Origin of the sequence: Campylobacter sp. CNRCH_2016_0050h (genome assembly GCF_025772605.1) — a bacterium.
Lineage (GTDB): Bacteria > Campylobacterota > Campylobacteria > Campylobacterales > Campylobacteraceae > Campylobacter_D > Campylobacter_D lari_D.
The window spans coordinates 57,672-115,342 of record NZ_JAKMSK010000005.1; the positions used below are offsets into that span (position 1 = coordinate 57,672).

General features: G+C 30.2%; 56 protein-coding genes, 1 tRNA gene and 1 pseudogene (2 of these 58 cut by a window edge). 14 read left to right on the forward strand and 44 right to left on the reverse strand.

The genetic code is table 11. From position 1 onward, the window contains the following. The 9 genes from ccoO to L8X28_RS03815 form a co-directional block, all read right to left on the reverse strand. Window positions 1-134: the beginning of a cytochrome-c oxidase, cbb3-type subunit II gene (ccoO, locus tag L8X28_RS03775; protein WP_087700416.1), read on the reverse strand. It extends 532 nt beyond the left edge of the window; 134 of the gene's 666 nt are visible here — the first part of the coding sequence; it begins with the start codon at window positions 132-134; its stop codon lies off the left edge, out of view. Between the two features lie 11 nt (window positions 135-145). Next, window positions 146-1,612 (reverse strand): cytochrome-c oxidase, cbb3-type subunit I, encoded by a 1,467-nt coding sequence (ccoN, locus tag L8X28_RS03780; RefSeq protein WP_039617631.1) that lies wholly within the window; start codon window positions 1,610-1,612, stop codon window positions 146-148. A 108-nt stretch (window positions 1,613-1,720) separates the two neighbouring features. Next, window positions 1,721-2,383 carry a sulfite exporter TauE/SafE family protein gene (locus tag L8X28_RS03785; RefSeq protein WP_263665563.1) on the reverse strand — a complete coding sequence of 221 codons (663 nt, stop codon included), beginning with the start codon at window positions 2,381-2,383 and terminating at the stop codon, window positions 1,721-1,723. After that, on the reverse strand, window positions 2,380-3,498 hold the full coding sequence (gene carA / locus L8X28_RS03790; protein ID WP_263665564.1) for a glutamine-hydrolyzing carbamoyl-phosphate synthase small subunit: 1,119 nt from the start codon (window positions 3,496-3,498) through the stop codon (window positions 2,380-2,382). Before carA ends, L8X28_RS03785 begins: the two co-directional genes overlap by 4 nt. Continuing rightward, window positions 3,495-4,046, reverse strand: coding sequence for a DUF507 family protein (locus L8X28_RS03795; RefSeq protein WP_133319399.1), 552 nt, complete (start codon window positions 4,044-4,046; stop codon window positions 3,495-3,497). The genes carA and L8X28_RS03795 overlap by 4 nt, the downstream gene beginning before the upstream one ends. Before the next feature lie 63 nt (window positions 4,047-4,109). Then, entirely contained in the window at window positions 4,110-4,628 is a 519-nt protein-coding gene (locus L8X28_RS03800) for a MotE family protein (protein ID WP_165955271.1), read from the reverse strand. Further along, the gene (locus L8X28_RS03805; RefSeq protein WP_263665565.1) at window positions 4,625-5,044 is read right to left on the reverse strand and encodes a flagellar FliJ family protein; all 420 of its coding nucleotides are present in this window, start codon (window positions 5,042-5,044) and stop codon (window positions 4,625-4,627) included. The genes L8X28_RS03800 and L8X28_RS03805 overlap by 4 nt, the downstream gene beginning before the upstream one ends. Then, the gene (locus L8X28_RS03810; RefSeq protein WP_133319402.1) at window positions 5,041-6,291 is read right to left on the reverse strand and encodes an adenylosuccinate synthase; all 1,251 of its coding nucleotides are present in this window, start codon (window positions 6,289-6,291) and stop codon (window positions 5,041-5,043) included. Before L8X28_RS03810 ends, L8X28_RS03805 begins: the two co-directional genes overlap by 4 nt. Window positions 6,292-6,317: 26 nt before the next feature. Further along, window positions 6,318-6,415, reverse strand: a tRNA-Sec gene (locus L8X28_RS03815). A 155-nt stretch (window positions 6,416-6,570) separates the two neighbouring features. Here L8X28_RS03815 and yedE point away from each other — a divergent pair. Both yedE and yedF (L8X28_RS03825) read left to right on the forward strand, forming a co-directional pair. Then, window positions 6,571-7,779 (forward strand): selenium metabolism membrane protein YedE/FdhT, encoded by a 1,209-nt coding sequence (yedE, locus tag L8X28_RS03820; RefSeq protein ID WP_263665566.1) that lies wholly within the window; start codon window positions 6,571-6,573, stop codon window positions 7,777-7,779. Next, a complete protein-coding gene (gene yedF / locus L8X28_RS03825; protein ID WP_133319404.1) occupies window positions 7,776-8,003 on the forward strand; it encodes a sulfurtransferase-like selenium metabolism protein YedF in 228 nt (75 codons plus the stop codon). Before yedE ends, yedF (L8X28_RS03825) begins: the two co-directional genes overlap by 4 nt. Before the next feature lie 21 nt (window positions 8,004-8,024). On the opposite strand, the gene L8X28_RS03830 is transcribed toward yedF (L8X28_RS03825), so the two are convergent. Together L8X28_RS03830 and L8X28_RS03835 are read right to left on the reverse strand one after the other, a co-directional pair. Then, window positions 8,025-9,152 carry a mandelate racemase/muconate lactonizing enzyme family protein gene (locus tag L8X28_RS03830; protein ID WP_263662080.1) on the reverse strand — a complete coding sequence of 376 codons (1,128 nt, stop codon included), beginning with the start codon at window positions 9,150-9,152 and terminating at the stop codon, window positions 8,025-8,027. Then, a pseudogene (locus tag L8X28_RS03835) lies at window positions 9,139-10,649 on the reverse strand (BCCT family transporter). The gene L8X28_RS03830 and the pseudogene L8X28_RS03835 overlap by 14 nt, the downstream one beginning before the upstream one ends. A 255-nt stretch (window positions 10,650-10,904) precedes the next feature. Between L8X28_RS03835 and L8X28_RS03845 the strand changes: the two are divergent. Genes L8X28_RS03845 through gltS form a run of 3 tightly spaced genes read left to right on the forward strand, consistent with a single transcriptional unit; the run spans window position 10,905 to window position 12,962 of the window. Further along, window positions 10,905-11,180, forward strand: coding sequence for a hypothetical protein (locus L8X28_RS03845; RefSeq protein ID WP_263665569.1), 276 nt, complete (start codon window positions 10,905-10,907; stop codon window positions 11,178-11,180). 29 nt (window positions 11,181-11,209) lie between these two features. After that, on the forward strand, window positions 11,210-11,758 hold the full coding sequence (locus L8X28_RS03850) for a formimidoylglutamase (protein WP_263665608.1): 549 nt from the start codon (window positions 11,210-11,212) through the stop codon (window positions 11,756-11,758). Window positions 11,759-11,771: 13 nt separating this feature from the next. Further along, window positions 11,772-12,962: a sodium/glutamate symporter gene (gltS, locus tag L8X28_RS03855; protein ID WP_263665570.1), complete on the forward strand. Its 1,191-nt coding sequence runs from the start codon at window positions 11,772-11,774 to the stop codon at window positions 12,960-12,962. 24 nt (window positions 12,963-12,986) lie between these two features. On the opposite strand, the gene putP is transcribed toward gltS, so the two are convergent. The 11 genes from putP to nspC all read right to left on the reverse strand — a co-directional run bounded on the left by putP (window position 12,987) and on the right by nspC (window position 27,327). Then, a complete protein-coding gene (gene putP / locus L8X28_RS03860) occupies window positions 12,987-14,468 on the reverse strand; it encodes a sodium/proline symporter PutP (protein ID WP_263665571.1) in 1,482 nt (493 codons plus the stop codon). Between the two features lie 12 nt (window positions 14,469-14,480). Then, window positions 14,481-17,978 carry a bifunctional proline dehydrogenase/L-glutamate gamma-semialdehyde dehydrogenase gene (locus L8X28_RS03865; RefSeq protein ID WP_263665572.1) on the reverse strand — a complete coding sequence of 1,166 codons (3,498 nt, stop codon included), beginning with the start codon at window positions 17,976-17,978 and terminating at the stop codon, window positions 14,481-14,483. Window positions 17,979-18,116: 138 nt separating this feature from the next. Then, window positions 18,117-19,148: a selenide, water dikinase SelD gene (gene selD, locus L8X28_RS03870; RefSeq protein WP_263665573.1), complete on the reverse strand. Its 1,032-nt coding sequence runs from the start codon at window positions 19,146-19,148 to the stop codon at window positions 18,117-18,119. Then, window positions 19,145-19,723: a sulfurtransferase-like selenium metabolism protein YedF gene (gene yedF / locus L8X28_RS03875; RefSeq protein WP_263665574.1), complete on the reverse strand. Its 579-nt coding sequence runs from the start codon at window positions 19,721-19,723 to the stop codon at window positions 19,145-19,147. Before yedF (L8X28_RS03875) ends, selD begins: the two co-directional genes overlap by 4 nt. Window positions 19,724-19,771: 48 nt before the next feature. Continuing rightward, a complete protein-coding gene (locus tag L8X28_RS03880) occupies window positions 19,772-20,500 on the reverse strand; it encodes a winged helix-turn-helix domain-containing protein (protein WP_133319413.1) in 729 nt (242 codons plus the stop codon). Between the two features lie 55 nt (window positions 20,501-20,555). Beyond that, on the reverse strand, window positions 20,556-21,125 hold the full coding sequence (gene fdh3B, locus L8X28_RS03885; protein ID WP_263665575.1) for a formate dehydrogenase FDH3 subunit beta: 570 nt from the start codon (window positions 21,123-21,125) through the stop codon (window positions 20,556-20,558). Window positions 21,126-21,135: 10 nt separating this feature from the next. Continuing rightward, on the reverse strand, window positions 21,136-23,958 hold the full coding sequence (locus tag L8X28_RS03890) for a formate dehydrogenase subunit alpha (RefSeq protein WP_263665576.1): 2,823 nt from the start codon (window positions 23,956-23,958) through the stop codon (window positions 21,136-21,138). A 16-nt stretch (window positions 23,959-23,974) separates the two neighbouring features. Continuing rightward, window positions 23,975-24,178 (reverse strand): twin-arginine translocation signal domain-containing protein, encoded by a 204-nt coding sequence (locus L8X28_RS03895; protein WP_263665577.1) that lies wholly within the window; start codon window positions 24,176-24,178, stop codon window positions 23,975-23,977. 175 nt (window positions 24,179-24,353) lie between these two features. Beyond that, window positions 24,354-25,034, reverse strand: a complete 681-nt coding sequence (locus L8X28_RS03900) for a molecular chaperone (protein WP_263665578.1) — start codon at window positions 25,032-25,034, stop codon at window positions 24,354-24,356. Between the two features lie 63 nt (window positions 25,035-25,097). Further along, entirely contained in the window at window positions 25,098-26,027 is a 930-nt protein-coding gene (locus tag L8X28_RS03905) for a formate dehydrogenase subunit gamma (protein ID WP_263665579.1), read from the reverse strand. Between the two features lie 136 nt (window positions 26,028-26,163). After that, window positions 26,164-27,327: a carboxynorspermidine decarboxylase gene (nspC, locus tag L8X28_RS03910; RefSeq protein ID WP_263665580.1), complete on the reverse strand. Its 1,164-nt coding sequence runs from the start codon at window positions 27,325-27,327 to the stop codon at window positions 26,164-26,166. Between the two features lie 144 nt (window positions 27,328-27,471). Between nspC and L8X28_RS03915 the strand changes: the two genes are divergently transcribed. The 4 genes from L8X28_RS03915 to L8X28_RS03930 are packed head-to-tail and all read left to right on the forward strand — an operon-like array spanning window position 27,472 to window position 30,882. Next, window positions 27,472-29,016, forward strand: a complete 1,545-nt coding sequence (locus L8X28_RS03915; RefSeq protein WP_263665581.1) for a multicopper oxidase family protein — start codon at window positions 27,472-27,474, stop codon at window positions 29,014-29,016. Window positions 29,017-29,027: 11 nt separating this feature from the next. Beyond that, window positions 29,028-29,249, forward strand: a complete 222-nt coding sequence (locus tag L8X28_RS03920) for a MoaD/ThiS family protein (RefSeq protein ID WP_263665582.1) — start codon at window positions 29,028-29,030, stop codon at window positions 29,247-29,249. A 3-nt stretch (window positions 29,250-29,252) separates the two neighbouring features. Further along, a complete protein-coding gene (locus L8X28_RS03925; protein WP_039627992.1) occupies window positions 29,253-29,699 on the forward strand; it encodes a molybdopterin synthase catalytic subunit in 447 nt (148 codons plus the stop codon). A gap of 1 nt (window position 29,700) precedes the next feature. After that, window positions 29,701-30,882 (forward strand): molybdopterin molybdotransferase MoeA, encoded by a 1,182-nt coding sequence (locus tag L8X28_RS03930; protein WP_263665583.1) that lies wholly within the window; start codon window positions 29,701-29,703, stop codon window positions 30,880-30,882. Here L8X28_RS03930 and L8X28_RS03935 read toward each other — a convergent pair. Together L8X28_RS03935 and L8X28_RS03940 are read right to left on the reverse strand one after the other, a co-directional pair. Beyond that, a complete protein-coding gene (locus tag L8X28_RS03935) occupies window positions 30,879-31,394 on the reverse strand; it encodes a DUF1643 domain-containing protein (RefSeq protein ID WP_263665584.1) in 516 nt (171 codons plus the stop codon). The two genes, L8X28_RS03930 and L8X28_RS03935, sit on opposite strands and share 4 nt — an antisense overlap. Before the next feature lie 29 nt (window positions 31,395-31,423). Then, window positions 31,424-32,494, reverse strand: a complete 1,071-nt coding sequence (locus L8X28_RS03940; protein ID WP_263665585.1) for a Fic family protein — start codon at window positions 32,492-32,494, stop codon at window positions 31,424-31,426. 180 nt (window positions 32,495-32,674) lie between these two features. Here L8X28_RS03940 and L8X28_RS03945 point away from each other — a divergent pair, with 180 nt between their 5' ends. Next, window positions 32,675-33,757 carry an NAD(P)-dependent alcohol dehydrogenase gene (locus tag L8X28_RS03945; protein WP_263665586.1) on the forward strand — a complete coding sequence of 361 codons (1,083 nt, stop codon included), beginning with the start codon at window positions 32,675-32,677 and terminating at the stop codon, window positions 33,755-33,757. On the opposite strand, the gene L8X28_RS03950 is transcribed toward L8X28_RS03945, so the two are convergent. Both L8X28_RS03950 and rrpA read right to left on the reverse strand, forming a co-directional pair. Then, on the reverse strand, window positions 33,754-34,206 hold the full coding sequence (locus L8X28_RS03950) for a lipocalin family protein (RefSeq protein ID WP_263665587.1): 453 nt from the start codon (window positions 34,204-34,206) through the stop codon (window positions 33,754-33,756). The two genes, L8X28_RS03945 and L8X28_RS03950, sit on opposite strands and share 4 nt — an antisense overlap. Beyond that, the gene (gene rrpA / locus L8X28_RS03955; RefSeq protein WP_263665588.1) at window positions 34,203-34,532 is read right to left on the reverse strand and encodes a MarR family transcription factor RrpA; all 330 of its coding nucleotides are present in this window, start codon (window positions 34,530-34,532) and stop codon (window positions 34,203-34,205) included. Before rrpA ends, L8X28_RS03950 begins: the two co-directional genes overlap by 4 nt. Window positions 34,533-34,625: 93 nt before the next feature. On the opposite strand from rrpA, the gene L8X28_RS03960 reads away from it, so the two are divergent. Then, window positions 34,626-35,210 carry an NAD(P)H-dependent oxidoreductase gene (locus tag L8X28_RS03960; RefSeq protein ID WP_263665589.1) on the forward strand — a complete coding sequence of 195 codons (585 nt, stop codon included), beginning with the start codon at window positions 34,626-34,628 and terminating at the stop codon, window positions 35,208-35,210. On the opposite strand, the gene L8X28_RS03965 is transcribed toward L8X28_RS03960, so the two are convergent. The 6 genes from L8X28_RS03965 to lgt all read right to left on the reverse strand — a co-directional run bounded on the left by L8X28_RS03965 (window position 35,200) and on the right by lgt (window position 43,575). Then, window positions 35,200-37,017: a dynamin family protein gene (locus tag L8X28_RS03965; RefSeq protein WP_263665590.1), complete on the reverse strand. Its 1,818-nt coding sequence runs from the start codon at window positions 37,015-37,017 to the stop codon at window positions 35,200-35,202. The genes L8X28_RS03960 and L8X28_RS03965 overlap by 11 nt on opposite strands. Then, window positions 37,007-39,232, reverse strand: coding sequence for a dynamin family protein (locus L8X28_RS03970; RefSeq protein ID WP_263665591.1), 2,226 nt, complete (start codon window positions 39,230-39,232; stop codon window positions 37,007-37,009). The genes L8X28_RS03965 and L8X28_RS03970 overlap by 11 nt, the downstream gene beginning before the upstream one ends. Next, window positions 39,210-39,935: a fumarate reductase iron-sulfur subunit gene (locus tag L8X28_RS03975; protein WP_012661078.1), complete on the reverse strand. Its 726-nt coding sequence runs from the start codon at window positions 39,933-39,935 to the stop codon at window positions 39,210-39,212. The genes L8X28_RS03970 and L8X28_RS03975 overlap by 23 nt, the downstream gene beginning before the upstream one ends. After that, window positions 39,928-41,919 (reverse strand): fumarate reductase flavoprotein subunit, encoded by a 1,992-nt coding sequence (locus tag L8X28_RS03980; RefSeq protein ID WP_263665592.1) that lies wholly within the window; start codon window positions 41,917-41,919, stop codon window positions 39,928-39,930. Before L8X28_RS03980 ends, L8X28_RS03975 begins: the two co-directional genes overlap by 8 nt. Further along, window positions 41,903-42,682 (reverse strand): fumarate reductase cytochrome b subunit, encoded by a 780-nt coding sequence (locus L8X28_RS03985; protein WP_070255907.1) that lies wholly within the window; start codon window positions 42,680-42,682, stop codon window positions 41,903-41,905. Before L8X28_RS03985 ends, L8X28_RS03980 begins: the two co-directional genes overlap by 17 nt. Window positions 42,683-42,759: 77 nt before the next feature. Further along, window positions 42,760-43,575 (reverse strand): prolipoprotein diacylglyceryl transferase, encoded by an 816-nt coding sequence (lgt, locus tag L8X28_RS03990; protein ID WP_263665593.1) that lies wholly within the window; start codon window positions 43,573-43,575, stop codon window positions 42,760-42,762. Window positions 43,576-43,647: 72 nt separating this feature from the next. Between lgt and L8X28_RS03995 the strand changes: the two genes are divergently transcribed. After that, a complete protein-coding gene (locus L8X28_RS03995) occupies window positions 43,648-44,445 on the forward strand; it encodes a membrane lipoprotein lipid attachment site-containing protein (RefSeq protein WP_263665594.1) in 798 nt (265 codons plus the stop codon). Here the strand turns inward: L8X28_RS03995 and L8X28_RS04000 are convergent. From L8X28_RS04000 to L8X28_RS04025, 6 genes are read right to left on the reverse strand one after another with little or no spacing between them, the layout of a single operon-like run. Beyond that, window positions 44,432-44,971: a hypothetical protein gene (locus L8X28_RS04000; protein WP_070255897.1), complete on the reverse strand. Its 540-nt coding sequence runs from the start codon at window positions 44,969-44,971 to the stop codon at window positions 44,432-44,434. The genes L8X28_RS03995 and L8X28_RS04000 overlap by 14 nt on opposite strands. Continuing rightward, on the reverse strand, window positions 44,955-45,509 hold the full coding sequence (locus L8X28_RS04005; RefSeq protein WP_220566268.1) for a hypothetical protein: 555 nt from the start codon (window positions 45,507-45,509) through the stop codon (window positions 44,955-44,957). The genes L8X28_RS04000 and L8X28_RS04005 overlap by 17 nt, the downstream gene beginning before the upstream one ends. Continuing rightward, window positions 45,506-46,471: a hypothetical protein gene (locus tag L8X28_RS04010; protein ID WP_258108108.1), complete on the reverse strand. Its 966-nt coding sequence runs from the start codon at window positions 46,469-46,471 to the stop codon at window positions 45,506-45,508. Before L8X28_RS04010 ends, L8X28_RS04005 begins: the two co-directional genes overlap by 4 nt. Before the next feature lie 5 nt (window positions 46,472-46,476). Beyond that, window positions 46,477-47,100 carry a lysophospholipid acyltransferase family protein gene (locus tag L8X28_RS04015; RefSeq protein WP_263665595.1) on the reverse strand — a complete coding sequence of 208 codons (624 nt, stop codon included), beginning with the start codon at window positions 47,098-47,100 and terminating at the stop codon, window positions 46,477-46,479. Then, window positions 47,084-48,382, reverse strand: a complete 1,299-nt coding sequence (gene miaB, locus L8X28_RS04020) for a tRNA (N6-isopentenyl adenosine(37)-C2)-methylthiotransferase MiaB (RefSeq protein ID WP_263665596.1) — start codon at window positions 48,380-48,382, stop codon at window positions 47,084-47,086. Before miaB ends, L8X28_RS04015 begins: the two co-directional genes overlap by 17 nt. Then, window positions 48,379-48,621 (reverse strand): HP0268 family nuclease, encoded by a 243-nt coding sequence (locus L8X28_RS04025; protein ID WP_070255886.1) that lies wholly within the window; start codon window positions 48,619-48,621, stop codon window positions 48,379-48,381. The genes miaB and L8X28_RS04025 overlap by 4 nt, the downstream gene beginning before the upstream one ends. 123 nt (window positions 48,622-48,744) lie before the next feature. Here L8X28_RS04025 and nusA point away from each other — a divergent pair, with 123 nt between their 5' ends. Beyond that, window positions 48,745-49,836 (forward strand): transcription termination factor NusA, encoded by a 1,092-nt coding sequence (gene nusA, locus L8X28_RS04030; RefSeq protein ID WP_263665597.1) that lies wholly within the window; start codon window positions 48,745-48,747, stop codon window positions 49,834-49,836. On the opposite strand, the gene L8X28_RS04035 is transcribed toward nusA, so the two are convergent. From L8X28_RS04035 to L8X28_RS04045, 3 genes are read right to left on the reverse strand one after another with little or no spacing between them, the layout of a single operon-like run. After that, entirely contained in the window at window positions 49,833-50,186 is a 354-nt protein-coding gene (locus L8X28_RS04035; protein ID WP_039627957.1) for a membrane protein, read from the reverse strand. The two genes, nusA and L8X28_RS04035, sit on opposite strands and share 4 nt — an antisense overlap. Beyond that, window positions 50,183-51,556, reverse strand: a complete 1,374-nt coding sequence (locus tag L8X28_RS04040; RefSeq protein WP_263665598.1) for a cytochrome P450 — start codon at window positions 51,554-51,556, stop codon at window positions 50,183-50,185. Before L8X28_RS04040 ends, L8X28_RS04035 begins: the two co-directional genes overlap by 4 nt. Before the next feature lie 10 nt (window positions 51,557-51,566). Further along, window positions 51,567-52,697 (reverse strand): DUF829 domain-containing protein, encoded by a 1,131-nt coding sequence (locus tag L8X28_RS04045; RefSeq protein ID WP_263665599.1) that lies wholly within the window; start codon window positions 52,695-52,697, stop codon window positions 51,567-51,569. Between the two features lie 165 nt (window positions 52,698-52,862). On the opposite strand from L8X28_RS04045, the gene L8X28_RS04050 reads away from it, so the two are divergent. Then, on the forward strand, window positions 52,863-54,371 hold the full coding sequence (locus L8X28_RS04050) for an SGNH/GDSL hydrolase family protein (protein ID WP_263665600.1): 1,509 nt from the start codon (window positions 52,863-52,865) through the stop codon (window positions 54,369-54,371). Here L8X28_RS04050 and L8X28_RS04055 read toward each other — a convergent pair. The 3 genes in view from L8X28_RS04055 to L8X28_RS04065 are tightly spaced (each overlapping or abutting the next) and all read right to left on the reverse strand, a layout consistent with a single transcriptional unit that may run on beyond the window. Beyond that, window positions 54,368-55,546: a capsule biosynthesis protein gene (locus L8X28_RS04055; protein ID WP_263665601.1), complete on the reverse strand. Its 1,179-nt coding sequence runs from the start codon at window positions 55,544-55,546 to the stop codon at window positions 54,368-54,370. The genes L8X28_RS04050 and L8X28_RS04055 overlap by 4 nt on opposite strands. After that, window positions 55,543-57,528 carry a capsular polysaccharide biosynthesis protein gene (locus tag L8X28_RS04060; RefSeq protein WP_263665602.1) on the reverse strand — a complete coding sequence of 662 codons (1,986 nt, stop codon included), beginning with the start codon at window positions 57,526-57,528 and terminating at the stop codon, window positions 55,543-55,545. The genes L8X28_RS04055 and L8X28_RS04060 overlap by 4 nt, the downstream gene beginning before the upstream one ends. Next, on the reverse strand, window positions 57,522-57,671 hold the end of the coding sequence (locus tag L8X28_RS04065) for a glycosyltransferase (RefSeq protein WP_263665603.1). 873 nt of this gene lie beyond the right edge of the window; 150 of the gene's 1,023 nt are visible here — the last part of the coding sequence; the start codon falls outside the window, past its right edge; it ends in the stop codon at window positions 57,522-57,524. Before L8X28_RS04065 ends, L8X28_RS04060 begins: the two co-directional genes overlap by 7 nt.

Genomic DNA, 57,671 nt, shown 5'->3' on the forward strand with positions numbered 1-57,671 from the left:
TAAGGCTTTTTACCTTCAATTGGTCTTGCATTTTGAGCAAAATCAGGTAAAACTTCCACAATACCTGCATATGCGATCACTATAAATACTGCCACAGCAAAAAAGAATGGATTTTTTTCTAACCAACTAAACATATTTTTCCTCCTTATGCTGCCATAGGTGAAGCACTTTTTGGCTCTTTATCAAGCACTCTACCCACTGAAATTGATTTATAAATATTATAAACAAACATGAAAAATCCTACTAAGTACAGCAACCCACCTACAGCTCTAATCCAATAATAAGGAATAATAGCTTCAACAGTATCAATGAAAGTATAAAGCAAGTTACCATACTCATCTGTAGCTCTCCACATCATACCCTGAGTAATACCTGCTATCCACATAGAACTAAAGTACAATACTATACCTGTAGTTTGGATCCAAAATTGAGCTTCCATTAGCGATTTACTATATAATTCTCTTTTAAACATTCTAGGCACCATGTGATAAAGTGCAGCCATAGTCATAAAGCCAACCCAACCTAAAGTACCATCATGAACATGTCCTGGAATCCAATCTGTAAAGTGTGCTAATGCATTAACTGATTTAATAGAAAGAATAGGTCCTTCCAAAGTTGAGAACATATAGAAAGTTGAAGCTAAAATCATAAATTTGATTAATGGACTTTCTCTTAATTGACTCCACTCACCTTTCATAGTAAGTAAGATATTAATTGCTGAACCCCAAGAAGGTAAAATAAGAACGATTGAAAAAACTGAACCCATAGTTTGCATCCAATCAGGCACTGTAGAATAAATCAAGTGGTGTCCACCTGCCCATAAATAAACAAACATTAAGCCCCAAAATGCAAATAAAGATAATTTGTATGAGAAAATTGGTTGTCCACTTTCTTTTGGTAGAAAATAATAAATTTGAGCGATAATACCAACAGTGAATACAAATGCAACTGCATTGTGTCCATACCACCATTGAACTAATGCATCGTTTGTCCCTGCATACATAGAAACACTATGCCACCAATCACCCATTCCACTCACAAAATAAGTAGGCACAGCCATATTGTTAAATAAATAAAGCATTGCTATACCTAGGAAAGTAGCTATATAATACCAAAGTGAAACATATAAAGTTTTTTCACGGCGAATTCCAATAAGCCCAAAAATACTTACACCCCATAAAACCCAAACTAAAACTACCAATATATCAAGTGGCCATTCAAGCTCTGCGTATTCCTTTGAAGTGCTAACACCTGCAAACAAAGTAATAACAGCTATAATCATAGTGATCATGTAAAGCCAAAAATGCAATTTACCAATGAACATTAAAAAGCTTGATTCTGCCATACTAACTTTTAGCACACGCTGACCAATATAATACCAAGTAGCCCAAATTCCTGAGAGCATAAAACCAAAAATTACACCTGAAGTGTGCAATGGTCTAAGTCTTGAAAAAGTACCATACTCACCGGCTAAATAATTTAAATCCGGATAAGCCATCTGAAAGGCAATAAGCGTTCCAATAGCCATACCAATAACACCAAACAATAAGGTAGCAAACATAAAATATTTAGCAACCGTATAGTCATAGTTTAATGCATTTCCTGGGTGCATTTCCTCTCCTTAAGTTTTTTTCTGCAATTATGCGATCTTTATATTATACGATACTTAATATCTTTTTTAGCTTAAACTATGTCTAATTATTTATTATTTATTAATAAATTATCGCGTAAAAACAAAGCCTATATAAGAAAAATACACACCATAACAAAAAATTAAAATATAGGAAATTAAACTAGCTATTTTTTGAAATTTTTCATTTAATGTTTTAGAAAAATACGCAAGAAATATCAATGCTGGTAAAGTTGAAAAACCAAAAACAAGCATAATTAAAGCCGACAAATACACACTTTGCACACTCATTCCAAAGGCTATATAAAAATACACCAAACCACAAGGCACAAAGCCATTTAAAAATCCTAAAAAAAGAGTACTCTTGAAAGATTTTTTTTGAATCAATCTAGAGATGTTTTTTTTAATTACGCATTCAAAAAATAAAGAATTTTCAAAAAAACTTAGAAATTTTCCTTTAAAAATCAAAGCAAGTGCTAATGTTATCATAAAAATTCCAATTATAAAAAACATTATGCCTTTTGAAAATTCACTAAATGAAAGCAAACTTCCAAAAACTCCAAAAAATATACCCAAGCAAACATAAGCAAAAATTCGAGATAGATGATATGAGAAAATTAAAAGAAAAAAAGGGAGTTTAATTTGCTTTGAAAGCTGAGTATAAGCTAAAACAAAACCTCCGCACATTCCATAACAATGCCCAAAACTAGAAAGAAAAGCTATACTTGCTAAAGCAATAAAATCTAAACTCACAAAAGCTCTAAAAATTCTTTAAAAATATACTTGCTCTCATGTGGCCCTGAAGAACTTTCTGGGTGATGTTGCACCGATATAATAGGATAATTTTTATATCTCACACCCTCTACATTATCACCAAACAAATTTCTATGAGTAATAGTTGCAACCTCTGCTATTTCTTCAGGAATATTATAATTATGATTTTGTGCTGTAATTTCTACTGTGTTATTAGTAAGGTTAATAACAGGATGATTTGCTCCATGTTGGCCGAATTTCATTTTATAAGTTTCATAACCAAAAGCATTACTTAAAAGTTGATGTCCCAAACAAATACCAAGCATAGGAATTTTAGCTTCTGCTAGTTTTTTAATCTCTGCGATTTCATCTTTTAAAATTTTTGGCTCACCTGGTCCATTGGATAAAAATACACCATGAATTTTACCTTTTTGATATAAATCAATCAAATCTTTTGCCTTGGTATTATAAGGAAAAACCTCCACCTCAAGTCCAACACTTACAAGCTCATTTAAAATATTTTCTTTTACACCATAATCAATCACAGCTACTTTTTTACCATTTGCTTTTACATTCTCATAAGCTTTGTTGCTATGATCCCAAGCACCTTTACTATGTTTATAAGAGTTTTTAGTGCTAACCTGTGCTACATAATTTACCTCATCAATTTTAGCACTAGAAAGAAGCATTTTTTTAAGCTCTTCTTTGTCCTTAATTTCAGTAGATATTACCGCTCTCAAATTTCCTTGATCTCTGATCATTTTAACTAAAAATCTAGTATCAATTTCACAAAGCCCTATTTTTTCATGCTTTTTCAAATAAGCACTTAAAGAATCATTGGCTCTAAAATTAGAATAATCTTCATTTAATTCTCTTATAATCATTCCGCTAGCAAATACATTTTTACTTTCATTATCTTCATCATTAATACCAACTATACCAATTTCTGGCATTGAAAATACCACAAACTGACCTGCATATGATGGATCAGAAATAATTTCTTGATACCCCGTAAAAGAAGTATTAAAAACAAGCTCTCCAAAAAAAGTTCCACTTTGTCCAAAAGCCTTTGCGCTTAAAAAAACATCATTCTCTATATAAATATATGCTTTCATAAAAGTCCCTTTTTTCTAAGCTCTTCTTGATATAGCTTTTCAAATACCAATTCATATTCTTCAGAACCTGGGATAAGTTTTCTTTTATAATTTGAAATTTTTTCATAGACTAAATCTTCTAAATTTTCATACTCTTTTAAATAAGACATAATACTTGAAAAAATGAGATTTTTAACACGATTTTCTGATACATTGTAGTTTATCAAATCTTCTTCCACTAAATTTTCTAAAATTTTATGAGAAAGATTATTGTATCTATCTTCACTATCAAGCATAAATTTAAACTCATTTGCTAGCTTTTTCTTAATCATCCAAAACATACTTTTTCTATCTATTTGCATAAACTCAATTTCATCTTCTTGGCTTTCTAAAATTTCTTTTGCTTTTTCATCAAGTTTACGCTCATTTAAAACATCTATTTCTATAATTTCTTTTGCTGTTTTTAAAAGTTTTTGACTATCATCTTTAATTTTAACAAAAGAAGAATGCATTAAATCAAGTATTATTTTATTTGCTATATAAGGTATATGAGCTGGTTTGATACGCATTTATTCACCTTTTTATTTTTATTTTGAAATAATACTAAAAAAAAGGTAAAAACTGCTTAAAACTTACTGCGAACTTGCATTTTGATCTAAATTTTTCAAAAGTAGTGTTAAATCGGAAGCTTTTTTTGGATCCATCTTGGCCATAATGGATGAAATTTTTCTAGGATCTAGCGAAAGTAGAATTTTTGAAGCCTCATCCGGTTCCATTTCGCTTAATATACCTGCCACGGCCACATCTTTCATTTTAGCATAAATTTCTGTGATACGCCCCATAGTTTTATCATTAATAACTTGAAGATTTTGTTTAGTCGCTTCTAATATACGCTCATTTTGCTCTTTTAAACTTTTTATTTGCTCTAAACTTGCATTAACATCAGCTTCCTTTTGCTCCAAAGCTTGCATTTTTTCTTTTTGCAAAGCTTCAAAAGAAGCTCTATAAGCCTCTAAACTTTGTCTTGCTTCATCATATTCTCTAATTTGCTCTTGCATTTGCTCTTTTCTTGCTTCAAAATACTGCTCGCAATTTTGCTGTGCATTTACAAAATTTAAGAAAATCAATAAAAATATTATTTTTTTCATCATTTGTCCTTATTAAAATGTCTTGTTATAGCAAGTTCATCTATAAATTTTTCTTCTTCTTTTTGCAAGGCTTTTTGGATTTTTTTTAATTCTTCATTTTCTAAAACCTTAGTTTTTTCAAATTCCAAATGAGCCTTTTTGTATAAATGTTGATGATGTGCAAGTTCTTTTTTAGTTAGGTCTAATTTTTGTTTAATTCTTTGCTTACCCTCTCTTGCAATCTCTTGCATTTTTAAAGACGATCTTAACAAAGCCACCGAACCTTTATCAGCCAAAGTCAAGCTTTCGCATGTTTTTAAAGCTTCTTTAAATTCTTCTTCACACAACAAAAGCTTTTGTCTTGTTCTAGTCAAATTTGCCTCTGCTTTATCAAGCTGTTGTTTTCTAAGCTTAATCACAGAAGAATATTTGCTTTTCATAAAATGATGGTATCTTCTCTTTCAGGACTTGTGGAGATATAACCTACTCTAACGCCACTTAATTCTTCCAAACGCTTAATGTATTTTTTAGCATTTTCAGGTAGCAAATCATAATCTCTAATCCCTGCAACTTTATCCCAACCTTCCATTACTTCATAAATAGGCTTAGCGTTTTCTAAATCACAAGGTACATAGTCTATTTCTTGTCCCTTATACTCATAAGCTTTACAAATTTTAACACTTTCAAAACCATCTAATACATCAAGTTTCATTAATGATAAAGTATCTAAGCCATTTAATCTTGCAGTATATCTTACCGCAACCGCATCAAACCAACCACATCTTCTTTTTCTACCTGTACTTACACCGATTTCTTTACCAATAAGTCCTATTTTTTCACCATCTTCACCTAAATCCTCACTTGGAAAAGCTCCATTTCCCACTCTTGTTGTGTAAGCTTTTACTATGCCTATAACTTTTCCAATTTCTTTTGGATTTAATCCCAAACCACTTAAAGCTCCAGCTGAAATAGTCGTTGAACTAGTTACATAAGGATAAGTTCCATGATCAATATCAAGCATAGAACCTTGCGCGCCTTCTAACAATACTTTTTTATCCTCATCTAAAGCTTTCCAAAGCATTCTTGTAGTATCTGTAATATATGGCGCTAAAACTTCTTTAAAGCGTTTTAAATCTTTTAAAATTTCATCATAACTAGGCATTGCAATACCTAAAACATCAAAATAAGTTTTTTTAAGTTCAAAATCTTTCATTAAATTTTCACAAAGCTTTTCAGGCTCTAGCAATTCCCCTACTCTATGTCCATTACGACTTATTTTATCTTCATAGCTTGGCCCTATACCTTTGCCTGTTGTTCCTATAGCTTTATCGCCTTTAAGTCTTTCTCTTGCTTGATCAATCAAAGCATGATGATTTAAATTTAAATGGGCTCTATCGCTTATAAATAATCTTCCTTCTAAATTTTCAAATTGAGCCATTTCACTAATTAATACATCAGGATTAACTACAACTCCATTACCTATAACATTAATACATTGCTTATTTAAAACACCTGATGGCATTAAATGTAAAGCATATCTTATACCATCAACCCATATAGTGTGACCTGCATTATGTCCACCTGCACTTCTGCAAACATAATCATAATTTTCACATAGTTTATCAACTATCTTACCCTTACCCTCATCACCCCATTGGATACCAACGACAATATCTGCTTTACTCATAAAAAAACTCCATTTTGACTTAAATTTGGCGAGAAGGTGAGAGAATCGAACTCCCCAAAAAGTAGTCAACTACCCTTTCATCTGATTTGAAGTCAGTGGCCATCACCAGATAAGCTAACCTTCCAAAAATGATATTATATCTTAATATTTTTAATTGAAACAAAAATTAAACATATGAAATTATAAGCGTGTAAAAATACTTTGAAATATTATATTTTTTAGTTATAATGTTTGTTTTTCAGTGTCAAGTTTTGACAATTACAATTTTTGGATATATCAATGCATTCTTTCAAACAATCTTTTTTTATAAATTTTTGGGATAATTCCAAAGGCATGATTATACTTGGAATTTTAAGTGCTATTTATTTTGGAATTTTTGGCAGTGTTTGGGCTGTTACAGGTGAAATGACACGCTGGGGTGGAGAAATTTTAGAATTTTTTGGTATGGATTTAAGCCCCTATACTTACTACCAAAAGCAAAATTTAAGTGGCAATCCCTTAACAAGAATTGATGGTATCATGCTCATAGGTATGTTTATAGGATGCTTAGTAGCTGCATTTTTAGCAAATAAATTTAAATGGCGTTTGCCTGCTAGCAAAATTCGAATTTTTCAAGCTATTATAGGAGGAATTTTATCAGGCTTTGGTGCAAGACTTGCTTTTGGTTGTAATTTAGCAAATTTCTTTACAGGTTTACCTTATTTTTCTTTACATACTTGGGTTTTTACTTTATTTATGATTTTAGGAATTTATCTAGGTGTTAAGGTTTGCAATCTTGCCTTATTTAAGCCAAAAGCAAGATTACAACGCGTTTGCAAAGAAAATCAAAAATTAAAAACACAAAATAAAATTTCAAAAATATATTTTTACATAGGACTTGGTATATTTATAATTTTTATAACTTATGTTGTATTTATACTACAAAAACAAAATATTGATATTAAAAACAAAGAAAGCTTTTTTCCTTTAGCGTTAATATTTGGTTTTGTTTTTGGTTTTATCATTTCTAGGGCTCAAATTTGCTTCACTTCTTGCTTTAGAGATTTATTTTTATTTGGTAGAGACAATGCTATAAAAGGCGCTTTAATAGGTATGATCATAGCTTGTTTAATAGCTTTTGCTTTTATATTACAAGGGCATACTAGTAAAGTAATAGAAATATCACCAAACCTTGCTATAGGTGCTTTTTTATTTGGATTTGGAATAGTTTTTGCCGGAGGATGCGAGTGTGGTTGGATGTATAGAGCTTGCGAGGGACAAAGTCATTTTATTATAGTGGGTATTGCCAATATCATCGGTACTATGATCTTAGCTTTAAATTATGATCATTTCCCAAAAATACTAACAAATGGTATAAAAATTCATCTTTTAAATGATTTTGGTTATTTTAATAGCTTATTAATCAATTTAGCTTTGTTTGCTATTTTATTTTTGTTTGTTTTAAAATTTAAAAGATTATTCTTCCAACACAACAAAGGAAAATTATGATTATTCATTATAGTTTAAATTTAGAAGGTGAGGCATGCCCATATCCTGCTATAGCTACCATTGATGCATTAAAAGAATTAAAATCAGGTGAAGTCTTAGAAATTTTATGTGATTGCCCACAAAGTATTAATTCTATACCTCAAGATGCGAAAAATCGCGGATTTGAAATTTTAGAGATAGATCAAGATGGACCAACGCTTAGATTTTTAATTCAAAAACCTTAAAAATTAGATTTGAGTATTTACTCAAATCTTTATATTTATACGATATTTTTCTATTAAATTTTCATCCAATATCACTCCTATACCCACAGCATCATTGACTTCAACTATACCATCTTTGCAAGGGATTAAATTTTTCACCAAATGAGTAAAAAGCACACTTGTTGATTGAGAATACTCTATCAAATTACAATATTTAGTACTTGCTAGAAACTGCACCGTAGCAGCAAGTAAAATTCCTGTAGAAAAACCATGCGGGACTAAATCACAACCATATTTTAAAGATATTTTTTCAATTTCTAACATAGTGTCAAAACCACCGCATCTAGTAATATCAGGTTGCACAATAGAAACTTTTGACTTTTTAATAAAATTTTCAAACTCATTTAGCGTGTAAAAACTCTCTCCACCCGTAATCTTACAAGGTAAGTGTTCGCTAAGTCTTGCATAATCATAAAAATTATTTGCACTAACTGGTTCTTCTATCCACTCTAAGTTATATTCTTCAATTTCCAAAAATCTTTCTCTTGCATAAGAAAAATTTTTCCAAAGCCCTACTAAGTCAATACTAAGTTTAATATCATCACCCACTGCACCTCTAATATTCTTGATAATCTCTTTATCAGATAATGCATTATTACCAAAGCCTGCACCACCAAATTTTAATAGTTTAAAACCTTCTTCTTTTAAGTATTTTACTCTAGAAATATTTTCTTCCATATTTTTACTCGGAATAAAAGTAGCGTATGCATTTAAAAAGTCTTTTCTTTTTCCACCAAGTATAGTAGCTACACTTACACCATAAATTTTTCCAAGTAAATCATATAAAGCAATATTTATTGCACTTAAAGCACAAATTAATGCTCCGCTAAGTCCATAATACGCACTTCCCTCAATCAAATCATCCATAATCTTCTTAATATTTCTTGGATCTTGTCCTATTAAAATTTCACTTAAATTTCTACAAGATCCATGAGTACTAGGCTGCTCAAACATTATCTTTAAAACTGCTGCAGCACTATCACTTTCCCCTATTCCATAAAGATTATTATCTGTATAAATTCTTAATATAAAGGCATCTTCACCCCACTCACAAGACTCATCAAAAGTTTTTGTCCTTAACCATATAGGTTCAACCTTAGTAATTTTCATTATCCATCCTTTTTATCCATTTAATAAGCCCATAAAAGCTAATAGCAAGTATTACCAAAAAAGGAGCAGCACTCAAAACAACTGCAACTTTTAAGGTATTTAAATCTGCATTTATATAAAGCATTGCTAAAGGAATTAATCCAAGCATAATACACCAAAAAACTTTTAAATATTTACTAGGATTTTCACTATCTATTTTTGTGCTTACACAAGAAATAGTAAATGCAGTAGCATCCATATGAGAAGCCAAAAATACCATCATAAGCAGGAAATAAAAAAGAGCAAAAATAGTACCAAATGGTAGTGTTTTTATCAATGCTACCACTCCAGCTTCTCCAGCATTTGAACTAATAAAATTTGGAACATCTAAGATTCCACTTTGAAAAATATCTATTGCATATGAACTCAAAACTCCAAAGAAAAACCAAGTCCCAATACATCCACCCACAATAAGACCAAAAATTACTTGACGAATGGTCCTTCCTTTAGAAATTTTTGTCACAAAAATACTAACAGCAGGAGTGTAAGTAATCCAATAAAGCCAATAAAAAACTGTCCAATCAGAATTAAAGCTACTTACACCAGCAATATCATTATATAAGCTCATTGAAACATAATTACTAAAAAATACCCTTATACTATTTATTATATTATTTAATATAAATACACTATCTCCTAAAATAAATACCAATATTGCAAACACAAAACACAAGATACAAGATATTTTAGCAAGTTTTGCCATACCACTTGATAATCCAACAAAACTAGAAAAGGTAAAAACAGCTGTAACAATAGCTAAAAGAATAAATTTTAAATAAAAACCATCATTAATATCAAAAATTCCAGAAAGTCCAGCACTAATTGTAATTATAGAAAGGGTTGTAGTAAGTACAAGTCCACCAAAAGTACTAAATAAAAACACAACATCGATGATTTTATCAAGCACTATATTTTGATTAATATGCAAGATATTTGCTATTAAACTTGAAATTTTTAAATTTTTATTTTTAAAAATATAAAAATGAAAACACATTGCAATAGAACTTAAAGCATATACAGCCCAAGGCGTAATACCCCAATGCAAATACAAAAAGAAGTTGCACTTCTTAAAGCTTCTGTAGATTTTGGAGTAATATTTAATCCAGGTGCTAAATAATAATATGCCCATTCCATAAATGCCCAATACATAGTAGCAGATCCAAGTCCTGCACAAATAAACATAAAAATCCAAGCAGTATTTGAATAAGGATTTATCCCATCGCCTAATTTAATATTACCTATTTTAGAAAAAGCCAAGTAGAAAATAAAAACTACACAAATAAACTCAAAAAGTTGAACAAATGAGCCAAACATATGTGTAAGCTTACTAAAAAGAAAATTTGCTACTTCTAAAGCTTTACTAGGATTTATAAGTAAAATTACAATCACCATAAAAACCGCCAAGATAGATGTCACTATCAAAAATAAATCATAAGTTTTTTGATTATTTTTTTGCATAAATCTCCTTTTTGTTTCAAGTAGTAAATATATAGTATTTTCTTATTTTAAAATAAAACTTAAAGAAACTTTTATCATAAATGCATTAAAAGCCATACCTTAGTATTTTCAAATATTTTTTACTATAATAAAAAATTATTTAATCAATAAATTATTGCTACTAAAATACACAAATAAATAATGTTATTTCTCAAAATACAAAAATATTTAAAAAAATATCTTACATTGAAATTAAACACAAAAAAGGAGGAATACATGTGGCAAGGGAGAAATGATGGTGATGAAATTATCCATAAACGATTATTTAAATGTTTAAATCACTCTTCAAATAATAAATTATTAGGCTTTTGTTCATCATTGGGTGTGCAGAGAAATAATGGTAGAATTGGAAGTGAATTAGCACCAAAAATTATAAGAAAGAATATGGCAAATTTTGCTATACATGATGATTTTGATTTTGATGATTTAGGAGATATTGAAAATTTTGATACCCTAGAATTAGGCGATGAACTCTTTATCACAAGTGCTTAGAAATTTTACATAATAATTATTATGGTGTAATTTTAGGAGGTGGACACGAAACATCTTTAGCTTGTATTAAAGCGCTTTTAGATTACAAAAAAAGTGTAGGAGTTATAAATTTTGATGCACATTTTGATGTAAGAATTCAGGAGTTACATACTTCTGGAAATTCTTTTTACAAAGCTTATGAATATGCAAAAGAAAATAATTATGATTTTTCTTATCTTTGCTTGGGTGTAAGTAAATTATCTAACACAAAAGCACTTTTTCAAACTATGGATAATATGAAAGCAAGTTATGTTTTAGATACTGAATTTGAAAAATGTATAGAAGTCATTAAAAATTTCTTAAAACAAAATGAAGTTGTTTATTTAAGTATTGATATGGATGTATTTTCACAAAGCGTAGCTCCTGCTGTAAGCGCCCCTGCTGTTTTTGGTATCAATTTAAAAGAAATTTTAACTCCGATAAAAATTATTTTTGAAAGCAAAAAAGTTGCTTTAGCAGATATTTGTGAATTTAATCCTAAATTTGATATAGACAATCACACTGCAAAAATCGCTGCTTATCTAGCATATTTTTTTTAAGTAAAGGAATGATATGAAATTTGATAGTTTAAGTGTATTAGCTATTAGTATCGGGGTTTTATTGTTTGGTATATTTTTGAAAAAACGTTTTTTAATCTTAGAAAAATTTTGCATTCCCGCACCAGTTATAGGTGGATTTTTAATCAGTATAATCATTTGGATTTTAAGTTTTATTGAGATTAAAGTTGATTTTGATACAAGTTTACAAACTCCTTTAATGGTAGCTTTTTTTACCGTAATAGGATTAAGTGGAAGTTTTAAACTCTTAAAAGTAGGAGGAAAAGTACTTTTAATCTATCTAGGTTATTGCTGGTTTATGGCTTTAATGCAAAATTTTATCGGCATTTCCATGATGAGTTTATTCGATTTAAATAAACTATATGGAATTTTATGTGGTGCTGTTTCTTTGGAAGGAGGACATGGAAATGCTATAGCTTTTGGAGGTATGGTTGAAGAATTAAGTGGCTTAAATAACGCTAAAGTTTTAGCAGTGGCAGCGGCAACCTTTGGACTGATTTCAGGGTCTTTGCTCGGAGGTCCTGTAGCAAAATATCTTATAAATAAACACAAATTAAAAATCACAACTAATCAAGATATTAAAGATATAGATCCTCTAAAGCATGAAATTCACAATGCAAATTATAAAGATTTTTTAAAATCTTTATTTTTAATATTATGTATTATGTGTATTGGATTTTTTTTAAGTTCCAAATTTACACAATATAGCGGCTATTCTTTGCCTAGTTATGTTGGTGCTATGCTTGTTGCTATTGTTGTAAGAAATATTAATGATTCTTTTAATATTTTCAAGCTAAATCAATATACAATAGATACCATAAGTGAATTAAGCCTTGGTATTTTTTTAACTATGGCTATGATAAATTTAAAAATAAACGAACTAAGTGCTGTTGCTACACCTCTTTTTATTACTTTGATTGTGCAAGTTTTAGCTTTACTATTCTTTACAATTTTTATAGTTTTTAGATTATGCGGAAAAAATTATGATAGTGCGATTATGTGTGCCGGACTTATGGGACATGGTCTAGGTGCAACACCAAATGCAGTAGCAAATATGAATGCAGTTTGTTCTAGATATAATTTAACTTCAAGACAAGCTTTTTTAATAGTACCTTTATGCGGTGCTGTTTTAATTGATATTGTTGCAATACCTTTAAATACTTATTTGATTAATATTTTTTCATAGTTACTCTCGCATATTGCGAGAGTATTAGAGATGTTTTAGCATTGTTTCATAAGCTGCTTTAGTTCCTGGGCGAACTTTAGTTACCATGCTCACTAAAATAATCACAACAGAAGCAGCTAAAAATCCTGGAATGATTTCATAAATAGGAAAATCAAGCCACTCTGCTAAGAAATTTTTATATGCTACAACCACAACTGCACCAGTAATCATACCTGCAATAGCAGCATATCTAGTCATTTTTGACCAAAATAACGAAAAGAGCATTACAGAACCAAAACTTGCTCCAAACCCTGCCCAAGCATAAGCTACTATACTTAATACGCTTGAGTTTTTATCAGTAGAAATAATAAAAGCTATCACAGCTACTGCTAAAACACCAAATCTACCCAAAGTCATCACTGTTTTATTGGACGCTTCTTTGTTAAAAATTCTTTTATAAAAATCCTCTGCTATAGTTGAACTTGAAACAAGCAATTGCGAACTTGCTGTGCTCATAATGGCTGCCAAAATAGCACTTAATAAAACACCTGCTATCCAAGGATTGAAAAGCAATTGCGACATTACGATAAAAATCTTTTCAGGATCTTGCAAACTAAGCTCAAATTTACTCACATAAGCTATACCTAAAATACCTATCAAACAAGCTCCAATTAAAGATATAACCATCCAAGAAATTCCTACAAAAGTAGCAGTTGGAATATCTTTAGTTGATCTTATAGACATAAAACGCACCAAAATATGTGGCTGACCAAAATACCCAAGCCCCCAAGAAAGCGCTGAAACTATACCCAAAAAGCTTAATCCTTCCCCCATGGAAAAAGTATTTGGCTTAATTTCTTTGACTATATTAACAGCTTCACTAAAGCCACCCAAATGATAAATCATCACTATAGGTACGATAATCAAGGCACTCATCATTAATAAACCCTGAATCAAATCCGTCCAACAAACTGCCTTATATCCACCCAAAAATGTATAAGCAACTATAATCACAGTTCCTGTAGTAAGTGCATAATCATATTGGATTCCAAAAGTTGCTTCAAAAAGCTTTGCTCCACCTACAAGTCCTGAAGAAACATAAAAAGTAAAGAATATCAAAATAACAATAGCACAAACTATTCTTAATATATGCTTATCATCATCAAATCTTGTTTCAAAATAATCTGGAATTGTAATAGAATTTGCAATCACACTAGTATAAATTCTAAGTCTTTTTGCTACAAAAGCCCAGTTTAAAAATGCTCCTATACTAAGACCTATTGCAATATAGCTTTCAGCTAAACCACTTACATATAAAGCTCCCGGTAAACCCATTAAAAGCCAACCACTCATATCAGAAGCTCCAGCACTAAGTGCTGAAACTACTGGCCCCATAGAACGACCACCTAAAAAATAATCCTCTGAGTTTTTATTTTGTTTATAAAAATAAAATCCAATAAAAAGCATTAATGCTGAATATGCGACAAACATTATCGCAATTTGAGTATTAATGTGCACAACCTCCATTTTTTCTCCTTTTTATTTTAAAGCACGAATGCCTAAATTTCCATAACGGTGGAAAGATATACTTAAAGCTTTTTCATTATGATATAAAAGCAACTCAAAACGCCCATTCATTAAAGGCTTAGCATTGGCAATGATTTTTGCACAACTTGCTGCTTTTATGAAAATTTCATCATTAATATTTAATGGAGCAAAATAACGAATTCTTTCATAATCAGCTATTTTGCTAATGAAATTTTCTTTACTTTCTTTAAGGAATAAAGTTTTTGAACTAATTTTTTGATTAATCTTTTGCACAAGATCTATTTTCTCATGCTCATCGTAACTTAAAATAAGATCAATATTTAGCACACTGGCTGCTAAAATAACCCCTAAAATATCTTTTAAACTATCATCTTTATGTACTCTATAAGCGATATTTTTAACCTTTGTATAAGAGAAAATATTATCCTCGCCTCTTATATTGACATAATCTTTTGCACTTGCAAATTCATGTTTTGCATGATAAGCATAGCTTCTTGCCATAGCTTTAATGACTTCAAAATCGGCTTTATCTTTTTCATTTAAATCCAAGCTTAAAGCATTTAAATTTGATACTAATTCATTATCTAAAACATTTTGATCAGCTTGACTTTGCTCTATATCTAAAAATTGAGTGATGTAATTATAAATTCCAACTTTTCTACCAAAACCAATGGCTGATTTTTTAATACCACCAAAAGGTTGTCTAAGAACTATAGCTCCTGTTGTTGGTTTATTGATGTAAATATTTCCTGCCTCTATGTGAGTGTGGAAGTATTCCCATTCTCTCTCATCTAAACTTTCAAATCCTGCTGTAAGTCCATAACCTGTAGAATTTACTATATCAATAGCTTCTTTTAAATCTTTTGCTTTCATTACAGTTAAAATTGGCGCAAAAAGCTCATTCATGTGTGTAAAATCACCTTTTTTTGTACCATATTTAATCCCTGGAGTTAAAAGATAAGGATTATCATCTACAAATTTAGGCTTTAAAGCCCAACTTTCATATGGAGCTAACTCATCTAATGCTTTTTGCAGTTTTACATCTGGTTTATCTGCTAAAGCTCCAAGTTTATTTTTAAATACAAATGGATTTCCAACCGCCATAGAACTAGCAGCATCTACCAAGGTCTTTTTAAATTCCTCATCTTCATAAACTTCTTCTTCCAAAACAAGTAAAGAAGTAGCAGAGCATTTTTGACCTGAATTTGAAAATGCTGAATGAATGATATTTTTAATCGCACTATCACGATCAGCAAATTTAGAAACAATAGTTGCATTTTTACCGCCTGTTTCAGCACTTAAAAGTAAGGTTGGATTAGCTTTGAGCATTGCATAAGCAGTTTCTTCTCCACCGGTTAATACTGAAAATTTCACACTTTGATCAACAAGCAAGTATTTTGATATATCACTACCTTTAGCAGGTAAGAAAATCAAAGCATCTTTTGGAATTCCCGCATCCCAAAAGCATTTACAAAGCATATAACCTGTTAGCATGGATAAAGATGATGGCTTATATATTACTTTATTACCTGCAGCCAAAGGTGCTGCTATGGTTCCTACTGAAATACCTACTGGAAAATTCCATGGTGCAATTACCACACCTATGCCTTTTGCTTTAAAAGTAGTATTTGGATTTTGCTCTTTTAGTTTTTCCAAAGAATGTGGGTAAAATTCTAAAAAGTCTATAGCCTCACTAACTTCAGGATCAATCTCTAAGAAAGTTTTTCCTACTTCTAAAGCTGCTATACCTATTAAATCTCCTCTACGATCTCTAACAAGTTGAGCAGTTTTTGCTAAAATCTTATAAATTTCATCATGACTTAAATCACTAAAATTTGAGCTCTTAGCTACATCTAAAGCATATTTAATCTCTTTTTGGCCTGCTAAATGTGCTTTACCTATAGTGCGATTTTTGATTTTATCTTTAACTTCTATTACTTGTAAATTTTCATTTTTAATTTCTTCTTTTGCAACCGGATACACATCATAATTTTTTAAATTTTCATATTTAGTTCTTATATTTTTGGCCCATTCTCTATTTGCTTTTAAGATAAAATCTGTATCAGGTTCGTTTTTAAATTCTTTACTCTCATAAGAACTAATAGCCTTTGTCTCATTATTTCTATCTTGAGTTCTATGAGTAGAATTATCCAAACTAGCAACGCCTTCTAAAGATTTTATAAATAATTCTTTTTGCATTTGCCAATTTTTATCATTGATTTTAAGGTTGAAAAAATATCTCATGAAATTATCTTCACTAGTATTTTCATCAAGTCTTCTTACTAAGTAAGCAATGGCATTATTAAAATGCGCTTCATCACACACCGGTGCATAAAGTATAAGATCATGCATTTTAGAAAGCTCATAAGAGCATTGCAAGCTCATACCTTCAAGCATTTCAAAAGTAAAAGATGATAAAGCTCCTGCTTGTGAAATTCTAGTATAAGCATAAGCAATTTCAAATAAATTGTGACTCGCAATACCTACATTAATATATTTATAATTATCGCCTTCTAAGACAAAATCAAGCATTTTCTTATAATTACTATCTGTGTCAATTTTTTTATAAAAAGTAGGTAGAGCCCAACCTCTTTGCGAAGCTATAGTTTCTTCACTTTCCATATTCGCTCCTTTAACAAAGCGAATTTTTATAGGCTTCATACCTTTTAAAACTCTTTCTTTTGAAAAAGCAAAAAGTTTTTTCAAATATTCATAAGAATCAGGAAGATAAGCTTGTAAAACGATACCTGCTTTAATATTATACTTTGCAATACTTTCCATAAAAGCTTCAACGGTTAATTCTAAATCTCTAAATTCCTCCATATCAAGATTGATAAATTTAGACACACCTTGCTTTTTTTCTTCTTCTAAAGCAAGAGCATATAATTTATCCAATCTTTTTACCACTTCATCTTTAGAGTATTCAAAATCAATAATATTAATTTGAGAAAAAATGGTAGTGATTTTAATTGAAATATAAGTAATATAGCTTGTTTTTAATGCTTCTTCATATTTTTTTACTCTATAAGCACTCTCAGCCTCACCTAAAACCTCTTCACCAATTAAATTTACATTTAAAGTAATTTTATCTTCATCTTTTCTTTTACGCATATGAGGCTCTAAAACACTAGGATTTGCATCTAAAACCATAGCTTTAGTATCTTCTCTTAAATGCTTAATGAAAAATGGCACACTAAGAGTTGGTGCAAATTTTCCAAAATTTAAAAATGAAAAAAGCAAAAATTTTTCAAAAGCACTAAAAAAATCTGCTATACCATATTTATTTAAAGTATGCTCTATAAGCTCAAAACTCGCACTTTTATCTTTACATCTAAAAGAGCGATCTAAAAGTTCAATCAACATCACTTTATTTTTAGGATTGTTTAAAAGTTTTTGCATTTTGGCGTGAAATTCTTTTTCACTTTGAGAGATATTACTTTCTATTTTTCTTTGTAATTCTTCAGCTAATTGCAAAGCTTTTTGTATCATTTCTTCCTCCATTTAGTAATTAATATCTTTTATGATACAAAAATAGCCACAAAAATCAACATATATTTATTTATAATTTATTTTTTTATGTAAAAAAGTAACAAATATAAACATATATTTTTAATTGTAAATAAAATATTAGCGTAATAATAAATAATTATGAGTATTTCTTACACATCTAGCAATAATCTTTGCCTCTATATTGTAATCTTTCAAAATTTTCAAAGCCTCATTTGCATCTTTTTCACTCATTGCAGCTAAAAGTCCACCTGAAGTTTGAGGATCAAAATACATTATATCTTCATCTTTTTCATTTAAATTATCAACCCAAATTTTTAGGCTATCTTTATTTTTATAAGCTCCCGCTGGGATTATCCCCATATTAGCCATTGGCAAAACTCCATCCATTAAAGGAATTTCATTTTTATACACTTCTATCATAATCTCTTCATTTAACATTTCTTTTAAATGTCCCAAAAGGCCAAAACCAGTAACATCACTTAAAGCACTAAGACTTTTAAACCCCTTTAAAATACGACTTGCGTAAAGATTTAAAAAACTCATTTGCTCTATTGCTTTTAAAATCTTTGCTTTTTCTAGCAAACCAGCCTTGATAGCAGTGCTAATAATGCCACTACCTATAGGCTTAGTAAGTAAAATAACATCACCATCTTTTGCACTATTATTAGCTATAAATTTCTTAGGATGAACCACACCTGTCACACTAAGACCAAAAATAAATTCATCATTTTCTATAGTATGGCCACCTACTAGCACAGCACCAGCTTCTTCAACCTTAGCTCTAGCACCTTCTAAAACTTCAAGTAAAATTTCATTGTTAAAATGACAAGTATCAAAGCCTACAATATTTAAGGCATTAATCACCTCAGCACCCATAGCAAATACATCACTTAAAGCATTGGCAGCAGCTATAACACCAAAATGATACGCACTATCAACCACAGGTGTGATAAAATCAAGTGTTTGCACTAAAGCTAAATCTTCATTTAGCTTATAAACACTTGCATCTTCGTTATTATCAATACCACTTAAAATGTTTTCATGCGGTTTTAAAATGCCAAGAATTTTGTCAAGACCCACCGAGTCTAGTTTGGCAGCTCAACCCGCAGCTTTTACATATTGAGTTAGTTTTTGGTCTTTATATATCATAAAGAAATAATCTTTGCCTTTCCAAAAAGTTCATTTAAAATTTCATAAGCATTACCTATTTTGCCTATTTTAAGCTCTTTAGTTTTACCAAAAAATTCCAAACATGCCCCACAACTATAAATTTCAACCCCTAAATTTTCAAGCTCTTTCATAGCTTCAAAAGCCATATGAGAACAATCAGTATTCATTAAAACACTATCATTAACACAAAGGATTTTTACAGGTTTATTAGGTAAATCTTTTAAGGTTTTTAAAAAACCTAGCATTAGATTTTTCCCAAGTTCCCCTTCGCCTACTTTATCGCTTTTTAAAAACAACACGTTATATTCTTGTAAATTTTGTTCTTGAATTTGAACTATATTACCATCTTTTATAATGCTAATAATACTTTCATCATTTACATCTTTCACACTAAAGTTCAAATTTAAAGATTTTAAAAACCTCATTACATTTTCTTTAGAAGCTTGAGAATTTAAAAGAATTTCTAAATTTTCATTTTCTTTTAACTCTTCTAAAGCCTTTTTTGTCTCTATCACAGGACGCGGACAAGCTAAATCTCTACAATCAATTTTCATTTTTTACCTTTTTTACTTAATGATATATTTTTATAACTTGTATTCAAATTAAGTTTTATCTTTTTCTTGATTTTTCTTGAAAAATAATTCTTTAAAGCGCTTATTAGTGTATTCTTCTACATCTTGTTGTAAAATTTTAAAATTTTGAATTAGCTCATAAGCTCTAGGAGTAAGCTTACTACCTGATTGACTTCCTCTTCCTTTTTTAGCAATGAGCAATTCTTCTTTCATATTTTTTTCTAAATCCTGTATATAAAGCCAAGCTTTTTTATAATTCATCCCTAGTTGTTTAGCCGCTTGGGAAATACTTCCGCATTCTCCAACTAATTCTAAAATATCTGTTTTCCCTTTACCAAAAAGTAATTCTCCATCAGGATTTTCTACCCAAATTTTGCTTTTTATATGAAATTTTTTACCTTTTTTTTCTTCAAAACAACCAAGTTCGCAGTATTTAACATCAATTTTATAAGTTTTAAGCGTAGCTCTCATATCAGCCATATTAAAGTTTTTAGCACATTCTAAAGCATCTTTACATGATATGCGACGCTTAGAATCTAGTTTTGTTTCTAATTTTTCTAAAATTTCACTTTTTGCTATATTTTTATTTAACTTTCCAAATTGACCTAACTCGCAATCTGAAATTTTTACATCCATTTTTTTTATACTAGCTTGAAAATCTTCTTTGGAGTATTGTTTTAAAAGCTCTAGTGCTTTTTTACAAGTAAGTTTATTATTTTCATCAAGATTTTTTTGAATTTGCAAATTTAATTCTTCCATGAATTAACCTTGGATTATAAGTAGTAAAAAAGGGTGCCTGTAAACACCCTTTGGGTTATTTTGCATCAAGTCCTAAATTTTGGCCCTTAAGCAAAACTCTTTTTCTATACATTGCACTAACTTCAGCTGCATCACCAACCAAAAGTGCATTTGTAGAACAAACCGCAGCACACATAGGCACTTTACCTTCTGCAATACGATTTTGTCCATAAAGTTCTCTTTCTTCATGAGAGTTAGTAGGTTCAGGACCACCTGCACACATAGTACATTTATCCATTTGACCTTTAATACCAAAAGCACCATCTCTTGGAAATTGTGGAGCACCAAAAGGACATGCATAAAGACAATACCCACAACCTATACAAATTTTTTTATCATGTAAAACAATACCATCAGCTCTAATATAAAAGCATTTTACAGGACAAACTTGCTCACATGGAGCGTCTGTGCAGTGTTGGCAGGCAAGAGTTGTTGAAAACTCTTTTCCTTCTATGCCTTCATTTAGAGTGATTACCTTTCTTCTATTAATCCCCACTGGCACTTCGTGCGCACTTGAACAAGCCACTTGACAAGCAAAGCAAGAAATACAGCGATTATTATCTACATAAAATTTCATTCTAGCCATAACTTACCCCTTAAGCCTTTTCAAGTCTGCAAAGTCCTGCATTAAATTCAGAAATTTGCGTATTTATATCAAAACCATAGTTAGTAACCGTGTTAGAACTTTCACCTATAGTATAAGGTCTAGTGCCTTCAGGATAATTATAACTTAAATCCACTCCTTGCATAATACCCGCAAAGTTATAAGGCAAGCAAATTCTATCCGGTGTAACAGAATGATTATGCACACATTTTACTTTAATCTTAGTACCTTGCGGTGAATGAATCCACATCATATCTCCATCATTTATACCATATTTTAAGGCAAGTTCAGGGTGAACATTAGCAAACATTTCAGGTGTGATTGCAGCAAGATATTTACTAGTTCTCTCAAGCATACCTGCACCACTTAAATTTACTAAACGCATACTTGAAATGATAGTTGGAAACTCTTTACTCCAATCTTTCTTTTGTTGCTCGCTGATAAATTTACTCTCAACTCTGAAGTTTTTCTCTTGATCACCCCAAGTAGGATATTTTTTAACCAAATCCCAACGAGGTGAGTGAATAGGCTCTCTATGTAACGGAATAGGATCTGCAAATTCCCAAACTTTCATTCTAGCTCTTGCATTACCTAAACAGCAAGCACTCTTTTCTCTACATTTTTCTAAAATAATACCTGAAATATCTGTACTCCAGCTAGCGCCCATTAATTCTTTTTCGCTATCACTTAGTTTGATATTAAATACTTTTTCAATATTTGCCTTAGTGATTTGTGGGTAACCACCTTTAACTTTACATCCTTTTGGAGTAAAGGCATCATCTGCTAATTGAGAATGTCCTTCATGCTCTAAACCAAAGCGGTTTCTAAAGCCCATACCGCCTTCTTCATAAGGCACATCAGTATTCCATAATATAGAAGTTCCCGGATGTTGTTCATCCCAACAAGGCCAAGGTAAGCCATAGTATTCGCCTTTAACTTCACCACCAAGACCTCTTTGAGTATCAGGATCAAAATGTTCCCAATTTTGTTGGTGTTTTCTTAAGCGTTCAGCTGAAATACCTCTTAAGCCTATACTTAAAAGACCATTACTCATTTCTCTTGTAGCATCATCAGGCCATATAAAATTATCATCATTATCATCTCTTGTTTGTACAAGCTTATGATCTTTCAATTCCATTTTCATACCGCGAGTATATTCTTTATAAAAACCGAATTTTTTAGCAAAAGCAAACATAATCTCTTGATCTTCTTTGCTTTCATAAATTGGTTTTACTACTTGAGAACGCCATTGCATAGCACGATTAGTCGCAGTGACATAACCTTCTGTTTCAAATTGAGTACAAGCAGGGATAATATAAATACCATCGGAACGATCTGCTAAAACTGCTACTTCATTTACAAAAGGTTCAGCGATTACAATCATATCAAGTTTTTTAAGCGCTTCTTGAATTTTTACCGTATGCGCCATAGAAGTAATACCCGTTCCTTGCACCCAAAGCACACGGATAGGTGAGTTAGAATAAGTTTTTTCTTCATGTAAAACGCCTTGCCACCATTTTGCTAGTGAAAAACCTTTTTCATGTATCCATTCTTTAGAATAAAATCTTGAATTTAAATATTCTCTATCTACATTCCAAAAATTAGCAAAATGATTCCACGCATTATCATCAAGCCCATAATAAGCTGGTAAAGTATCAGCCAAACAGCCCATATCAGTAGCACCTTGAACATTATCATGACCTCTAATGATGTTTGTTCCTGCACCTGGTTTGCCTATATTACCAAGAACGAGTTGTAAGATAGCTAGAATTCTTGTGTTGGAGCTACCTACTGAGTGTTGAGTAATACCTAAAGCCCAAAATAGCGTAGCAGGTTTGATTGTAGCTAGCATTCTTGTAATTTTTTCAAGTTGAGCAGCTGGAACGCCTGTTACATCTTCTACAACTTCAGGAGTCCATTTAGCAGCCTCTGCTTTTATTTCTTCAACACCATAAGTTCTAGTTTTGATTAATTCTTTATCTTCCCAACCGTTTTTGAAGATCAAATGAAGCATACCATAAACTAAAGCTATATCTGTGCCTGGACGAATTCTTACATATTCATCAGCATGTACTGCAGTTTTTGTAAATACAGGATCTACAACTACCAATTTAGCATTATTACGATCTTTTGCTTGTAATAAGTGTTTAAATCCGATAGGATTTGCCACAGCAGTATTTGCACCAAAAATAATCATCATTTTTGAGTGTTTAGTCACATCACCAAAATGATTTGTCATAGCGCCATAACCCCATGTATTCGCCACACCGGCGACTGTTGCGCTGTGTCAAATTCTAGCAACGTGGTCTATATTGTTAGTACCCCAAAATGCTGCAAATTTTCTAAAATAATAAGCTTGTTGGTTATTAAATTTAGCCGAACCTAAAAACATAACGCTATCAGGTCCATTTTCTTTACGGATTTCAAGCATTTTATCACCAATTTCATTGATAGCTTGTTCCCAAGTTAAACGTACCCATTTGCCATTTTCTTTTTTCATAGGATATTTAATACGCTGCTTTGATTTAGTAAGATCGATTTGATCTATCCCTTTACAGCAGTGTGATCCTTGAGAAATAGGATGTTCTATAGCGTTTTCTTGACGCACCCAAACTCCATCTTGTACTTCTGCTTTAATTCCACAGCCTGCACTACAGATACTACAGATTGTTCTAACAATCTTAGAATCTGGATAAGGATTTGCTACTTCTTGTTCACTTGCAGCTCTAATAGCTTTGTTTTCACTACCAAAAGCCGCACTTCCAAGACCAGCAATACCAGCAAGCTTAAGAAAATTTCTTCTTGCTAATGCCATCTTCTTCCTTTCTTAATTAATAAGCTATTTTGTAGTATTTTTCCCAATGCATAGTTTTTCTATAAAGCACTTCTTTTTTAGTACTTTTTCCTAAAACTACGGTATTTTGCTCTTGGTAATCATCTTTAGCTAAAGCATTCATACTTGCCCCAGCTACTACCCCTAAAGCACCAATTTTCAAAGATTTTTTTAAAAAATCCCTTCTTTGATTGGCCTCCATGTTCTCTCCTTTGAAATAAAAGTAAAGAATAACTATAAATACTTATTTTCAAAGTATTTATACACTTAACAAAATAAATTTTGCATATTTTCACTTAAGATTTTATTTAATTTCTATTTTCATAAAAAGATGATTTTGATAATATGTATTTTGGTAACAAAATACATATTAATTTCTATAATTTACTAAGTTCTTCTATATTTGTTTTGCTAAATTTAGTAGGAAGTCTTGGCTCATAAGGAAGTCTTTGTAAAGCCTCATCTGCTACACTTTTACCTTCTTTTTTTATAGGTGCTTGTACTTCCAAATAAGCTCTTTCATTTACAAAAAAGACTTTCATAATATTGGCAATAGCAATGTAAAAATTTGAGTTTTTGTGGATTTGTAATTTTTCTATAAACTCATCTATTACAGGGTTTATCACAAAACGAAATAATTGCTGTGCAACTTTTAAATCATGCTCAATAATACTTGCCATAAAAGCAAACAAAAAGCCAAATTCATCTTCACTTTGCCTACAATCTTCTTTTTTTCTAAATTTGGTTTTTCTAATGATTTCACAGGCTTGAAGCTTCATTTTGCCATCATCCCTACCCTCATCATAAAAAGAAGCACTAATAGGCACATTCACATAAGAAAAATCAAAAAACACTCCATTTTGTTCTTCTTTAAAGCTTGCAAAATCACATGCACTAAGTTTTTCAAAATCAGACTTTAAACTATCATCTAAAGGACTTTGAGCTAAAACTAAAACTTGCTCATGCCAAATTTTAAACTCATTTTCGTCGATAAAATTGAATGCTTTTGAAAAAAATTCATAAAAATATTTACGCGAAAGATCAATATCTTGTATCATTAATTTTCCTTGTTATTTTTATTTGATTATAACAAGGAAAATTTAAAAAAATCAAGTGAGATTTTAAAATTTTGTTTTAGAATCGTAAGTAAATGATGGATTGATTTGTTTTTTATCGCTTAGTTCTTTATACCAATAAGAATGTAAAATATAAACTTCCTCTTCTTCTTTATAACCACTAATCATAGAGTGGATACTTCCTTTAATAGCAAATACGGCCATATAAATATGAATAGCAAAAAATACTGCACATAAAATACCCAAAATATTATGGATGATAGCTGAAGCTCTTAAAATATCTACATGAGAAATTCCAAAAATAGATTGCAAAGAAGTAGAATTAAAATCAAGGAAAAACATAAACGCACCAGTGATTATCATCAAAAAGCCACCAAAAACAGCTATATAATACCAAGATTTTTGACCAAAGTTAAACTTACCCGCAGGCACAGGTTTTTTCTCTTTGCTTAAATATCCACCTACTATCATCATCCATCTTAAATCATAACTCGCAGGAAGCATTCTTTTAATCCAACACAAAAGCATAGGAATGATGGAAATGATAAATAAAATAGTAGCAATACCATGTAAGTTTTTACACATTCTTACAAAAAATCCACCGCCAAAATACGATCCAAAAATCATAATAAGTCCGGTTGGTACAAGGATAATCCAAGAGATTGCTGCTACAAAATGAAACAATCTTTCAAATACTGAAAAAGCGTAAATTTTCTTACCATCATGAGAAAATTTCTTTGGACCTATGACCATATAATGCAAAGCAAAAGCTGAAATTACGACTATAAGTATAATCAAAACAGCACTTGCAATATACTCACCTTGCAGTTTAGTCCACAAAGCACCAAAATTTTGATAACTTTCTATATTCATCACTCTTTGCACATCCCAAATTTGAGTATTTTTAACTTCAAAATTTTCTTGAGCAAATAGAAAGTTAAAACAGGCTAAAAGAGCTAGTATAACTCTATGCATAAATTACTCCTAAACATTACACGCTAGAAAAAGCTTAGCGTTGTAGTTTTGTTAATTTTCAGTTTCCATTTTTATTTTAAAAAAAGTTTTATTTAAAAAACATAAATTTGTAAAAAACTACAAAAAAACTCAATTTTTAGTTTCTTTTTGAATAATTTTCATAGCCAAATTCTCTTACCATAGATAAATTTTCATTTTTATCTAAGAACATTAAATTTGGAAGTCTTACTCCATTAAAAGTAGTGTTTTTAACTATGGAATAATGAATTTGATCTAAAAATACAATTTTTTGTCCTATTTTTAACTCTTGATTAAAAGCATACTCACCCATGATATCCCCTGCTAGGCAAGTATTGCCACCAAGTAAATAAGCAAATTCATTTTCTTTTAACTCGCTGTAATTTTGTCCATCACGACTTGATAAAATTCTAGCATTTAAAACCTCGCTTGTATAAGGCATGATGATAGTATCTGGCATATGAGCTTCACTTGAAGTATCTAAAATAGCTATTTTTTTCTCATTTTCTACTATATCTATCACACTTGCAACTAAAGTCCCACACTGCCAACCCACAGCCTCACCTGGCTCAAGATATACTTGCACTCCATATTTATCGCTAAATTTTTTACAAAGATCAATTAGTTTTTGCGTGTCATAACCTTCTTTAGTAATATGATGGCCTCCACCAAAATTAACCCATTTCATATTTTTAATAAATTTTGAAAATTTAGCCTCAAAAGCATTTAATACAAGCTCTAAAGAATGCGCACTTTCTTCACACAAAGCATGAAAATGAAGCCCACTTAAAGCACTTAAATCTTCATTTTCAAAATCAATCGCACGAATTCCTAGTCTTGAAAATCTACCACAAGGATTATAAAGTTCTTTTGGGGCTACTGAAAGCTCTGGATTGCAACGCAAACCAAGAGACTTTTTACTTGCTTTGTCTTTAAATTTTTTAAACTGATTAAAAGAATTAAATACTATATGGTGTGAAAGATCTATGATTTCATCTATTTCATCATCTTTAAAAGCAGGTGAAAAAGTATGAATTTCTTTATTCATATATTCTTTTGCAAATTTAGCTTCCCAAAGCCCACTGCAAGTACAGCCTGATAGATACTCACCCACTATATCCATAACACCTGAAAAAGCAAAACCCTTTAGCGCAAGTAAAACTTTTGCTCCACTTTGCTCGCTCACTTTAGCCAAAAGTTCACAATTTTTTCTAAGTTTATCTTCTTCTAAAATATAAGCAGGGGTTTGAAAGTCTTTATCTAGATGATTTTTAATTAGCATTATTTATCCTTAATTTTTGATTTAAAACCACTTGTATAACAAATCATATTAAAATTATATCTTGTTTTTATAATTTACAATCATTAATCAAATAATAGTTATAATCAAAATCCAAATCAAAATTAATTTAGGAGTAAAAATTTAATGGACAGAAGGTTATTTTTAAAATTTAATGCTTTAGGTTTAGCAAGTATTAGCAGTGCTTATGCAATGGGGGATCATTCTCATCATAATATGCACTCAAAACATACACAAAAAGATACAAAAGAAATCGATACTTCTTTTATCAAACTAGAAAATCCAAACATTAAACTACTCGATGAAAAAGACTTTCCTAGCGGACAAACATTAGCAAATTTAAAACTTCTAAAAAACACAAGTACAAAGAAAAATTTCTTTAGATCAAGTATAGAAATCAAAGAAAGTCAAATAGAGCTTGTTAAAGGTAAAAAAACAAAATGCTTTACTTACAATGGCTCTATACCTGGACCTAAAATAGAAGTTTATGAAGGTGATACGGTTGAAATTTTGGTAAAAAATAGTTTAAAAGAGCCAACTACTATCCACTGGCATGGACTTGACATACCACCTGAGCAAGATGGCAACCCACACGATCCTATCATGCCTGGTAGAGAAAGAATTTATCGCTTTAAACTTGGAGAAAATTCAGCAGGAACTTACTGGTATCATCCGCACCCACACTACACCACAGCAAAGCAAGTTTATAAAGGCTTAGCAGGGGTATTTGTAGTAAAAGCTAAAAAAGATGCGTTGTCGCATTTACAAGAACAAGATTGGGTGATTAGTGATTTGCGTTTAGATGAAAACGCACAAATTCCTGATAATAATTTATTTGATTGGCTAAATGGTAGAGAAGGAAATTTAGTTCTTATCAATGGACAATTAAAACCAAAAATAACACTTGACAAAGCTCAAAGAATTCGTATTTATAATTTTTGTGCGGCAAGATATTTAAATTTACGCATTAAAGGTGCTAAATTTATTTTAGTAGGAACTGATGGAGGGCTTATAGAAAAAGGTGTTGAATTAGATGAATTATTTTTAAGTCCTGCTTCAAGAGTAGAAGTGCTAATCAAAGCAAGTAAGGGTGAATTTAAACTTGAAAGTACTTATTATGACCGCGATAAAATGCTTGTTAAAGAAGAACCTTACACTCTTATGTTAGCCGATCTTAAAGTAGAAAAAACTATAGAAAACATACCTGAAAAGCTACGAGAATTTTCACCTTTAAAAGAAGCTACAAGCTTTAAAGAAGTGATTATGAGCGAAGATCATATGCAAATGCATGGTATTAGTAAAAAAAGTGAAGAAGAAATCAAAAAAAGCCTTGCCTCTATGTTTTTAATCAATGGTAAAACATTTGATATGAATAGAACGGATTTAACCTCAAAATTAAATGAAGTAGAAGAATGGGTAATAAAAAACAAATCGCACATGGATCATCCTTTCCATATACATGGAACACAATTTGAACTCATATCTTCTAAATTTAAGGGTAAAATAACAAAAGCAAAATTCAGAGCATTGCAAGATACGATTAATGTAAGACCTGGAGAAGAATTAAGACTTAGAATGAGTCAAAAATTTACCGGTATTAGAATGTTTCACTGCCATATTTTAGAGCATGAAGATCTTGGAATGATGGGAATTTTAGAAATCAAAGAATAAAGGTAAAAAAAATGGTAAAAGTTGAATTTTTAGGGCCAATTAACAAAGAAAGCTTAGAACTAAATGTAAGTAATCTTAAAGAATTAAAAGCAATTTTAGGGCAAGATGAAAGCTTAAAAGAATGGCTTGAACTTTGTGCAGTTGCTTTAAATGATGAAATGGTTTTTGATGATAAAACTACCTTAAAAGATGGGGATAAAATTTGCTTATTACCACCGGTTTGTGGAGGATGAGTTATGTTTGAATTACACCAAGGAGCCTTAGAAATTCCTAGCATTTATGCTAGATGGTATGAATATGCTAAAGATAAAAACTGCGGAGCTTTGATCACATTTTGCGGTATAGTGAGGGCTGAAGATGAGATTGAGGCTTTAAGTTTTGATATATATGAGCCTTTATTAAAAACTTGGTTTGAAAAATGGTGCCAAAAACTTGCAAATGAAAATGTAAGCTTGATGTTTGCTCACTCTATCGGTGAGGTTAAAGTACATGAGAGTTCTTATTTTGCTGGGGTTTTAAGCAAGCAAAGAAAATTAGGACTTAAGTTAATTAATGATTTTGTAGAAGATTTTAAAGCAAGCGCACCTATATGGAAATATGATATCATTAATGGCGAAAAAATTTATGCCAAAGAACGCTCTTTGAAACTTCAAGGAGCAGGAATTTTAAGCACTAAGGACTAAAATGCTAACTTCTTATAGCCAAAGTTTAGACATACTTCATTCACACATACAAGCATATGAAAAGATAGAAAACATCGCTTTAACACAGTGCTTAGATAGAATTTTAGCCATAGATATCAAAGCTTCTACTAACAACCCTCGATTTCCTACTGCTTCTATGGATGGCTATGCGATTAAATTTAGCGAACAAGATGAGCCTTTGTCTATCATAGGCGAAGTACCTGCTGGAATTTTCCCAAGCTTTAAAATACAAAATAAAGAATGTGTTAAAACCTTTACAGGCTCTTTGATAAGTGAAGGTTGTGATACCTTAGTGCCTGTGGAAAAAGTTGAAGTTAAAAATGGTGTGATTTATATAAAAGAAAAAGTTCCACAAGGCTTTGCTGTGAGAAAGGTGGGCGAGAGCTACACTAAAGGTGAAATTTTACTCACAAAAGGCACAAAGCTAAGCTATAGCGAGATAGCACTTTTAGCTGAGCTTGGATATTTTCACATTAGTGTTTTTGCTAAACCTATCATAGGTGTGCTAAGTAGTGGAAGTGAGATCAAAGACTTGGGCGAAAGCTTAGAGCACCCTGCACAAATTCGCTCATCAAACCATATAGCCATAGCTAATATGGCGAAAAAACTTGGTGCTGAAGCTAGAATTTTTCCACTTTTAAAAGATGATATGCAAAAAACCCCAAGTGTTTTAAAACAAGCACTTAATGCATGTGATATTTTAGTTACCACCGGTGGAGTTTCCATGGGGGATTTTGACTTTTTAAAGCAAGCTGTTAAAGAATATGAAATCATCATAGACAAGGTCGATGTAAAGCCTGGCAAACACATCAAAATAGCCAAATTTGAAGATAAATTCATCTTTGCGCTACCGGGTTTTCCGTACTCGGCTATGGTGATGTTTAATTTATATGTAAGAGAACTTTTAAATGCTTGGCTTTTACAAGAAAAAGACTATATATTTAAGGCATTTGCAAATACTGACTATAAGAAAAAAAGTTCACATTTAGAATTTGTAGCTTGTAATGTAGAATTTAAAGATGGAAAAATTTATGCCAATTTAAAAGGCAAAAAACAAGGCTCAAGTGCTATCATCAACAACCTTAACCACAAAGCTGCACTTATGATAGCAAATGATGATATAAAAGAAAATGATTTAGTGGATATTGTTTTAATGCCTTAGTTTTTACATAAGTATTTTTTCATATCAAAATGCATTATTTTGGTATCATTTTTTAAATACAATGGATGTCTTGGGTTATTAGTTTTTGTAACTCCCAAACACAACCATTTTCTTGTTTTATTAAATTTATCTTGAGTAAAAATATCCTTTAATAGCACATGCAAATATTCTCTTATATTAATTAAATTTCCCCAACAAGCCAAAATATCCACATTTTTATATTCACATAAAATGTGATTTATATACTCTAAATTTTTGTTATGTATATCAACATTATATCCATAAGGAAGTTTATTTGGATTAGTTGAAATTTCTGGATAAATATTCAACATTATAAAGCTTTCATAATTATTAAATTTAATTATATTTTCTAATTTTTTTATGGTTCGATCAGCTTTTTTATCAGTTGCAATACTAGGATTGATTCCTATGCATAGTAAAATACTATTTGATTTCTTTCCTAAAACATATCTACACTTTTCATCATATACATATATATCATAATTTTTCATGCATAACCTTAATTTAATATACTAAAATATCAAAAAATTCCTTTTCTAAAAAGTCCTAAAAGTTTTGTATTAATGTAATAATTATTTCTACCTATTTTAACACATTCTAAAACCCCTAATTTTTCACAAATTTTAAGATATTTTGAAGCACTCTGTCTTGAAATATCTAGTTTTTTTATTAAAAAATCTATTTTTGTATAAGGGTGAGAAAACAAAAGTTCCACAAAATCTTTACTATAAAAATTTGTTTTATTTTGCAAAATATCGCTTACATCGTTCATCATTTTTTCTATTATAATGATGGTTTCAATTGTCTTTATAGCAGTTTGCTCTATACCTTTTAGTATATATTCTATCCATTCTAAAATAGCATCTTCATCGCGTACTTTTTGCAAAAGAGTATAATATTCATCTTTATTTTTAACTATATAAGCACTTAAATATAAAATAGGCAAATCCAAAAGCCCTTTATACACTAAATAAAGTATATTTATAATCCTACCTGTTCTACCATTTCCATCATAAAAAGGATGTATGCTTTCAAATTGATAATGGATGATTGCCATTTTTACTAAAAAATCAAGTTCATCTAGAGTATCATCATTAATATATTGCTCTAAATTTTTCATAAGCTCTTGTATATCATCAAAATTTTGTGGTGGTATATGCTTGATTTCACCTGTAATAGGATTTTTGAGCATGGTTCCACTTTGTTTTCTAAAACCTGCATTATTCCCTTCTAACCTTTTTTGAATTTCTAAAATATGAGCATTTCTTAATAGTTGTTCTTTTTTTAAAAGCTCATATCCTTTTTTTAAAGCATTTTCATAGTCTTTTACTTCTTTTGTCGCCCTTGTGAGTTTCTTTTCATCAATTTTAGACAAAAAAAGCTCATCGTGAGTAGTAATAATATTTTCTATCTCACTTGAATCTTTAGCTTCTTGCAAAATTAAAGCATTGATTAAAATATTTGGGTTTGGAATGCTTTTACTAAGTCCATTTAATTCGGCTAATTTTCTTGAAGCTTTGATGATAAGGTTATAAATATTTGCGTTTAATTTTATATCTAAAGGTAGTTTTGGCGGTATAAACTCTTTCATGTTTTTTCCATATGTTAAAATTTATAAAATTTTTTAACATTATAAAAAAATATGTTAAAAAAATCAAAAATTTTTAACATATTAATTCTACACACCTTGAGTATAGTATCTTACTTTCTTTTCCCTATTGCAATAAAAACCTAGCTTTAATATAATTTCAAAAACCACAAAGGAGAGAAAATGGACTCAAAAATCTTTTTAGAAAATGGTCGTGTTAAAAGTAAAGGTTATGCCATGCTTAGCAAGGATTCTAAATTCACCCCTTTTGAATTTACACGCCATAAAGTAGGTAAAAACGACATCTTAATCGCTATCAAATACGCAGGAATTTGTCATAGTGACATACATACCGCAAGAAGCGAATGGGGCGAGGCAACCTACCCTTGCGTACCTGGCCATGAAATAGCAGGAGAAGTCATCGCAGTAGGTGAAAATGTGAGTAAATTTAAAGTAGGCGATTTTGTTGGGGTTGGGTGCATGGTAAACTCATGCGGAGAGTGCGAAGCATGCAAAAAATCTCAAGAGCAATTTTGCGAAAATGGTAAAACCATCTACACTTATAACTGTAAAGATGTATTTCATGATAATGAAAACACCTATGGAGGCTACTCAAACAACATCGTAGTAAGTGAAAAATTTGCTATCAATGTGCCACAAAATGCACCACTTGACAAAGTAGCGCCTTTACTTTGTGCAGGTATTACTACCTACTCACCGCTTAAATTTTCAAATATCAAAGAAGGTTCAAGCGTAGCCATAGCAGGATTTGGTGGGCTTGGTATGATGGCAGTAAAATATGCTGTGAAAATGGGTGCAAAAGTAAGTGTTTTTGCAAGAAATGAGAACAAAAAATCAGAAGCTCTAGCTATGGGTGTGAGTAATTTTTATACTAGTACAGATAAAAGTGTGGTGAAAGAAAGATTTGACCTCATCATCTCTACCATACCAACCTCTTATGATCCGCTAGCTTATATGGATTTATTAAAATTTGGTGGTGAGATGGCTATAGTAGGATTACCTCCACATGAAGTAAGTCCTAGCATTAACATCATTCATTTTGTACATAAAGCCGGTAAAAAAGTATATGGCTCGCTTATTGGGGGCATTAAAGAAACTCAAGAAATGCTTGACTTTTCTTTAGAACATGGAATTTATCCTGAAATTGAACTCATTAAACCAAGCGAGATTGACAAAGCTTATGAAAACCTCACTTCAGGAAAAGCCAAATTCCGCTATGTAATCGATATGAGCGAGCAGGATTAATACTCATCAAAAATCACATCGCTAGTATCAAAACCTCTTTGCTTGGCTATTTCAAGCAAAGAGTTTATTTGCTCTTTTGCTAAAATCTCTCTTGATAAAATCCAAAGATATTTTTTATCAGGACTACCTACAATAGAAACTTGATAATTTGTATCAATGTAAATAATCTCATAATTTGGCTTGTTAAAAACATTCATAAAAATACTAAATTTAACCGCTAAAGATCTTGGTGATTTTACCCTAGCTTTGCCATTTGCCTGAGAGATTTCTCCATTTTCTTTAGTGCATATATTTTTGACTTTGATTATAGGTGTAGAGCCTTCATACTCTAGCTCATATTCTGCTTTAGCACTTTTGCAAGTTTTTTGAAAAAAGGCAGGTTTTCTAGCCATTTCTAACCATGTGCCCATGTATTTTTCTAAATTTATACCATCTAATAATTCTATCATTTTTCTTCCCTTTGATTTGCCTCGCCCCAATCACACATCGCTTGTAAAATAGGAATTAAACTTTGTCCTTTTTTAGCAAGGCGGTATTCTACTTTTGGAGGGATTTGTGGGTATTCTTTACGCGTGATTAAATCATCATTTTCAAGCTCTCTTAAAGTATGTGTTAAGGTCTTAAAAGAAATATTACCAAGATATCTTTTAAGTTCATTATATCTTACAACTTCATAACGAAACAAACAATACAAAACGCTCATCTTATACTTTCCTGAAATCAAAGATAAAGTATAATTAAATCCGCATTCCGTAAAATCGCACTTTTCTTCCATATACTTTCCTTTTATATAGTATCTTACATAAATTTCAGTATTGAAATAAAATTATAGTTAAATTATAATTTTAAAAACATAAAAGGATAAAATATGCAAAAAGTATTATTATTAAACGGTGCAAAAGAATTTGGACACTCCAAAGGAAGACTAAACACAAGCTTGCATGAGCTTGCACTTAAGACTTTACAAGAGCTTGATTTACAAACTCAACAAACACACATAGATCAAGGCTATGATACAAACAATGAGGTAGAAAAAATTCTAAATGCTGATGTTTTGATTTGGCAAATGCCTGGTTGGTGGATGGGAGAGCCTTGGATAGTAAAAAAATACATTGACGATGTTTTCACAGCAGGACATGGAGTATTTTATAAAAACGATGGTAGAAGTCATAATGAACCTACTAAAAATTATGGCACAGGTGGGCTTTTAAAAAATAAAAAATACATGCTTTCACTAACTTGGAATGCTCCAATGCAAGCTTTTGATGATGAAAATGAATTCTTTAATGGAGTCGGAGTTAATGGAGTATATTTACACTTTCACAAAGCACATGAGTTTTTAGGAATGAGTGCTTTGCCTACTTTCATAGCAAATGATGTAATCAAAAATCCTCAAGTACAAGAATATTTTACAAACTACAAGGCGCACTTAGAAAAAATTTTTAAAGCTTAGAAATTTGGGATTTGATGCTAGAAATCATTGATTTTTTAGCCTCAAATTCACTTTTTAAATTCAAAATAATCTGTCTTTTAGTCTCAATAAAATCAACAAAACTTTGCATATAATTTTTATAAATTTTTAAAACTACAGGCTTATTTAAAAGCAAATCTTCAAATTCATATACATTAAGCTCGGTTAATACTCTTTGATGTGCTTCACTTGCTTTAGGATAATACAAGCTAAACTCAGTGCTATCAAGCTCGTAAAATTCTTTACTTGCATTCATTTTAGTACTAAAAAATCCCAAAGTAAGTTTAGTAGCACTTTCATAATTTGCCAAAGCCTTTAGATTAAGCTTTTCTAAAAATAAATCAAGTTCAAGTTGGCTTTTAAACAATAATTGTTTAAAATCTTTTAAAAAAAGTTCTTCACTAGCACTAGCAAAGCTTCTAAAACTAGCAAATTCTTTTTCACTTTCTAAGGCATTTTCTTTTTGTAAATTTGAAAATTGAGCCTTAAAAAGCAAAATTTGCTCTTCTAAATGAGTAAAAAATAAGGAAAAATCATCTTTAATTTGACTAAATTCTAAAGCGATTTCATTTTTTAATCTTTTAAATTCCTTATTCATTGCTTCAGAATTATAAAACATAGCCAAAAACGCATCATCACTTGAAAGATATGGCGCTTTATAAGCAACTTTTTCATAAAGATTTTTCTTAAATAAACCCTTAGCTTCTTTATAATAACTACTATCTTTTTCTTTGATAAATTTTAAAATTTCTTGAGCAATTTTTTCTCCAACAAGTTTTAATTTATCCAAACAATTATGATTTAGAATTTTGATTTTTTGCTCTAGCTTGCTTGTTTTGAAAATTTGCAAAATAGCATTAAATTTAAGCTCTAATTGCTCTAGTGCATTTTGAAACAAATCATATTGATTTGACAAAAGCTCGCATAAATTACTAAGTTTTTCTTTAATAAAATCTTTTTTAATGCACTCATAATCAAGTTCTTTTAAATACTCATAAAGTAAAGATAAATTTGACTTTTGTAAATCAAATTTTGCTTCTTTGCATGAAATTGCGATGATTTTTTCAAAATACTTATCAAAAACTAAATGAGCGTAATTTAAAACATTTTCTAACTCATCTTGACTTAACTTATCTTTTTGATTTAGCACGCAAATCCCACCACGCTCTAAAAGCTTAGCATTTGCCTTTATGACATCTTCTTCACTTTTTTTACCTGCATTATCAATCAAACTAAGCCAAATAGCACTATGCATAAAAGAAAGCTCTTTAAAAGTAGTTAGCGTATCGGTGGTGTTTGCATTTAAACCCGGGGTATCTATAAGCGTGATATCTTTTAAAAGCTCAATAGGTGCAAAAAGGTGCAAACTTTTAGTTTCTTTTAGCTCATTTCTTTGATCGCTAAATTTAGAAAGCTCATCTATATCAACAATCTCATCGCTACCATCTTCATATTCAACTCTTAAAAAATACTCCTTAGCATAGCGTAAAAAAGTAGGCTTAAAAGTCACTGGCACCACGCCTGTTGGCAGGCATTCTTTTTGTAAAATCAAATTTAAAAGCGTGGATTTACCGCTGGAAAATTGCCCTATAATAGCCACATTAATGGCTCTTTTATAGCTAGCTATAATCATTTCAAGATCTTTTAAAAAGACATCATTTAAATGCAAACTTGGTTCTAAAAATGCATTTTTGATTGCTAAAATCTTTCCTTCAAAACTATCATCAAAGCTTTTACAATAAGCATTTTCATAAGCTTTTAAAAAATCATTAATCAAATCATTTTGCATTTAAAAGCTCCGTTTTTAAAGTTTTTAAACTTTGTAATTTTGTATTGTTTTTTTCTAAAAACTCTTTGGAATTTTGTTCATTTTGTTCTATTTGCAAAATCAAGTCTTTTAAGTCTTTGATTTGTTCTTCTTGCTCTTTTTCATATAAATTTAAACTAAACTCTAAATTAGCAAAAAATTCTTGATTATTTTTTAAATCTAGGGCAATTTTTTCTATATTAAATGTTTGTAATTTTTCTAAAATTTGATTTTCTAAAGAGCTTTCTAGTTTATAAATATCTTGCGTGGATTCTAAATTTTTTAAAAGCTCCGCTTTTAATGCCATAAAAAGATCATTGGTAAAAATGCTTTCTATTTTTGTTTCAACCTTACTTTTAAAATCATCACAATTTTGCTCTAAAATAGCTTTTAAAAAATCATATTTCACACTTAGAGTGTTTTTAAGCTCATTAATTTTATACTCACTTTGCTGTTTTAGCTCTCTTAAAAGATCAAAAATTCCATCTTTTAAAGTCGTATCAATGATAGTATTTAGTCTTTGAGTGTTGTTTTTGATTTTATTATTTTGATTATATTTTAACTCATCTATAAGTTTTTCTTTTAATTTCTTAGCTAGTAAATGCAAAAGTGTTAAAATTTCTTGAGTATTTTCATCTTTTGTGTTAAAAATAGCACTTAGTTCTGCTTTTACTTGTGTTAATTTTTCTTTTTTTGCTTTAAAATCATTAACAATAGCTTGATTTTGCTTATCAAGCTCAAAGTTTTCATAATTTAGCATTTTATTAGAAAATTTAATTTTTTCTTCCATTTTTTCCAAATGTAATAATAATTCTTTTTTATAAGCACTTAAAGCAATTTTGTTTTTATCATATAAGCTTTTAGCTATAAGTTCTTCTAGTGTTAAAATATTACTTTGTTCTAAATTCCCACCTTTTTTTTGATAAAAATCATTAGCTAATTTTGAAGAAATACACACAAAATCTAAATTATCTAACAATTCTTGGCTAAGCTGCTTTTGTGCTAAATTTTCTTTGAGTCTATTTTTAGTATAGCTAATTACTTCTTGCAAGTCTTTTTGACTAAGCAAGTCAGCCTTAGTAAGCACAATTAAAAGCTTACTTACCCTTGAAGTTAACAAACATTCTATAATAAAATCACAATCTTTTTGACTAAGACTTTGAGAAGCATTCATAAGGTGGATTAAAAAGTCAGCCTTGCTTATATACGCTTTTGTTAAAAGTTCTCTTTGGATAATAACATCATCAAGTCCTGGAGTATCAACTATACAAACATTATCTTTTAAAAAATCAAGCGATGAAAAAAGTTCTATTTTTTTAATAAGTGCTGAGATTTTGTTTTTTGCACTAGTGTAATTTTTTAATTCTTCAATTTTTATTTCTACATTTTTATTTTCTTTTTCAAGATATTCATTTAGATTAAAATTTTGCTCTAATTGTTTTATAAGTTCTTGCATGTCTTGATTATCTTTAGAACTTTTTAAAATATCTTGCCATTCTTCTTCACTCCAAAAATATATCTTAGCTTTTTGATCTTTGCCGTATTTTAAAACACTCAAATTTGCAGTTTCAGGCACATTAGATACACCTAAAAAATCTTTTTTTAAAAGCGCATTTAGCATGCTTGATTTACCTGCATTTACCACACCCGTTACCGCGATAGAAAAATCAATATTACCAAATTTAACCAAAGCTTCTTGTAAGAGTTTTTGAGCTTTTTCATCCTCGCAAAGCTCTTGTAAGTTTTGATTAATGAGATCTAATGTTTGATGTGAGTTTTTAACTTCTTGCTTGTAATCTTTTTGAATAACTTTTTGCCTAGATACAAAAGCATATATTAAAGTATTATCGGTGATTTTTTGAAGTTTTTCCAAAGCTTTTAAAAGCTCGTTTTTGTCTAAAATTCCCAAATTTAAAGCATTAATAAAACAAACCTGTGCATACTGTATACCATAAAGATCTAAGCGTAAATTTAAGCTTTTCGTCAAATTTTTAAATTCATTTAAAGCGCTAAATCTTTCATAATTATCAAGATTAGTACTTAAAATAATTGCTGCTTTTTGAGCATCAATTAAACTTTCATCAAAAAGTGTATTTGTATCAAGATAAACGCTATGATTTTGCCAAATTTGTTTTAGTAAGGTTTTAAGAGCCCCCTTTTCTTGGGGGCTAGGATTATTTGTTTCTTTGAGCGACAAGCTGTCTTCTCATATAAGCGATTTTGCTTTGTAAAGGTAGTTCTTTTGGACAATTATCTTCACATGCAAGTAAAGACATACATCCAAACACACCATCATCATCACCCACTAATTCATAAAAATCCTCTATGGTTCTGTGATCATGTGGATCTTGTAAATATCTAGCTGTTCTTAAAAGCCCAGTAGCTGCGATAAAGTCAGGTCTCATCAACTTAGTCGCACAAGAAGCAACACAAATTCCACACTCTATACAACGATCAAGTTCAAAAGTCTCATCAGCAACTTCTGGTTCAATGCGCTCTTCAAGTTTAGAAATATCTGTTTCTTTTTCATTATGTACCCAGCTTTCAACGCGCTTACACATACCATCAAACCACTCACCTGTATTAACACTCAAATCTTTAATATGTCTAAATGCAGGCAAAGGCATAAGCTCTATAACGCCATCTGGATAGTCTTTTGTCAATGTTTTACAAGCAAGTTTTGGCTTACCATTGATCATCATAGCACAGCTTCCACAAATCCCTGCTCTACATACAAAGTCAAAACTCAAATCCGCATCCATTTTTTCTCTGATTTGAGTTAAGCACACAAAAATCGTCATAAATGGAGTTTCTTCAAGCTCATAAGTAACAAAATGAGGCTTAGAAATTTTACTTAATGGATTATATTTAAATGCTCTTATTGTTAATTTTCTACTCATAATCAACTCCTATTCTTTGATTTGGCGCTTTAAATTTAGCTTGTAATTCATAAGGCATTAAAGCATGTTGAATTTCATATCTACCTTTGCCTTCTGCTTCCATTTTTTCACGGATCACATCAACTTCAGCTTGGCGTTTTTCACTTAATGGGTTTTCAATGATATTTCCTTTAGCACCATAACCTCTAAATGCAGGTGGGATTTCCATTTTCATAATGTCAAGATCTTCATACTCAACTCTAGGCATACTTTCACCTTCTACCCAGTAAGTATTTGTTCTTTTCATCCAATTTAAGTCATCTCTTTTTGGATAATCTTCTCTATAATGAGCCCCACGGCTTTCTGTTCTTAAAAGTGCACCATAAGCAACACATAAAGCAATTTTTAGCATTCTTGGAACTCTATAAGCTTCTTCAAGTTCTGGATTTGCACATTTTAATTCTTTATCATGTACTTTTAAATCAAGTGATTTTTGATACAATTCTTCAAGCTCTTTAACCGCTTCTTCAAGACCTTGACCTGTTCTAAAGATAGCTACTTTTTCCCACATAATGTCTTTCATTCTGTTTTTGATTTCAAAGACATCATGCTTTCCTTCTTTACTTACAAGAGATTTTAAGTAATCATACTCTTTAGAAAGGAAAGATTTAACAATGTTTGTATCAATTTCTGAACCATTTTCTTTACAATATTGTGCAAAATAATCCCCTACGATCATACCTGCAACAACAGTTTCTGAACATGAATTTCCACCCAAGCGGTTAAATCCGTGCATGTCCCAACAAGCTGCCTCACCACATGCAAAAAGACCATTTAGCCATTGACTTTCACCGGTTGGTTTTGTTCTAATACCACCCATTGAGTAATGTTGCATAGGTAAAACTGGCGCCCAGCCTTTTGGACCCTCATCAGCAGGATCAATACCATTAAATGTTTTACAAATATCTTGAACATCACGAAGATTTTTTTCAACATGAGCACGACCAAGGATAGAAATATCAAGCCATAAATGATCTCCATAAGGGCTTTTTACTCCTTTTCCTTTTCTAATATGCTCCATCATTCTACGACTTACAACATCCCTACTTGCAAGTTCTTTTTTCTCAGGTTCATAATCAGGCATAAAGCGGTAACCATCAACATCTCTTAAGATACCACCATCACCTCTACAACCTTCAGTTAGTAAGATACCACTTGGCACGATTGGAGTTGGATGAAATTGCACTGCTTCCATATTTGAAAGTCTGCAAAGTCCAGTTTCAAGTGCAATAGCAGCTCCCGTACCTTCACAAATAACAGCATTTGTAGTTTGTTTATAAATTCTACCATAACCACCTGTTGCAATCATAGTTCCTCTAGCAACATAAGCAATTAATTCTCCATTAGTTAAATCTCTAGCAATAGCTCCTAAACATTTTTTACCATCATGAATTAATCTTACTGCTTCCATTCTATCAATGATTTTAACTTGATGTTTAATCGCTTCATTTGCCACACCATATAACATACAATGCCCTGTTGCATCAGCGATATAACATGTTCTCCATTTTTTAGTACCACCAAAGTCTCTTGCATTTATAAGACCATGCGCTTCTTCTTTTTCTTCGATAGTAGTTTTTTGAGCGTTTATAACAACAGTTCTAGGTCCTTTTGTAACTCTAGTCCAAGGCACACCCCAAGCAGCAAGCTCACGAACCGCTTTTGGAGCAGTTTGTGCAAACATTCTAGCTACTTCTTGATCACAGCCCCAGTCAGATCCTTTTACTGTGTCAGCAAAATGCACATCTTCATTATCACCTTCGCCTTTTACACTATTTCCTAAACTTGCTTGCATACCACCTTGTACAGCAGCTGAGTGAGATCTTTTAACCGGACAAATACTTAATAAAGTTACACTCTGACCACTTTTTGCAACTTCAATAGCAGCTCTTAAACCTGCAAGACCACCACCAATAACTAAAGCATCACTATATTGTATGTTCATATTTAGCTCCATCATAAGTTTTTACTATTTGCGCTACAGAGTTGTTTTGGTAATTATTAAGACCTATTTTTGCAAAAGCAGCTAAGCTTAATACACCTAAAACTAAGAAGAAAATACTAATAAACCATTTTGCTTTTTTAAGTTTTTTACGACTTTCTTTTGCATCTTTACCTTCAAACCAACCCCATTTTACACATAATCTATATAAACCAATACTTCCATGCAACTCAACACAGATTAATAAGGCAATATAAAATAACCACATAAAATGACTTACCACTCTATCGCCTGACATATCAGCACTGATTTTATCTGCATTAGTTATAACAAAAATCAAATGCGCTGAACCTAGGAAAAACATTACAAAACCAGTTGCAGCTTGAACCCACCATAAAGAAGAATCACCATGATTCATATATTTTAAGTGTGTTCTACAAAGTTGATATTGTCTAAAATTGATAGGAAATTTTCTCATTGCAAGACCTGCATGCACAAAGAAAATCACTAAAACACAGGCGGCTAAAAAAGAAGTGATGTAGCTCATCATAGGGCTATCAATGATAAATTTTAGTTCCAAAAAGTGAACTACTGAATCAAAAAAATCATCACTAACCAAAATGGTAGAAACGAAAAACATATGTGCCCACATAAACAAGCCTAAAATCAAGCCTGTTGCACTTTGAATATAGTCAAGTTTTGCTGGCATTTTGCTTTTTTTGCCATCAACACTCTTGCCTAAAAAACCTTCAATGAGTTGGCTCATATTTACTCCTTTAAAAAGTTGATAATTTATAATATCGGAGCAATTATAGAACTTTTATTCTTAAAAAAAATAAAAATTTATAAATTTTTTTTAATATTTCTTAAATAAAAAGATAAAATTAGTCCTAATAAAAACATTATAATACTTAAAATTTGACCCATACTCACACCAAAAGCAACAAAGCCTATACCAAAGTCAGGCTCTCTATAAAACTCACAAACAAAACGCGCTAAAGCATAAAAAATTGTATAATAAGCAATAAGCTCTCCATTGTATTTTTTATATTTTTTTATCAATAATAAAATGATAAAAACTATAAAACCTTCTAAAAATGCTTCATAAAGTTGCGAAGGATGACGCAATATCCCATCTACATAAATACCCCAAGGTACATCCGTAGCTCTACCAAATAGCTCTTGATTTAAAAAATTTCCAATACGCCCAAAAATATAACCACATGGCACACTAATAGCAACCAAATCTAAATATTTCCATAAATTTTGTTTATTTTTTTTACAAAAAGCATAAGTTGCTATTAAAAATCCTATAACAGCACCATGGTAACTCATACCTCTAATTCCTACAAATTCTCCATTATAAAAAGGATTAAAAATTTGCCAAGGATGCGTAAGATACCATAAAGTATTTGCATCATAAATTAAAATATAACCCAATCTTGCACCTAAAATTACACCAATTTCCACCCATATAAAATAACTATCAAGCATAGCTTTTGAAATTCCCATATTGTCTTTAATAGCATAGTATTTTGCAACCATTAAAGCAACAAGTAAGGCCAATACATACATAATACCATACCAATGCACTTTTAAACCAAAAATTTCAAAAGCCACTACATCAAAATTTGCATAAATATTTTGCCAAAATTCCATAAAAAAGCCTTTATAATAAAACACATAATATAGCAAAAAATTGTATAATTATAAAAATAACAAGGAGAGATAATGAAAAAAATATTATTATTTTTTAGCATAATTTTATTTTTAAGTGCTTGCACTGGTAATCAAAAAACTTATTATATTTCTATGCCAAGTTTTAAAAGCTCTTTTGAAGAACATAACAATACAAAAGAAAATAGCCCAAAAATTAAAATCAATGAAATAGAAATTATTAAAAATACTTTTTATAGTTCTTATTTTGAACAGTCTACCCTAAATCAAAGAATCAATAAAAGCCTAGAATTACTAAAAAAACAGCTATCTAAAGATAGTAAAGCACTATTAGAAAGTAAAGGATATACAATAGATAATGAAAATCCTGATTATGCTTTTAATATTACCATCAGTGCTAACTTATATGAGGATAAAGTTACAAGAAATTCAAGTCTTGGAGGCGATAGTGTAGAATCTTCTTTTATGATTATTTTAGAAGCTCAAAGTCATTTAAATAATTTGCATCAAGAAGATACTTTCCAAAGCACAACGAGTTCAGCAAAATTAAATGATCCTATTATTTTAAACTATCCTATAAAAGGTCAAGCAAGTATAGAAAGTTTTAGACAAGTTTATAGTGCTGTCCCAACCCAAGTAAATGAAAGTCTTGCAGCTAGTGCTTTGGAAATTGATAAAGTTTTTGTTGCTTTTTACAAAGAAATCACTTCTAGTTTAAAAACCAATATAAAAGAAATCAAGGAAGAATCAAAAGTACAAGAAAATTTAGAAGCTCAAGATATAAAACAAGATAGTAAAAAGGAAGAAAAAATCTCTCCTTATCAAAATAATGAAGTAATTATTTTTGAATAGCTAAAGCATGAAACACTTTGATTCTAAATTTAAGATCAATGTGTTTTTCTTCTGATTTAAATTCAACAGGCGTACTTATTTCTATTAAATTTTTATATCTTTGTAAATCATTTAAAAAAGAATAAAAAGCTTGTGGATTTTTCATCTTTACGCTAACTCCAAATTGATATTTTAAATATTCTTGTCTTTTTTTAATAGGAATAAGATTTATTTTAACATCATCAAAATAATTTTTCATAAAATCCATTAATTCTTTTTGAGAAAATTCCGCATTGATTTGAGCTAAATTTTGCGCGTTTGTGCTTTGAAAATCTCTAATAACCTTTTCCAAAGCTTGTAATTCATTTAATGCTTTGGTATTTTGAATTTGTTGAGCGGCTAATCTGGAATGTTCGATTTTATAATCCTTCAAAAAAGGTACAATTAAGAATAAAATCAATATTGCACAAAGTGCAACAAATGAAAAAGAATAAATCAATATCTTTAATATATCAGCTTCTTCTAAGCTCTTATCTTTTTTGTTCATACATTTCCTCTGGTATAGTAATATTTACACTAACAAAGCGATACCACCCATTTTCTAATTGATAATAGCTTGTTTGAGAATTTGAAAAAATACTTCTTAATGGGGCTTCTAACAACAAAGCAAACATTTCTTTAGTAGGTGTAATACCTCTTAAAATAAGCGACCTATCTTCCATTAAAACCTCATCTAAAGATATATTTTTAGGCACTAAAGTAAAAAGGTTTTGAATACTTTTTAATAAAACTTTATTTTTACCATTCTCTCGTTCTTGTTCTAAATCCCCTAAAATCATTTCTGCTTTATTATTTTGTCTTACTAATTCTTGATATTTAAGTTTATTGGAATTAATTTGAGCTATGATTTGAGCCAATTCTTTTTTCTTATCATCAAGTTGCACAGATGCATAGTAGCTTTTAAAAACAACAACAATGAACACCACAAAAATCAAAGACACACTAATACTAGTAAAATAAATCCAAATTCTAGTAAAAAGATTAAAAACTGGTTTTATCTTAGGCTTTATTAAACTATATCTCATAGCTTCAAATCCTTAACTACAAGCTCATTCATCAAATTTAAAGTATCTATAAGCTCTACTTTTGGCTTTATAAAAAGCTCATTTTCTAAATAATCTAGCGAGGTTGCACTAAAACTTTCCTCATCAAAAATTACAATTTCTTCTAAAAAACTATTATCATACAAAGGATTATGATAAAATTCTTTTACACTTGAAATGATGTATTCTATCATTTTCATATCTGAACTAAAATTTTCTAAAGATTCCATAGGAAGCTGTTCTTCATTCTCATCTAAATCTTCAAGCTTATCAAGTTCTTTACTCATCTCTTCTAAACTTTTTAAATCATAATTTTGTTCATTTTCTTCTTCTTGGCTTTCATCATCAATTTGCAAATCAAATTCTTCCTTAATGTCATCAAAAAAATCAACTTCGTCATAATTTTGAGTAGCTATATTAAAATAACTTCCAAATAATATAATCTCATTTTTACAAATTAACATCGCAACAAAATCATGATATCTATACACATAAAGGCCTATTTTTTCTTCAAAACCTCTATTTGCTATACAATGATAAAGCAAAGAAAAAGGTGAGTAAAGCAAATCTAAACCACCAAAAGCTTCATAATCTTCTTTGTAAGAACTCAAAGATTGATTGGAAACATACAACAAAGCATTATTAAAAGGAATACATTTAACATTATTTGCTTCTACTCCAAAATTAGAAAGCTCTTTGAAATTTGAACTTGGCACTACACCTTGAGCAATAGGTGTAAAAAAGGTACAAATATAATAAATTTGAAAGTCTTTACTTAAATTTTTAACATATTCTATTGCTTTTTCTTTATCTTCAAAACTTTTTTCAAAAGTATCAACTGGTTGAGATTTTTTCCAAGTATGACATCTTATAATGTATTGTTTTTCATCATAACAAATACAAATTAAAAGCTGTAAAATATACTTTCTAAAAAAAGATAACATGGTGTTTATCCTTTATCTATTTGATTTATCATATCAAATTTTTCTTTTATCAATACTTTAGCTTCTTCTAAATTCAAATTTTGTATTTTGATTTCTTCACTTAATCTATAAGTAATCTTAGAAAAAGGCTTAGGTAAAATCATTTTATCCCAACTTTTAAATTTCCAAAAAGAACTTGCTTCATAATTTAGCAAAAAAAGTGGAGCATTTTTTTTTAAAGCTATCATCACAGAACCATCTGAAACACTATGATAAGGTCCTCTTGGCCCATCTGGAGTAATAATCACATCATCGCCTTGATCTAAAATTTTAAAAGATTGTTTCAATAAAGTCAAAGCACCTTTGCTTGTGCTACCTCTTAAAGTATCTAAACCAAAAAAAGCAATATTTCTAGCAATGATCTCCCCATCTTTATGGTGTGAAATCATAACATAAGCTTTTTTTCCTTTAATACCCATTTTACGATAAGCAAAAGGCATTAGAGCAAGACGCCCATGCCAAAAAAGTATCACGCATGATCTTTTTGGAAGCTTTTGCCCTAAATAAACCTTTCTACAAGTTAAAAAAATTAGCCATTGTAATAAAAAAATTCCAAAAGCTAAAAGATTAATCTTAAAGGATTTCGCCATTTAACACCATACGCCTAGGATTGGTGATTTTTACTTTTTTCATTTGTCCTAATAACTCTTCACTACCTTTAACTTGAATCAAAAAGTTATTATCACTTCTACCTGCTACAAAACCTTCACTTCTTAATTCTTCAAATAAAACTTCAAATTCTTTATCTTTTTGTTTTACAACAATTTCATCTAAAATTTCTGTATGTCTTGCTTGTAAAACACTCAAGCGTTTTGAAGCTATATCATCAGGAATTTGATTTGGCATAGTTGCAGCTTTAGTTAATGGTCTTTTAGAGTATTTAAAAGAAAACATTTGCTCAAATCGCACTTTTTCAAGCACATCCATGGTATCTTCAAAGTCTTTATCACTCTCACCTGGAAAAGCCACAATCACATCAGTAGAAATACTCACATCTTTACACATAGAACGCAATTTCAATGCTCTATCTAAATACCACTCTTTAGTATATCCGCGTTTCATAGCCTTTAAAATTTCACTTGAACCACTTTGCAAAGGCATATGCATAGACTTACAAACTTTAGGATTTTTAGAAAAAACCTCTAAAAATCTATCGTCCATATGCAATGGATGTGGGCTTGTAAAGCGGATACGCTCCAAACCTTCAATTTCACTTAGCTTTTCCAAAAGATCTGAAAAATTAATCTTTTCATGAGCATTAGAAAATCTTTTGCCGTAATTATTAACATTTTGTCCTAGTAAAAAAATCTCTTTAGCACCCTTAGAAACAGCTTTCAATGCTTCATTTTTAATAATCTCAAAAGGTATAGAAATCTCATCTCCTCTTGTGTGAGGCACTATACAATAAGTACAATGCTTATCACAACCTATGGAGATATTAATATAGGTCTTATAAAGGCTATTTCTAAAATCTGCAAAGGCATAATTACTCTCATCAAAATCTACATCATTACCTAAAAATTTTGGAGTATTTACGGCCTTTGTGATTTTGGAAACATTTCTAGCACCCAAAACAAAATCCACACTAGGAGCACGCTTGAAAATCTCATCTCCCAAATGTGAAGCAGTGCAACCACAAACTCCTATTTTAGCTCCATTTTTTTTGATTTTTTCAAAACTTCCAACTTCTGAAAAAAGCTTATGTACAGGCTTTTCACGCACCGAGCAAGTATTGATTAAAATCAAATCTGCTTCTTTTGCATCTTGAGTTAATTCATAATTTTCTTTTTCTTTAAGTTCAGCTATCATATGCTCTGAATCACGCACATTCATAGCACAACCTAAAGTTTGTATAAAAAGTTTTTTACTCAAAGAATATGTACCTCATACATAAAATCTGCATCATCTAAACCATATTTGATTGTTCTATGATAAACACATTTTCCTTTTTTTTCAAAATGCTCTACTAAAGCGATTAATTGCTTATGGGCATTATCTTTATCAAAATAGAAAAATTTTTGACCTTCTTTATCCACAGCCTTTTCAATACTTTCTAAACTTATACTTTTTGGCTTTTCATCAACAGAGGTTCTTGCTATTTTTAAGTCCATATCATCATCCTCAAGTTTTTTTAATCTGAAATTATAGCAAATTTTACTTTTAATTAAACTTATTAAAGATATAATTTTATTCTTCAAACTTTTAAAATCCAAAATTAAGGTTGTATTGTCATTATGGAAAAAATCACAGATATAATTGAATCCATTGCTAATGAGAAAAATTTACAAATAGAAGATGTAAGAGAAAGAGTTAAAAAAGCACTTATTAATACTGCTAAGAAAATTTATGGCGATAAATATGAATTTTTTGTTGATTCAGGTAAAAATTTGCAACTTTATCAAAAAATCATCGTAGTAGCTGATAATGATGAAAGATTAGAAAATAAAAATGAGCATTTTATCGCTTTAAGTAAAGCAAGGGCTGAAGCTAAAGATGTAGAAATTGGCGATGAGCTAACTTATGAATGTTCTTTGGAAAATTTAGGCCGTACTGCTGTAAATATCTTACATAAAGAATTAGAATATAACATTCAAAAACTCTTAGAAGAAAAAATCTATGAAAAATACCAAAAAATGGTAGGACATATGGTTTTTGGTAACGTAGTAAGAGTAGATAGTGAAGAAAATACCTATGTAGAAATTGATGAGTTTCGTGCATATTTACCTAGAAAAAATCGTATCAAAGGTGAAAAATTTAAAGTAGGGGATGTGATTAAAGCTGTTATTAGACATGTATATATTGATAAATCGGGTATGAGAATGGAACTTAGTAGAACTAGCCCTAAATTTCTAGAAGCTTTATTAAAAGCTGAAGTTCCTGAAATCAAAGATGGCCTTATAAATATTTATGCAAGTGCAAGAATTCCAGGCGAGAGAGCAAAAATCATCTTGCAAGCTAATAGCCCGAGTGTTGATGCAGTAGGAGCGACTGTGGGTATAAAAGGAGTTAGAATCAATGCTGTAAGCAAAGAATTAAAAAATGAAAATATTGACTGCATTGAGTATTCTAATGAAATAGCAATTTTAATCACTAGAAGCTTAGCCCCAGCCATTATAAACTCAGTTAGTATTGAAGATAAAAAAGCTATTGTAACGCTAAATAGCGAGCAAAAAAGCAAAGCCATAGGAAAAAGTGGTATCAATATACGCCTAGCTAGCATGCTTCTTGGATATGGGATAGAACTTAATGAAGTAAATAATGAGGATAAAACTAATAACCAAGAAGAAGCGTTTAAAAACCTTAAAGCTTTATTTGGAGAAAACTAAAGCTGCTTACCGACAGTTTGCTCGGTAAGCTTTCTTTCTAAAACTAAATCCACTATAGGTTGTTCTCTTTTATTTGCCTTTTGGCAGTGATTTTTGTCAAAAAAATCTGTGATTTTAATAACTATTTTAGCCCATCTTTTATCACGCTCTCTCCAAGCATGAGATGATAAAGACTCCCAAGCATAACCATTAAACAAAGTAGCATTGACAAAATGATCAAGCGCTCTCACACCTTGTCTAACCCTAGCAGGATTACCAAAAGTACCCACTATAACAATAAAAAGATAACTAATCACCGCCAAAGGAACGATAGCGCAAAGTAGTATAGTTCCTGCTAATTTTTCTTTCATTTTTGCCTTTTTATAAATCTTATATTCATACCATTTGCCGATCTTATAGTAAGTCTTCCTACTATATCAGGTACAAAATTTTCTTCTAATTCTAACTTATAAGTCCTTAAAATATTAGCTAAAATCAAAACAGCCTCTTGCATAGCAAAACCCTGCCCTATACACACACGCTCTCCCATACCAAAAGGCATATAAGTGTCTTTTTTAATCTTGCTTTTATCTTCATGGCGACTTGGATCAAACTCATGTGGATTTTCCCAAAAACTATCATGTCTATGAATAAGCCATGGAGCTACCACTACACCTGAACCTTTTTTAATAAGCTTATCTCTCATTTTGTTATCATTTCTTGCTTCTCTAGCAAAAAAGCCAACTGGTGGATAAAGTCTTAAACTTTCTTTAAACACATTTGTAAGATATTTCGTTGCTCTAATATGTTCTATTTTAAACTCTTCATCACCCGCAACTTGCATGATTTCTTCATAGGCTTTTTGTTGCTCATTTGGAGAAATACTTAAAATATATAGCGTCCAAGTTAGCGAGCTTGCAGTGGTTTCATGGCCTGCTAAGAAAAGCATGGCAACTTGGTCTAAAATTTCATTAAAAGAAAATCTCTCATTAGTATCTGCATCTACCACCATAAGCAATGATGATAAAATATCTTCATATTTTCCTTGATCATTTAGAGCATTATCATATCTTGGCTTTATAATATCTGATAAAACTTTGCGTATAACTCCACCTGCTTTAAGTCTTTTTTTCTCGCCCAAAAGATTTGAAAGCCAAGTTGGGAAACGAAACATTCTTCGCATAGCTGTTTTAACTGTTTCTTCTTGCACAGTTACAAAAGCATCTAAAACAAGTTTACCTTTTTGCTCATCAAGTTTTGATGACATGATAGTTCTAAAAATCACATCTGCAGTCACAAAAGTCATAGCTTCATCTACTTCTATAATCGCTTTATCTTCATACCTTGCAAATCTTGCCATCATATCAGAAGCTGCTTCACTCATCAAATTAAAAACCTTAGAAATCCTTGTCATTTCAAAAGAAGGTCTTAAAAGTTCTCTTTGCTTTTCCCATACTCTATCATTAGTTGTAAAAATACTTATGCCCAAAAGTGGCTCTAAAAGCTCATGTAAAAGTTGGCTTTTTGGATATTCTCTAACCTCATCTACCATAATGCGTCTAACTTCTTTTGGATCATTTACTACATATAGATCAAATCCGGGCATTTTTACTCTACCCATCATCATTTTATAGCTTCGCTCATAAAGTCCATCAAGCCAAGATCTTCTTTTTAGTAAAAAAGTAGTTAACGTAGAAGCTTTATTTTTATAAGGCTTTGGATGAAAAGGACACTGACCCATTTTTTTCCTCCTATTTGATTTTTTCTTCTAATTTATTTTTACCTATGACAAATTCAAAAAAGTTATATACTCCTTGAATTTGTGTGGCAAATAAATATAAAAAATGTGCTTTATATTTGTCTTTTTTGATTTTTTTATAATCTTTGTTTTTATATAAGGTATGAAATTTAGCCGAAAGGTATTTTGGACTAAATTGTGCTTTCACTCCGCTTGTGCGTATAAAATCAACTTGTGCAAAACAAGCCCCATCAATAATAGAAGTAAAATCATACCATATTAAATTCTTACTTCCTAAATACTCTAAGTCTTTTCTAAACTCAAAAGATCTTTTTTGATAGCTTACCAAAGGTATACACTCACCTAAAGTTAAAACCTTTAAATTTTCAAAAGATATATTTTCATCTTCACATTTTCTAAGCACTTTTGCTAAAACATTTATACAAAGCACCGTTCCTACGCTATGTGCGCTTAAGATAAGTTCGTAATTTTTGTCATTTGCATTTTCTTTTAGTTTTTCAAAGATAACCCTAGCAAAATCATCCATTCTTAATTCAAGTTCACCTTGAGAATTTTTCTCCCAGTTTGCACAAAAAGAACAAATTCTAGCTATCCAAAAAACAGCTAATTTCTTGCCTAATTTATAAAGCATTTTTGGTAAAAACACTAATGATAAAATAAAGGCTAAAATTCCCAAAACAATATGAAAATTTTGCAAATATAACAAACTTCCAAAGGCACAAAATAAAGTAAAAATCAAACTCAAAAGCACATAAAAAAATGGATAATAACCTGTGATAAGTTGGTGCGGGGATTCTTTACCGAATTTTAAAAAAAGTCCTGTGATGGTATAAATTCTAAAAAAACTATAACAATCACTCAAGGCATCTTTTATACCCTCTGACCAGTTTTTTTTGACTATATCATTCCAGCTTAAAAAGGTGTAAGAAGTACTTGTATGTGGGGTTTGAATTTGCCAAAAAGGATAAATATTAACTTGAGCTTTTGATAAAGTATAATCATAATTTAAAAGTATATTCTGCTCAGCTAAATTTTTTTTAAACATAGCATAATAATGCCTATATCCTCTAGGATCATAACCAGCTATATAAAAAACATCTCTTTTTTGGCATATTTTTTTCATCAACATCCTAAGTAAATTTAATACTGAATTTAAAAATATAGCTAAAGTTGTTATCTTTGTCAAATACCTATTTAAAGATAAAATGAGGGGTTTTTACTCTGAAATTATTCATTAAAAAATATTTTATAAAATAAATAAAAATTAAAAAAAATCAAGAAAGAACTTATGGATGTAATCTTACTAGGTGGTAGCAATAGTGTAGTTAAAAATGGTCTTAGGATAGGTCTTGAAAATAAAGACATTACATTACATAATTACGCTTTAGGGCTTAGTACTTCTTTGCAAAATCTTTATGAGTTAATACGCCATGAAAATACTATAAATAAAAGTGATTTTCTCATCAGTGAATCAAATATCAATGATTATTTAAGCCCTATGAGTTTAAATATTATACTTAGAAATATTGATTATTTTTATGAAGAACTTTACAAAGCAAACAAAATTACTATAGTGCTTATACTCCCCATACCAGCTTGTAATGATAAATCAAAAGCTATCAATGAAGCTCATAGGAAAAATTGTGCTCATTATGGTTTTAATCTAATCGATGTAGATCTTTACTACCAAAAAAATAATCTTTATGATTTTGATCAAAACTATAAATTCCACCCTATGCCACTAGCTATGCAAGAGCTTGGTAAAAACATCATCAAAAATTTACACAGCTTTAAAAAATCTAAAGAAAATATCATTTGCTCAAAAAGAAAATATCATATCTTTGCACCTTCAAATTTAACCAAAATAGAGCATAAAAACTCATTTTTTTGTGAAAAAACTACAAAGATTAAAGCTAATGAAAAAATTATTTTCCCAAAAGAGTTAAAAAACTATCAAATCTTAGGCATACACACTTGGAATCACACTAGCTCATCAACCCATGCTATATCATCTATAAGCATTGAAAACTCATCTTTTAAATTAATAAAAAATTTTGGACTTATCAATACTTTTCAAGATATACAAAATGAAAAAGCAATTTGTGATGAGCAAACCTTTTTGCATGTTAATACACAAATTATCAAGCAAAGTGAGGAAAGTTCGGGCTTAAGCATAGCAAATGAAAAAACACCAAGGCTTGATTATGTGGACTTAATAGGAATTTTACTTTTAGAAAATGATAATGATAAAAAAATTGAATGTAAAATTCAACTTATAAATGCTTATGAGCTTTTGATACCACCTATAGCATTTTATAAAGAATTAGTACTAGAATACCATGAACTAAAAAAACTTGATATGCAAACATTTTTACAAAGTCAAAATCATAATCTTTTGCGTTTTTTAAATCACAAAGGCTTAAAAAATGAATATGAGATATTTATCCACCAAAACAATAAACTTTATGGAGCTAGTTTAAGGATAAAAGAAAGATTAAGCTATAAGCTTGGAGAAGCTATCATGAAAAATAGCAAAAGCTATCTAGGGTATTTTAAAATACCTTTTGAATTAAGAAAAGTCAAAAAAGATCATTTTAAAAATCAAAAAGATCAAAAAAATCTACCGCCACTAAAAGCTTATGCGGATTATAAACACGCTCAAATAGCCAAAACACACTTGCCTTATCTTTTAGGTAATGCACTTTTGCAAGCTTCAAGAACTCCTTTTAAAATAGGCTATTTAAGTTTACCTTTTAAACTAAAAAAAATTGCAAAAAACTATAAAAAGAAAATTTAATCTAAACTAGTATTTTTGAAAAAATTTCCATTGACTTGGGTTTTATATATCACATAATTTCTAAATTTAGCGTGCAAAACAGCATCAGGCTTATATGCCCTGCATTCTTTCCAAAAAGTATGCAAGCTTTTTTGATAAGTCAAACCTTCTATATCATAAAAAGCTTTTCCCATAACTTTTAAAGGGCTATTGTGATATAAAGCAGAAAGCCCTACTGTGCTATTTATAACTATAGTACCTCTTGCATTGATTAAGAGCGTAGGTAAGTGTAAGTCATGTATATATAAAATTCTACCCTCGACATTGTATTTTAAGCTCAAATCTTCTATAAGTTTAGTATAGTCCCTATAGCCACGGTCCATAGGATGGTGCTTAAAAACTAAATAAGACTTTGCTTTGGCATGATTAGCAAAAGAAATGATTACTTCTTCTATAAATTTTTCTGTAGTTTTTTTATAATGATGGGAGAGTTGAGTATCATTATGCACTTGTAAAATAGCCAAAAAATACTTTTGCTTTAGGGAAAGAATTTTTTCATTTAAACTTTTTTCTGTAATTTTGTATTTGTTTTTTCTATATACTGAACAAAGCCAAGGTAAAAAGTCAAATAGTTTTAAACTTCTATGATGTAAAGAATTATTAAAATACCAAGAAAATAAAAAAGCAAAAAGCCAGTATAAAAATGAAGCAAAGGCCATATTTCTAAAAGTGCTTGAGAAAGTTTTAAATTTAAAATCTTTATCAAATTTTTTCTGACTTAGATAAAATTCTTTTTCTCTTGGTAAAGTGGAGTTTGCATTCACTCCATCTTTTTCAAAAGTAATGAAGTTTGGTCTTATATAACCTTCTTCAAAAATCCATACTTCAATACCCATTTGCTTAGCAACATTAATGGCTATCTCATGCACTTTTCTACAATCATTATACATAATGATAACTTGAATTTGTTTTTCTTCAAAAAGCTTTTTATAAAAGTCTTCAAGATCAGCTAAACTTTTAGTGTAATTAATGCTTTTAAAAGGATAAAAGAAAAAATCTCCACCATTAAAATTTACTTTATAAACCTTAGCTTTTGGAATTTTTGTAGCAATTTTACGAAAAAATCCTCCCACAGGCCCTTGGAGCAATAAAACATTTTTACCAGAAAATTTTTTTAACTTTTTACTTAAATTCATCTAATCAAAATAAATTCTATCAATCTTCTTATTTTTCTTAATATATAAATTCTTATATCCATAAACCAACGCAAATAAAATTTAGAAAAATAATCTTTTTGCATTTTTAACATTATATCTAATGCAAGCTCAACTTCACATAAATTTTTACTTTTTGGATGGATGTATCTTGGATAAAGGATCAAAACCCCAGCAACAAGCTCTTCTAAGCTAAGTACTCTTGTGCGTCTTGGAATTTTATGTAAATCGTTTGTCAAACCCCAACCTGCATAAAAAGGCTTACCATACACCACTACTTTTTTACCACGCAAAAGAGCATCAAAACCACTTGTGGAGGTTATAGTATGTACTTCATCACTCGCATTGATAGCACTATCTATACTGACATTTTCTATAATCTCATCGCAATATTTTAAAATAATACTTTTATCTTTTAAACCCTTACGGTTACCGCTTAAAACATCAGGATGAGGTTTAAAAACTAAGAAGGCATTTTCATTGGCCTTTCTTACACTTTGTAAAAGTTTTAAGGTATCAAAACCAGCTCCACCTAAGATCATAGAAGCATCATCTTCTACTTGAGCAGGGATTAAAATGATTTTTTTATCGGTATTAAAATTTAGCTTTTCATGTTTTAAGCCATTATACTTTGAAAATTTATTTTGCATGATGATAGTGATGAGTTTTTTAGCTCTTTGTTTTAAACTCTCATCAAATTCATGATTTTGTAAAATATCTTCCAAATCACTTGGTTTGCTTGGATCAACATACAAACCCTTACTATCTACTATCAAAGAAAAAGGGCGTGTGAGATCTGAGCCCAAAAAAACAGAGCGCAAAAAGCCATCTTCCACTAAGAAAATCTCATTGCTAAAATCTTTAGCCAATAAAGCTTTATCATACTTTTTACCCCAAATGAAAATTTTATCTTCAGAAATCAAATTCGCTTTATAAAGCTCATCAAGTGAGTTTAAAAAAATGATTTTATTATTTTTAGCTTTAAAAAAAGGTTTTATAAATTCTCTTTTCCATTTAGAAAAACCTAAAAAATACAAAGTATTTGAATTAGCTTGCTCTACCTTTTTATATTTTGCTAAAGTATAAATAGTATCAAAAATATCACTTTTTTGATTTAAGTAAGGATTAAAATACTCGCTATATAAAAAGTAAGTAGCATAAAAAACCTCTTCCAAAGTTCTTTTTTTAAGCCTTCTTTTACATACTTGTTTATCTTGCGTTAAACCCCAACCTGCATAAAATGGCACGCCATAACATACACATTCGCATCCTAATATCAAAGCTTCAAAGCCCATGCCAGAAGTTTTGGTATAAACTTTTTTAAAATGACTTAATAATTCTATGGGATTATAATTTTCTTTTATAACTACACATTTACTTGACAAATCTTGCACATCAAAATCACTTTGTTTTTTACCACTTAATACATCAGGATGAATTTTAATGTATATTTTAGCATTTGGATTTTCTTTAATAGCTTCATTTATAATATCTTGAGTTGAAAAACTATCAGCTAAACCAAATTTTAATGAAGCATCATTTGCCACCTGAACGATAATCAATACGCGTTCTTCGTTAGTACTAAAAAGATCTTTTGGTATGCAAAGATTATTGTTATACTTGCTAAGTTTTTCTTTTTTTATAAGCTCTATAGCTTTTTTTGCTTGCTCTAGCTCTTCAGAACTAAACTCATAAGTATTTAAAATATTTTCGAGCTTAGATGGCGCGATCGCATCGTAATAAATTCCTATATCGTCTTTGACGATAGAAAAACTTGGGCTTTTTTCTACGCCTAAATTTAATGAGCGCAAAAAGCCATCTTCTAGCAAAAGCAAAGAACCATTAAATTTTTTATATAAAAAAAAAGCCCATCTGCCAGTACGTTTTCTTCCCCATCCTATGAAGTTTTTTTTGTAAAATATTTGAATAAAATTGTTTATATAAAAACAATAACCATTTAGCATTTTTTTATACCTACAGTATCTATAATTTGTTCTAATCTTTGCTTCCATGTATGATTTTTTGCGATAAATTCTACTCCTTTTTTTAACCTTATCTTATCATCTTCATTTAAACCATCTTTTTTAAACCTATATAGCAAATCTTT

Bases quoted from the DNA above. Each gene is read 5' to 3' on its own strand.
- ccoN (WP_039617631.1), bottom strand. From the start codon at position 1,612: ATGCACCCAGGAAATGCATTAAACTATGACTATACGGTTGCTAAATAT.
- carA (WP_263665564.1), bottom strand. From the start codon at position 3,498: ATGAAAGCATATATTTATATAGAGAATGATGTTTTTTTAAGCGCAAAG.
- L8X28_RS03795 (WP_133319399.1), bottom strand. From the start codon at position 4,046: ATGCGTATCAAACCAGCTCATATACCTTATATAGCAAATAAAATAATA.
- L8X28_RS03800 (WP_165955271.1), bottom strand. From the start codon at position 4,628: ATGATGAAAAAAATAATATTTTTATTGATTTTCTTAAATTTTGTAAAT.
- L8X28_RS03805 (WP_263665565.1), bottom strand. From the start codon at position 5,044: ATGAAAAGCAAATATTCTTCTGTGATTAAGCTTAGAAAACAACAGCTT.
- L8X28_RS03810 (WP_133319402.1), bottom strand. From the start codon at position 6,291: ATGAGTAAAGCAGATATTGTCGTTGGTATCCAATGGGGTGATGAGGGT.
- yedE (WP_263665566.1), top strand. From the start codon at position 6,571: ATGCATTCTTTCAAACAATCTTTTTTTATAAATTTTTGGGATAATTCC.
- yedF (WP_133319404.1), top strand. From the start codon at position 7,776: ATGATTATTCATTATAGTTTAAATTTAGAAGGTGAGGCATGCCCATAT.
- L8X28_RS03830 (WP_263662080.1), bottom strand. From the start codon at position 9,152: ATGAAAATTACTAAGGTTGAACCTATATGGTTAAGGACAAAAACTTTT.
- L8X28_RS03845 (WP_263665569.1), top strand. From the start codon at position 10,905: ATGTGGCAAGGGAGAAATGATGGTGATGAAATTATCCATAAACGATTA.
- gltS (WP_263665570.1), top strand. From the start codon at position 11,772: ATGAAATTTGATAGTTTAAGTGTATTAGCTATTAGTATCGGGGTTTTA.
- putP (WP_263665571.1), bottom strand. From the start codon at position 14,468: ATGGAGGTTGTGCACATTAATACTCAAATTGCGATAATGTTTGTCGCA.
- L8X28_RS03865 (WP_263665572.1), bottom strand. From the start codon at position 17,978: ATGATACAAAAAGCTTTGCAATTAGCTGAAGAATTACAAAGAAAAATA.
- yedF (WP_263665574.1), bottom strand. From the start codon at position 19,723: ATGAAAATTGATTGTAGAGATTTAGCTTGTCCGCGTCCTGTGATAGAG.
- L8X28_RS03880 (WP_133319413.1), bottom strand. From the start codon at position 20,500: ATGGAAGAATTAAATTTGCAAATTCAAAAAAATCTTGATGAAAATAAT.
- fdh3B (WP_263665575.1), bottom strand. From the start codon at position 21,125: ATGGCTAGAATGAAATTTTATGTAGATAATAATCGCTGTATTTCTTGC.
- L8X28_RS03895 (WP_263665577.1), bottom strand. From the start codon at position 24,178: ATGGAGGCCAATCAAAGAAGGGATTTTTTAAAAAAATCTTTGAAAATT.
- L8X28_RS03900 (WP_263665578.1), bottom strand. From the start codon at position 25,034: ATGATACAAGATATTGATCTTTCGCGTAAATATTTTTATGAATTTTTT.
- L8X28_RS03905 (WP_263665579.1), bottom strand. From the start codon at position 26,027: ATGCATAGAGTTATACTAGCTCTTTTAGCCTGTTTTAACTTTCTATTT.
- nspC (WP_263665580.1), bottom strand. From the start codon at position 27,327: ATGCTAATTAAAAATCATCTAGATAAAGACTTTCAAACCCCTGCTTAT.
- L8X28_RS03915 (WP_263665581.1), top strand. From the start codon at position 27,472: ATGGACAGAAGGTTATTTTTAAAATTTAATGCTTTAGGTTTAGCAAGT.
- L8X28_RS03920 (WP_263665582.1), top strand. From the start codon at position 29,028: ATGGTAAAAGTTGAATTTTTAGGGCCAATTAACAAAGAAAGCTTAGAA.
- L8X28_RS03925 (WP_039627992.1), top strand. From the start codon at position 29,253: ATGTTTGAATTACACCAAGGAGCCTTAGAAATTCCTAGCATTTATGCT.
- L8X28_RS03930 (WP_263665583.1), top strand. From the start codon at position 29,701: ATGCTAACTTCTTATAGCCAAAGTTTAGACATACTTCATTCACACATA.
- L8X28_RS03935 (WP_263665584.1), bottom strand. From the start codon at position 31,394: ATGAAAAATTATGATATATATGTATATGATGAAAAGTGTAGATATGTT.
- L8X28_RS03940 (WP_263665585.1), bottom strand. From the start codon at position 32,494: ATGAAAGAGTTTATACCGCCAAAACTACCTTTAGATATAAAATTAAAC.
- L8X28_RS03945 (WP_263665586.1), top strand. From the start codon at position 32,675: ATGGACTCAAAAATCTTTTTAGAAAATGGTCGTGTTAAAAGTAAAGGT.
- L8X28_RS03950 (WP_263665587.1), bottom strand. From the start codon at position 34,206: ATGATAGAATTATTAGATGGTATAAATTTAGAAAAATACATGGGCACA.
- rrpA (WP_263665588.1), bottom strand. From the start codon at position 34,532: ATGGAAGAAAAGTGCGATTTTACGGAATGCGGATTTAATTATACTTTA.
- L8X28_RS03960 (WP_263665589.1), top strand. From the start codon at position 34,626: ATGCAAAAAGTATTATTATTAAACGGTGCAAAAGAATTTGGACACTCC.
- L8X28_RS03965 (WP_263665590.1), bottom strand. From the start codon at position 37,017: ATGCAAAATGATTTGATTAATGATTTTTTAAAAGCTTATGAAAATGCT.
- L8X28_RS03975 (WP_012661078.1), bottom strand. From the start codon at position 39,935: ATGAGTAGAAAATTAACAATAAGAGCATTTAAATATAATCCATTAAGT.
- L8X28_RS03980 (WP_263665592.1), bottom strand. From the start codon at position 41,919: ATGAACATACAATATAGTGATGCTTTAGTTATTGGTGGTGGTCTTGCA.
- L8X28_RS03985 (WP_070255907.1), bottom strand. From the start codon at position 42,682: ATGAGCCAACTCATTGAAGGTTTTTTAGGCAAGAGTGTTGATGGCAAA.
- lgt (WP_263665593.1), bottom strand. From the start codon at position 43,575: ATGGAATTTTGGCAAAATATTTATGCAAATTTTGATGTAGTGGCTTTT.
- L8X28_RS03995 (WP_263665594.1), top strand. From the start codon at position 43,648: ATGAAAAAAATATTATTATTTTTTAGCATAATTTTATTTTTAAGTGCT.
- L8X28_RS04000 (WP_070255897.1), bottom strand. From the start codon at position 44,971: ATGAACAAAAAAGATAAGAGCTTAGAAGAAGCTGATATATTAAAGATA.
- L8X28_RS04005 (WP_220566268.1), bottom strand. From the start codon at position 45,509: ATGAGATATAGTTTAATAAAGCCTAAGATAAAACCAGTTTTTAATCTT.
- L8X28_RS04010 (WP_258108108.1), bottom strand. From the start codon at position 46,471: ATGTTATCTTTTTTTAGAAAGTATATTTTACAGCTTTTAATTTGTATT.
- L8X28_RS04015 (WP_263665595.1), bottom strand. From the start codon at position 47,100: ATGGCGAAATCCTTTAAGATTAATCTTTTAGCTTTTGGAATTTTTTTA.
- L8X28_RS04025 (WP_070255886.1), bottom strand. From the start codon at position 48,621: ATGGACTTAAAAATAGCAAGAACCTCTGTTGATGAAAAGCCAAAAAGT.
- nusA (WP_263665597.1), top strand. From the start codon at position 48,745: ATGGAAAAAATCACAGATATAATTGAATCCATTGCTAATGAGAAAAAT.
- L8X28_RS04035 (WP_039627957.1), bottom strand. From the start codon at position 50,186: ATGAAAGAAAAATTAGCAGGAACTATACTACTTTGCGCTATCGTTCCT.
- L8X28_RS04040 (WP_263665598.1), bottom strand. From the start codon at position 51,556: ATGGGTCAGTGTCCTTTTCATCCAAAGCCTTATAAAAATAAAGCTTCT.
- L8X28_RS04045 (WP_263665599.1), bottom strand. From the start codon at position 52,697: ATGAAAAAAATATGCCAAAAAAGAGATGTTTTTTATATAGCTGGTTAT.
- L8X28_RS04050 (WP_263665600.1), top strand. From the start codon at position 52,863: ATGGATGTAATCTTACTAGGTGGTAGCAATAGTGTAGTTAAAAATGGT.
- L8X28_RS04055 (WP_263665601.1), bottom strand. From the start codon at position 55,546: ATGAATTTAAGTAAAAAGTTAAAAAAATTTTCTGGTAAAAATGTTTTA.
- L8X28_RS04060 (WP_263665602.1), bottom strand. From the start codon at position 57,528: ATGCTAAATGGTTATTGTTTTTATATAAACAATTTTATTCAAATATTT.